Raw genomic sequence first — 57,671 nt, forward strand, 5'->3', positions numbered from 1 at the left:
GAGACATTTTTGCTGACCAATTAGTTAAGACATTATCACTGGCGAACAACAATGTATAAAATTAATTCATAATCTGTTATTGACTTTACCAGAAGTGAATGTTAAATTAAGTAAAAGTTAAAAATATTAAGTGTTGATGAGAAGAGTAGAGCTGGACAACTTCTAAAAGAGAGCCTTTGTTGATGAAAAAGGGCGTTGTTTAAAAGCTTGAAGATGATCTCGGAATTGGAAAGTGGTCGTTATCCGGCTGGTTTCCCGGTAGTAACCGATACCTTACGGAACATTCTTTCGCCTGTTTTTTTGGGGGTAAGAGTGTTTTCTAAGTTTAGTATGGAAAATATTAAAAAATGGGTGGCACCGCGAAGTCTTCGCCCCATAATCTTTTATAAGGTTATGGGACGAAGACTTTTTATTTTGAAAAAACGGAGGATTAATTAGATGACTGCGAATGCAATAAATGGATTTTTAAACTGTTATCAGGAATGGCAAAGTTCGAAATTGAGGAATCCCATTAACATCCTTCTTCTAAATTTAATGCCTACCAAACAAGCAACGGAACGTCAGTTTTTAAAGGCCTTTAATGATTTGAAACAGGATGTCAACTTTACATTTGCCTATCCGACGAGCCATTCATTTAAAGGGACTTCACGTGAAGCAATGGCCCATACGTATCTTAAATTTAGCGAAGCTGCAAAAAAAGATTATGATGCTTTAATCATTACTGGTGCTCCAGTTGAGACTCTGGACTTTGAACAAGTTGATTATTGGCAAGAATTTGAACAAATTATTAATTGGTCACACACGCATGTGAAACAAACTTTGTTAGAATGTTGGGCTTCACAAGCAGCTTTAGCAATTGAGTTTAATCTTAAAAAACAAAACTTACGTGAAAAAATTTTTGGTATTTATTCAGCGACTGATATTGATACTACAAGCCCGCTTATGGCTGGACTAACTACTAAGAACCAATTAAAAATGCCCCAATCACGGCATACTAATATTGATCAGCCGCATGGTGTAAAGATTGTTTGCAGTAATGATGAAATTGGACCTATGATTTTACATGCGTCACAAATAAATCAAACCTATTTAACCGGTCATCCTGAATATGATGTAGATACGCTAAAAATTGAATACGAACGTGATTTAAATAAAAAGAAAGCGATTCTAGCTCCCAAGAATTATTTTGATCGTGATCATCATATTCACAATACTTGGCAAAGCAGCAGTCATCAAGTTTATCAAAACTGGCTTAATTTAATGAATTAACGATAAAAAACTGTCTGCCATGCAGTCCGGGGAAACATTAAGTGGAATTAGAATCACTTGTTACAAAATTTGAATTTAAAGAAGGTTTTTGAAATGACAACTATTTCAGTGGGAATGCTTGGTTGCGGAACGGTCGGAAGCGGGGTGCTTACGCTGCTAAACAGGGGAGATAATCAGATTTCAGAATCCTTGGGAGTACATTTTAATATTAAAAAAATTGCGGTTAAGCATCCTGATAAAAAAAGGGGATTAAATATAACAAAAGATTTGTCATTCACTGGAGAAATCGAAAACGTCATAAACGATCCTTCAATTCAAATTGTTATTGAAGTCATGGGAACCCTTGACCAGGCCTATAAAGCAATTCAGCAAGCTATTACTAACGGTAAATCAGTTATCACTGCCAATAAAGAATTAATTGCTTTAAAAGGGCCTCAATTAACAAAATTGGCTCATGATTACCATGTTGATTTATATTACGAAGCCAGTGTTGCCGGTGGGATTCCCATTCTTCGCGTTTTAAATGAAAGTTTGATTACTGATCAAATTACTGGGCTGACTGGCATTGTTAATGGGACCTCTAACTTTGTCTTAAGTGCAATGAAAACTGACCACAGTAGCTACGAGGAGAGTTTAAAGCAGGCGCAAAGCCTTGGATATGCTGAGGCCAATCCTATTAAGGACATTGAGGGGATAGACGCGGCGTATAAATTATCAATTTTAAGTCAATTAGCTTTCGGACATTCAATTAATTTAAAACAGCTGAAACGGAAAGGAATTGAGGGCGTAACTTCTAATGATATTAACGGTGCGGAAGTCCTGGGATTAACGATAAAACCCGCTGTGATTGCGCGTCAAAAAGACCATGAGCTATTCACACTAGTCGGACCGGTTGCTGTCTATAAACAAAATCCACTAGCCAATGTGAATGGTGTCGAAAATAGTGTTTTGGTAACCAGTACAGCGTTAGGGACTACCTCTTATTCTGGGCCAGGTGCTGGATCCGAACCAACCGCTAATAGTGTTATGAGCGATCTATTAGCAGTTACTAAACATATTTTATTAGAACAAATCGGTACAAGTTTTAATAAAACAACTGATGACATTGGAGAAAGTTCGTTAATGAATCTTCCTCTCACATATTTTTTAACACTCAACAGTTTTACAGGTGATGAAGCAAAAATTTCTCCTGAAAACTATGAGTTCTTAAAGCAAGTTGTTAAAGTTAATCACGCATATTTTTGTGTGACTAAGTTGCTTACAAAAGAGCAAAAAAATGAGCTCACAAGTGCTTTAGCTAACGGGGTTACTGAAGTTCACTTTTATCCCATTTTGAAGTAATAAAATGCGCATGTAAACTATGAATGATTAGTTTACATACGCATTTAGATTTAGTCTATAAAGTTCGGGATATAAGATGTTTTAATTCGTCCATTTGTTTGGAAGGATATGGTGAAAATTAGTTAATTTTTCAAAGGCTTCTGGGACGTCTTTAGCAACAATAAATAAGTCTAAGTTTTCTTTTGGTGCAAAGCCTTCTTCAGCGGCATTGTTGAGTAATTGAATTAGCGGGTCAAAGAAGCCGTCAATATTTAATAGGACAAGCGGATTTTGATGGAGATTGAGTTGACTCCAAGCTAGCATGGTAAAAAACTCTTCAAAAGTTCCAAAGCCACCTGGTAAGGCAATAAAAGCGTCGGAAGCATCGAGCATATATTGTTTTCGTTCCGACAAATCACTGGTCGTGATGATCTTTTCGCTTGGAATCCGTGTTAAGCGTTCATTGACAAGCACTTTCGGGATTACCCCTAGAATATCTCCACCTTGATCTAACATTGTGTTACCGAGCACGCCCATGAGACCTAAGCGCCCACCACCATAAACAAGGCGGTGATGGTGGAGAGCGAGGTACTTAGCTAGCTCAATTGTGAGCTTCTTATAGTTTTTATTGAAACCTGTATTAGATCCACAGAAAACACAAATTGATTGAATCGATTTCATAATGATTGCTCCATTCTAAAAAAAACGCCACTAAGTTAGTTACTAACCAGTGACGTCTTTTTAATACTATTTTTGGTCTTTGGGTTCGCCAATATTGTAATCTTTATCAGACATAGTTTCTAGCTTTCCTAAACGATAACCATTACCAACTTGTGAGAAGAAATCGTGATTAGCAGTTCCTGTAGAGATTCCGTTCATCACAATTGGGTTCACGTCAGCTTCTGTGTCAGGGAAGAGGGGATTTTGACCCAAATTCATTAAGGCCTTGTTTGCGTTATAGCGCGTAAACGTTAAGACTTGGTCCGTCCAACCGACTTGATCATATAAAACGTGGACATATTTTTCTTCGTTATCATAAAGTTCGTATAAGAAGTTAAACATCCAGTCTTTGAGTTCTTGCTGTTTGTTTTCTGATAATTCTTTCATAGCCAATTGGAATTTGTAACCAATGTAAGTACCATGAACAGATTCGTCACGAAGAATTAACTTAATGATTTCTGCAACGTTAGTTAATTTGTTGTGACCAAGGTAATAGAGTGGTGTAAAGAAACCAGAGTAGAACAAGAAAGTTTCCAAAAAGACGCTTGAAATCTTTTTCTTTAGTGGATCACCATCATCATGATAGAGAGTATAAATTTTCTTAGTTTTGTTTTGAAGGAATTCTTCGCTATCACTCCATGAGAAGATCTCGTCAATTTCTCCTGGTGTATTTAACGTTTCAAAGATTGATGAATAACTCTTTGAATGAACAGATTCCATGAACTGAATGTTATTAAAAACGGCTGTTTCGTGGGGCGTACGAATATCTTTTCGTAGTGCTGCCATACCGTCTTGTGATTGAAGGGTGTCAAGAAGGGTAAGGCCACCAAAGACGTGTCCCACAACCCATTTATGATCTTCATCAAGGGTGCGCCAATCATCCAAGTCATTGGAAATTGGAATTCGGGTATCGAGCCAAAACTGTTCGGTTAATTTTTCCCAAGTAGCTTTATCAATCTCATCGGAAACTTGATTCCAATTGATTGCCTTGTAATTACCATCTTGAGTCCATTTGATAGGATCTAATTTTGAAGAGTCTGCCATTTTTTTGTTCCTTTCTGAACTAAATTAGATTGAGCAACTTTCACATTGGTTAACTCCGACTTCACCGTCGTTGTCAGTGAAAGTCCGAATATAATAAATTGATTTAATTCCCTTATTATAAGCATAGTTTCGGAGAATGTTCAAATCTCTCGTGGTCATTTTATTTGTCCGGCCATCTTTCCATTCATACATACCCTCTGGAATGGTTGAACGCATGAAGAAAGTCATGCTCATCCCTTGATCTACGTGTTGTTGAGCTGCAGCATAAATGTCAACAACTTTACGCATGTCGATATCATAAGCGGATTGATAATATTTTAAAGTGCTGTTATCAAGATATGGAGCTGGAAAATAAATTTTACCAATTTTCTTTTCTTGACGTTCTTCAACTCGGTTAACAATTGGTTGGAGACTAGCGGTGGCGTCGTTAATGTAAGAAATCGAGCCAGTTGGTGCAACCGCCATCCGATTTTGGTGATAGAGGCCATCTTTCATAACAGCTTCTTTTAGTGCTTGCCAATCGGCTTGAGTTGGGATATCAATTGTTTCAAATAAAGCCTTTGCCTTTTCAGTCTTTGGACCCCAATCTTTGGAAACATATTTATCAAAGTAACTACCGTCTGCATATTTACTTTTTTCAAAATTGTGGAAAGTTTCATGACGTTCGCGTGCAATTTCGTTGGAAGCTTTTAAGGTCCAGTAGTTAAGGAGCATGAAATAAACACTTGTAAAATCAAGAGAGTCTACATTTCCATAGTACATGTGGTTCTTAGCTAAATAACCATGTAAGCCCATGGCGCCAAGGCCAATTGTGTGAGCAAGTGCGTTTCCATTTTGAATGGAAGGGACAACACTGATATTAGAATGATCGGTAACAAAAGTTAAGGCGCGGACCATTGTCTCAACAGAATGACCAAAGTTAGGGGTATTCATCATATTAACAATATTTGTGGAACCAAGGTTACAGCTAATGTCGGTTCCCATTGTTGTGTATTCTTGTTTGTCATTGATTTCAGATGGCGATTGAACCTGCATGATTTCAGAACACAGATTACTCATCACAATTTTCCCGTAAATTGGGTTGTCGCGATTGGCTGTATCAACGTTCACTACGTAAGGATAGCCTGATTCTTGTTGTAATTTAGAAAGCTCGTTTTCCAGATCACGGGCTTTCATCTTTGTTTTAGTGATTGCTGGATTAGCTACCATATTGTCATATTCGGCAGAAATATCTACATAAGAGAAAGGTTTTCCGTAAACTTTTTCAACAGAGTAAGGACTGAATAAGTACATGTCCTCATCATGACGCGCGAGGTCATAGAACTTATCAGGCACCACAACACCCAGGGAAAGGGTTTTGACACGGATTTTTTCATCAGCGTTTTCTTTTTTAGCAGACAAAAAGGAAATAATATCAGGATGGAAAATATTGAGATAAACAACGCCGGCACCTTGACGTTGGCCTAGTTGATTTGCGTAGGAAAAACTATCTTCTAACAGTTTCATAACAGGGACAACGCCACTAGCAGCGCCTTCAATACCTTTAATAGGGGCACCAGCTTCTCGCAAATTACTTAAGTTGATTCCGACACCACCACCGAGTTTGGAAAGTTGCAGTGCAGAGTTAATTGTTCGGCCAATAGCATTCATATCATCAGTTGCTTGAATTAAGAAACAAGAAACAAGTTCGCCCCGTTGTTTTCTACCAGCATTTAAGAAACTTGGCGTAGCAGGTTGATAACGTTGGTGAATAATCTCATCAGCGATTGACATAGCTAGATCTTCGTCACCGTCCGCAAAGTAGGTTGCGTTCATGGCAACTCGATCTACGAAGTGTTCCAAATAATAGCTGTTGTCGTTAGTTTTTAAGGCATACTGAGCGTAGAACTTGTAAGCAGCCATAAAAGATTGAAAATGAAAATTTTGGGAATTCAAAAAATCGTAAAGCTTTTGCAGAAATTCAGGAGAATATTTCTTAATTGGGTCCTCCTCTATGTAGTCATTTTTAATTAGATAGTCGAATCGGTCTTGTAATGAATCAAATTGCTTGGTGTTAGGATTGACGTTTTCTTTTAAGAATGCAGCTAGAGCTTCATGGTCCTTGTTCAAGGGAATTTGATTGTTAACTGGAATATTTATTTCGTTATTTAAATCGTAGTATGTGACATCTTTAAGGTTCTTAAGACTCATAATTTACACGCCTTTCTGGGATCCTGCCTAAAAATGGGATAAATAAAAAAACGCCTAGCTGTGACAAGCAGCATGGTGCGTTTTAATGGCCTAACAAATATGTCGATCTGTTAGATAGCAAGTTGTTTTAAAACATCAGGTCGAAATCCGGCAATTGGTTCGTTACCATTGGATTCAACTACGGGAACGGCTTGAAATCCGCGAGATTTTAAATAATCAATGTAATCAGGATTTGTATTAATGTTCCGTTCTTTAAAGGGAATATTGTGTTCACTTAAGAAACGTTTTGTCATCTTACATTGCATACAGTTGTTTTTTGTATAAATAGTTACTTCACTCATGTTGCCCACCCTCGATTTCTTGTTACTTTTGTGTTTTTTGAATATCCTCAGTATACAACATCTAATGTAAAATTCAATGAAAAAACCACCATATTTAGTGTCAATTATGTTACAAGCACTAAATATGGTGGCCCGACAAGGTTTTGAAGAAAAAGTTTTTTTGTTCAGGTTGCGTGCAACTTATTTAGGGACGACCCAACGCTAAGTTAGTTGTGAATTTCGGTGGATATTCCTTTATAATAGAAATTAACTTTAAAAATAATAGATTTTAAAATGAAAAGGAAATAATTAAATGACTGATTATTATTATACACAAAATCCGGATGCTTTACATGAAAAAACACAATGGCAATTTAAATTGCTTTCTCAAAATTTAACTTTCAATTCAGACAGTGGCGTTTTTTCTAAACGAACCATCGATTTTGGAACCCGAACGTTATTGGATGCGGTTGATTTGAAAGATCTGAGTCATGGAGATGTCTTGGATGTTGGTTGTGGTTATGGGCCAATTGGATTAGCAATCGCGAAGGCGGTGCCAGAAATTCACGTTGATCTTGTTGATGTAAATTTAAGGGCACTTGATTTATGCAAACAAAACGCTGAGCAAAATGGCATTCAAAATGTCACAATCTGGGAATCAGATACTTATGAAGCAGTTTCTAAAAAAGATTATCACACGATATTATCCAATCCACCGGTGCGGGCAGGTAAAACAGTTGTAACCAAAATCTTAACGGATGCTTTTGCACATTTGCAGGTGGGAGGCTCATTAATGATCGTTTTGCAAAAAAAGCAAGGCGCACCTTCAGCAAAAAAAACGATGACCCACGTATTTGGCAATGCAGAGATTGTTTTAAAACAAAAAGGTTACTACATTATTAAGAGCGTGAAAGAGCAGGAAAACAATGCAGAATAAACTGTCGCCAAACCAAGAGCTTTATTTTATGAGCTTGGCGTTGGAAGAAGCACGCAAGGCAAAATTCATGGGTGAGGTGCCAATTGGGGCAATCATTGTCCACAAAAATCAAATTGTTGGCCGTGGTCACAACTTAAGAGAACAGAATCAAGACGCAACTGCGCATGCAGAAGTTGTGGCAATTCAAGATGCTTGCCGAACCTTAAAAAGTTGGCGGTTATGGGATTGTCAATTGTTTGTTACTGTTGAGCCGTGCATGATGTGCAGTGGAGCAATCATTAATTCACAGCTGCCAGAAATTTATTTTGGAACCCGAGATCCAAAAGCTGGCACAGTTCAAAGCTTGTATCAGCTTTTGAATGATCAACGCTTAAACCATCAAGTACGGGTTTATGAAGGACTTTTTCAAAGAGAATCAAGCCAAATTATGCAAGATTTTTTTCGTGAAATTCGGCTTCGAAGAAAAAAGCTTAAAAAAAGTAAACAAATTAGTAGAAATTTTTAGTGATTTCGAGTATTATTAATAGTGCCGAGAGGCCTTAAGGCAAGGATGGACTCACGAATTGTGTCAGATCCGGAAGGAAGCAGCACTAAGTCTGCTCTGTCTTGTGCCTTAAGTTATTAGGAAATTGGTAAGACTCTTAGTCAACATGGCTAAGAGTTTTTTATATAGGTAAACAATTGAGAGGAATTCAAAAATGAGCTATCAGGCTTTATATCGCGTTTGGCGTCCACAACGGTTTGACGAAATTGTGGGACAGCAAGTGATTACGCAAACATTAAAAAATGCTTTAATTACTGATCAAACTAGTCACGCTTATTTGTTTACGGGTCCGCGTGGAACTGGGAAAACTTCGGCTGCCAAGATTTTTGCCAAGGCAATTAACTGCCGTTATTTAAAAGATGGTGAGCCCTGTAATGAATGTGCAACTTGTAAAGCAATTACGCAAGGGCGCTTAAACGATGTCATTGAAATCGATGCTGCTTCCAATAATGGCGTGGAAGAAATTCGAGATATTCGTGATAAAGCCAAGTATGCGCCTACTGAAGCAGACTACAAAATTTACATTATTGATGAAGTCCATATGCTGTCCACGGGGGCTTTCAATGCTTTGTTAAAAACTTTGGAAGAACCGCCAGCTAATGTCGTGTTTATTTTAGCAACAACGGAGCCACAAAAGATTCCGCTAACGATCATCTCCAGAACACAACGGTTTGATTTCCGAAGAATCTCAACTAAAGATAGCTACGACCGAATGGTTTACATTTTGCAACAAAAAAAGATTACATTTGATGAGAAAGCGTTGATGGTTATTGCTAAAGCAGCAGAAGGCGGTATGCGGGATGCACTTAGCATCTTGGATCAGACCCTGTCGTTTGGTGATAATGAAATCACCCTGAAAAATGCCTTGCAAGTGACAGGGAGCGTCAATCATGATCTCTTGAATTCATATGTTCAAAATGTTTCTGATCAGGAGGTTACTTCGGCTCTGAATACCCTTGAAAAAGTGCTGGCGGAAGGCAAGGATGCTAATCGGTTTATTGAAGATCTCATCAATTTCTGTCGAAACCTTTTGCTATATCAACAAGATCCGTCGCTGATAGTTGATCAAGCGTTAGGTGATGTAGATGACCAATTCAAGTCATTTGCGGCCTCACTAACTGCTGAGCGTATCTATCAAATGATTGATCATTTAAACGATACTCAGCAACAAATGCGGTTTACCACTCATCCAGATGTTTATATGGAAGTTTTAACGATTAAATTGGCAGAGCCAGCAAAGCAGAACATCCAAATGCCTGAAAATGAGAATCGGCAACCAAAGACAGCTACTGAAGGTGAATTGGATCATTTACAAGAAGAAATTAAAAAATTAACGGATCAAGTTAAGAAGTTAGAGGGACAAAGTCAGGCGCCAGCAAAAGAGGCTAAACCAAATGGGGCAGCACGCGGGACTACTGGCAAGCGAAAGCAGGCTGTGAAACCTAATTTAACAAAGATTTATCCAGTTTTAGCCAACGCAACGAAACAAAATTTGGTACAATTAAAAGAGATATGGCCAGATCTTATGGCAATGTTGAGTGTCACACAGAGAGCCTTGATGCATGTGGCTCAACCAGTGGCAGCTAGTGAAAAAGGAGCTGTAATCGCCTTTAACTACGCTTTCTTGTATGAACAAGCAGCGGATGATGGAGATTTACGTCAACTTTTGAGCGAAGATATTGACAAACTAGTAGGTCATGATTTAAAAATTGCTTATGTTGATGCTGAGCAATGGCCAGAAATTCGAACAAGTTATATTCAGCAACATAAAGATGATTTACAGAATAATGAAGCTGATTCAAATGAGGAAAATGCTGAAGGGATGCCGACAGATGAGGATTCTCCAGCTTCCCAGTCTGAACAAGACCCAGTAGTTACTCAAGCTGAAGCCTTATTTGGGTCAGAAGCAGTCGAAATTAGAAACGATTAGTTAAGAAAGGCGGAATTAAGATGCGCGGTGGAATGGGAAATATGCAAAACATGATGCGTCAAATGCAAAAGATGCAGAAAAAAGTTACTGAGGAACAAGAAAGCTTAGATACAACGGAATTTACTGGTGTTGCACCAGACGACATGGTTAAGGTCACTTTTACGGGTGATAAGACGATGAAAGACATCGCCATTAAGCCTGAAGCAGTTGATCCAGATGATGTGGATATGTTACAAGACTTGGTTGTTGCCGCTGTAAATGATGCGATGACTAAGATTACTGATGAAACAAACAAAACGATGGGCAAATACACTAAAGGTTTGCCAAAAATGTAAGAGTGAGGGCCTATAATGCAATATCCAGAGCCAATTGCGAAATTAATTGATAGTTATATGAAGCTGCCAGGAATCGGCGAAAAGAGTGCAACTAGATTAGCATTCTTCACGATTAATATGGATCAAGATGATGTGACAGAGTTCGCTAAGGCATTGGTTTCGGCAAAACGTGATCTTCATTTTTGCAGTATTTGTGGAAATATTACCGAAGATGATCCTTGTGAAATCTGTCGAGATAAATCGCGTGATCAAGGGACCTTATTGGTAGTTGAGGATCCTAAAGATGTGATGTCAATGGAAGAAATGAAAGAGTATCATGGCCTTTACCATGTCCTTCAGGGAGTCCTTTCACCTATGGAAGGCAAAGGACCAGAAGATTTGAATATTTCAAGTTTGCTTAAACGGCTTCAAACAAATAAAGCGGTCAAAGAAGTTATTGTAGCAACTAATGCAACTCCAGAGGGTGAAGCGACAGCGATGTACTTGTCACGACTTATCAAGCCAGCTGGAATTAAAGTAACCAGATTAGCGCATGGTTTATCGGTTGGTAGTGATATTGAATATGCGGATCAGATGACTTTGTTCAAAGCTGTAGAAGGCCGTACAGAGATGTAAACAAACTTATACTTATGAAAAAGCGAGATGGCATGGTGACAGGAAAATTTATTTCATTTGAAGGCCCAGATGGCGCAGGAAAAACAACAGCTTTGAATACGATTGTGGCAGACTTAAAACCTCAGTTAAAAACGCAGCTGGTTGTGACTCGTGAACCAGGCGGTAACCGAATCTCTGAAGCCATTCGTAGTGTTATTTTGGATCGCCAGAATACAGAAATGGATGACCGTACAGAGGCATTACTTTATGCGGCCGCTCGGCGACAACACATTGTAGAGACGATTGAGCCGGCATTAAAAGCCAACAAGCTAATTTTATGCGATCGCTACATTGACAGTTCGGTGGCGTATCAAGGAGCTGGTCGCGAGATTGGTGAACAGGAAGTCTATCAAATGAACCTTTTTGCCACGGCTGGTTTACTTCCTGATTTGACGATTTACTTTGACATTCCTTCAGAGATTGGTCTGAAACGCATTATGACGCACCGGACGGATGAAATTAATCGTTTAGATGTTGAAAAATTATCTTTTCATAAACGGGTTCGAGCGTCTTATTTAAAAATTGCCAAAGAAAATCCTGAGCGTATCAAAGTGATAGACGCAACGCAAAGTAAAGAAAAAGTTGTTTCAGAAGTTGAAACAATTATTCGGCAATCTAATTCAGAGTTTTTCAATGAGTCAGGAGAGTGACAAATATGAAATTAATTATTGCAATTGTTCAAGATAAGGATGCCAATCAATTAAGCGATGAATTTATCGATGCAAATATTCGGGCAACAAAATTATCAACAACAGGTGGTTTTCTAAAATCAGGAAATACAACTTACATGATTGCGATTGATGAAAAACGAGTTGATGAAGTATTGGCAATGGTCAAAGAGGCTTCCCATAGTCGTGAGGAATTCATGACACCACCGGTCAATTTGGATGCTAGTATGGAAGGCACAACTGCTTATCCTGTGAAGGTTCAAGTTGGTGGAGCAACGGTGTTTGTCATGCCAATTGAGCAATTTCAACAATTCTAAAAAGTTGGCGGAGGAGTAACGATGGCTGAAGAAGATGGAATCCAAATTGCGGTTAAAGAAAAGCAACCAGAATTAGTTGAACATTTTGCACAGGTCATCGCGTCACGAAAGCTGGCCCATGCTTATTTGTTTGCTGGTGAATCGGGCATTGGAAAAGACGAGTTAGCAACCTGGATTGCGATGCGTCTTTTTTGTTTAAATGTACAAAACAACATGCCCTGTGGAAAGTGTCAGGAATGTCGAAGGATCAGTACAAACCAGCATCCGGATGTGGTGGTTGTGAAACCAGATGGTCAAAGTATAAAGGTTGATCAAGTCCGATTTTTGAAATCTGAGTTTACAAAAAGTGCGGTTGAAGGTAATCAAAAGATATTTATTATTTCTGATGCTGATAAAATGACTGCAGGTGCAGCAAATAGCCTCTTAAAATTTATTGAGGAACCAAGCCCAAATGTGACTGCTTTTCTTTTGACAACCAATAAGAACCTGATGCTACCAACCATCATCTCACGAACAGAAGTAGTAGAATTGAAACCATTGATACCAGCTCAATTTAAGGCCCAATTGCAAAAAGAGGAGATTACGCCAAGTTTAATAGCCATGGCGATGAATCTAACTAACAGTGTGGTTGAAGTTAAAAATTGGTTAGCCGATGATTGGTTATCACAAGTTCAATCAGCGGTTAGTCGCTGGTTTCTATTGGCTTTTCAAAAAGATATGCGGTCCTTCGTCGAGGTTCAGGCGAAAATCATGGGATTAGCAAAAACTAAAGAAAATCAGCAGTTAATTTTAGATATCGTCATGTTATATTGTCGTGAAGCTTTAATTTTAAAAGTAAACCCCAACAATTTACGGTTAAGTTTTCCAAATCAAGATGAACAAATAAAGCAGGGACTTACCAACAAATCAGAAAGCAGTTTAATGGCAGCAACTGAGCAAGCTTTACAGGCTAAGAATTTAATGAATCGTAATGTAAGTTTTCAAAATGTCTTGGAAGCACTAACCATTAGATTATGTCGTATTTATTGAGTCATTCTGAGATTAAGGACTGTGAATGAGGTGAAACTGTGAACAAACGAGAGATATACGAAAGCTTCGATGGTCTTCAAGAAGAATCACAAAAAATGTCAGACCAGATTCAGGAATTACAAAATGGTTTGACGGAGATTCTTGAAGAAAATGCTGAATTGGTTATCGAAAATGAGCATTTGCGTGAGCAATTAAGCAAATATGAGCAATCGTCAAAAAACGAAGATCCCAAAAGTACTAAGCACGGTCTTTCTAAATCTCGAAAAAACTTAGAAAAATTATATGGTCGCGGATATCACGTGTGCAATGAATGGTTTGGCAGACACCGTGAAAATAACGAACCGTGTGCTTTTTGCCTTGATGTTATTTACGGTGATCGGTAAGCCTTGTGGTAATAAGTCAAGTATGTAAAAAGCTTTGTTTTTATTATTAATCAGTTCTTGAGAGTATAGCTTCCCCAGCCCACTAAAACAGTTAATTTAGCGGGTTAAGAAGGGACTCAGTATCGTAAACTCGAAAGCTATACCACTTTGGGTGGTATATAAAATTGATGGTTTCTAAGCAAGACTTCCACCAATCTTACAAGCTTTCGTGCCGTCAAGACAATAGCTCGACGATGACGATACTTGGGTACCTCTTCATATTTTTTGTGGTAATAGCGTTGGTAAGTAACATCATAACGTCTTATCGAGTTGGCAGCTTCAACTAGATAATAACGAAGATATTGATTACCCTTACGAGTTCGTGGTGTAGCTTGACGAACGCTTGTGCCTGATTCATGTGGTAACCAAGCCAGGCCAGCATACTTGGCAATATGACTTTCATCGGGAAAACGTTCAATTTGACCAATTTCTGCCACAATACCAGCCGCATAAACTGGGCCAATACCGGGAACACTAGTTAAACAATTGATATCTGTGATTTGAGTAGATATCTGTGTAATTGTTTTATCCAAAACTTGGATTTGTTTTTTTAACATCCGAATTTCATTCGCATAGACCGCCAAAATTTCATCAACAGAATCTGTTACGACTTTTGATAGGCGATAAGAAGAACGGGTTGCTTTCTTAATAGCTTTAGCAACGGCTTCGGCATCACCAAACTTACCGTGAGCTAACTGTTGAAGATGGGTGACTAATTCATCAAGAGGTAGCGCCGCTGCCTCGTCCAAGGTTAACTCTTCATCAGTAATTAGGGTCATCATAGTTGAACCAAAAACGGATGTTGGCAGCTCCCGTTCTAACGTATTACAACGATAATAAAGATTATTCAAAAAATGATTTTTAGAATCAGTCATTTGTTTAACCAAGTGATAACGTTCCCGTGTTAGACGTTGCAAAGCCACATAGTTTTCTTGGCGAGCAACTGAAGTTCCCAGTGGTTTGATCCGTAACAAATCAGCTAATTGTTTGGCATCAATCGCATCCGTCTTACCATCATCAAATAACTGGCTAAAATGATGTGACGTATAGGGGTTAATGGTGATAACCGATAAGCCTAAGGCTTGTAACTCGCTATCTTCGGCGAAAAAAGTCATCGGATGAAAATTATAGACCGAGGTGGCTTCCATACCAACAGTTATCTTTTCATAATGGTGGGTTTTAGTCTCAGTTAAGATTACCTGTTTAATTTTAACGGCACCATTAAGATCATTAGTAGTTTCATCTTGAAAACGGCAATGTTGATCAGAATCTAAAGCACAAAAGTCTAATTTATTTTTACCAACATCAATACCTAAATATAAATTCATAGGATAGGACCTCCTTTCACTTTGAATTAATTGGATAAGCTTAGGTGCTGCGTGATGTTCCCTAATTCCAACTCTAACGGGCATCCTCGCAATATAAGAAGACTAGATTAAAAGATTCAGCTGCGTGTCACGCGAGTGAACACGAATCAAATTAATCGCTACAGCTTGTGGTTTGCGGTGTTTCGAATTGTCTGGGCGGCGCGCTTATAACGTAGATAATCTACAGGAGATGAAAGCCTATACCAGTTGGACCTAAATCCAATGAACAATTAGAGAATATCACGCAACATCTAAGTAGGGAATAGTAAATAACAAAGTTTCAAATTATATAATACGAGGAGATTGAAAAGTGCAATCACAAAAAAGCTTTGCAAAAAATCAGGCTAGTGGAACGCTGTATTTAGTGCCCACCCCAATTGGCAATCTTGGAGATATGACCTATCGGGCAGTTGAAATATTGAAGGAAGTAGATGTTATTGCTTCTGAAGATACGCGGAATACCCAAAAGTTATTAAATCATTTTGAAATTGAAACGAAACAAATTAGTTTTCATGAATATAACACCCATGAACGTGTCCCTGAATTAGTTGAACGTTTAAAAAAAGGGGAGACCATTGCGCAAGTGAGTGATGCAGGAATGCCATCAATTAGTGATCCTGGGCATGATTTGGTAGTGGCCTGTATTGAACAAGACATTACAGTTGTTCCTTTGCCAGGAGCTAACGCAGCGTTGACCGCCTTGATTGCCTCCGGATTAGTTCCGCAACCATTTTATTTCTTTGGCTTTCTAAATCGAAAACCGGTTGACCAAAAACGTCAATTGGAAAAGCTTGCAAATAAAGAAGAAACGCTTATTTTTTATGAAGCTCCACACCGTTTGAAAAAGACGCTGACCAATATGGCTGGTATCTTGGGTACAGATCGTTCGGCAGTATTGTGTCGAGAGCTAACTAAAAAATTTGAAGAGTTTCTTCGTGGAACTTTGGCAGAACTGTTGGAATGGGCTAGTAATAATGAAATTCGCGGCGAATTTGTTGTGATTGTGGAAGGTAACAGCCATGCAGTTGTAGCAGGTGAAGAATTACCAGAAATTCCTGTTGAAGATCAAATCACTAATTTGATTAGCGCGGGTGAGAAACCAACCGTAGCAATAAAAAAGGTTGCTAAATTACGCGGGCTGAAAAAGCAAGATGTTTATGCAACATACCACCATTTAAACAATGACAATTCGAAAAATAGTTAGTTTAAGAGGATGGTAGTGAGTGGTAAAACTTTTTTGGTTTCGATCACGAAATGAATTATAAAAAAGAAATAATGTAAGTAATGTGAGAGGAGATTGGCATGGCAGGAAAAAAATTTAGCGAAGAACATAGATTGGTTTATTACGATGGTGATCGAACCTCGCGAGCATCAATGCCAATGCTAATCAACTTAATGGTTTTAGCTTCAGAAGACCAAAGTGAACTTTTGGGAGTTGGAACATCAGAAGTCTTAAAATATGGCGTGGGTTGGGTAGTTACGCAGTATTCGATCCAAATAAATGCTTTACCTGAGATTGGGACGACAATTCGTTTGTCAACCGAAGCCACTGCCCACAATAAGTTTTTTTGCGAGCGTCATTTTGGCATTGAAGACGAAGCAGGCCAACCACTTATCACTGCTAACAGTAATTTTGTCCAAATGAACCATGAAACACGTAAGATGGGGAAATTAATTCCGGCATTGATTGACCCATACGGAAGTGATGAGGTTAAACGATTAGCTCGGTTACCACGGGTTCAAAAGATTACGGATGGACAAGAACTGCTAACCAAACAATATTCTGTTCGTTATTTTGATTTAGATACCAACGGCCACGTAAACAACTCACATTATTTTGAGTGGCTTTTGGATGTTTTACCGGCTGATTTTTTGCAAACTCACATGCCAACTCATTTAAATATTCAATATCATAAAGAAATTCAGTATGGACATACGGTAGTGAGTGAAGTGGGAAAAACAACTGGTGAAAATGGTGAAACAAAGACGCTACATAGGATGTCAGTTAATGGCGAAGTCTATTGTGAAGCGGATTGTACTTGGAGCTCAATAGCTAACTAACAAACAAGTGAAACGGTTTTATGGTATAATTACGTTAAAATTTCAGGAAAACGGAGAGGCGTAAAATGGCAATTTTAGTACTTGGTGGTGCAGGGTATATTGGCTCGCACACAGTAAAAAGATTGATTGAACAAAATGAAGATGTAGTGGTGATTGATAATTTAGTTACCGGACACCGACAAGCAGTTTCGAAGCAAGCTCGTTTTTACCAGGGGGATGTTCGAGATCGGGATTTTTTGGACAAAGTCTTTGCTGAAGAAAGTATTGATACAGTTATCCATTTTGCAGCTTTTTCGATTGTTCCAGAATCAATGAAGGATCCGTTGAAGTATTTTGATAACAATACTGGCGGTGTGATCACTTTGCTTGAAGCTATGCACGCCAATCATGTAAGTCGAATTGTCTTTTCTTCAACGGCCGCTACTTATGGTAATCCTGAGAATGATACAATTAAAGAAACTGATTTACAAAATCCCATCAACCCGTACGGTGAGAGCAAACTCATGATGGAAAAGATTATGCACTGGTCTGATATTGCTTATGGTATTAAGTTTGTGGCACTGCGTTACTTTAATGTTGCGGGAGCTGCTGCGGATGGAACCATTGGCGAAGATCATCATCCTGAAACTCACCTCATTCCGATTGTTTTGCAGGTTGCTTCTGGAAAACGTGACGAATTACAGATTTTTGGGGATGATTATAAAACTGCAGATGGCACCAATATTCGTGACTATGTGCACGTTACAGATTTAGCAGATGCGCATATTTTAGCGATGAGGTATCTCCAAGCTGGTAACGAAAGCAATGCATTTAATTTGGGTTCTTCGACGGGATTTTCCGTGAAGCAAATTTTGGAAGCTGCTCGTGTTGCGACCGGCAAAGAAATTCCTGCAAGAATTACTGCTCGGCGTCCTGGAGACCCAGATACTTTAGTTGCTAAAAGCGATAAGGCACGTAAAATCCTAAATTGGCAGCCTCAATATGATGATATCCATGAAATCATCAGGACTGCGTGGAACTGGACACAAAAACATCCAAACGGGTTTGAAGATCAAAAATAAATTTAGAGAACTCGACAATCGGTAAAGATTTGCGAGTTCTTTTTTATGAATTATCCCGCTATAGAAAAATTGTGATAAGATATTTAAAGAATAGAACGAGAAAAGGAAATTGGTTATGAAAATATTGGCGTTAGATACTTCAAATCGGCCTTTAAGTGTGGCGATTTTAGATGATGGCCAGTTACTAGCAATGACGACCACAAATATTCGTAAAAATCATAGTATTCAGTTGCAGCCAATTATTGAAACATTGGTTAAGCAGGTTGGACTTAAGATGCAGGACTTCAAACGAATTGTGGTGGCAGACGGACCGGGTTCATATACTGGATTGCGGATTGCAACAACGACTGCGAAGACACTGGCATATACCTTAAATATTGATTTAGTGGCGGTGTCCAGCTTACGGACATTAGCGGCAAATGTAGGCGATGAAGATCGTTTAATCGTGCCTTTATTTGATGCGCGCCGAGAAAATGTATTTGCAGGCATCTATCAACAAACTGCTGATGGCTTGGTGGCGGTTTTGGAGGACCAACATTTAGCTATTAAAGAATTGGCCGCAAAATTACTGGAAATGCACAAGCCTGTTTGGTTTGTGGGCCAAGATGTATCTGTTTATGCAGCCTTTCTTCAGGATCAGTTGGGGCCATATTTTCATCAAGTTTCAGATGCAATGAATCTTCCTAATGCTTATGTACTTGGAAAATTAGGATTACACGCCGAACCTGTAGCCCATCCATTTAATTTTGTGCCCCGATATTTGCGTTTGACTGAAGCGGAAGTTGAATGGAAAAAACGTCATCCACAAGAGGAAACAAAGCCTTATGTTGAAAGAAATTAAAGCATTAATTAAAGATCGTTTTTTTAATCGAACAAAACAGTTGAGAGAACAAGCATTTGAAATTCATGACCATGTTATCCAAATTGAAACGGACACGTATTTCATTGCCAAGGCGATGATTCCGGATATCCCGGAAATTTTGAATGTGGAGCGATCTGTTTATGAAGGCCAAACGCCTTGGGATCGAGCCGCTTTTGCTACGGAACTTCGCCGTAAATTTGATCGGCTTTATTTAGTTATCCGATATCACGATCGGATGCTTGGTTTTATCGGTGCATCGTTCGATGATCGGACTGCGACTGCACATATTACAAATGTGGCTGTGGTCCCAGACAAACAGAATCGAGGCATTGGTGCTTACTTGCTTAAGACAATGATTGGAAAAGCTGAATACATTGGATACAAAAAGATGACGCTTGAAGTTAGAAGAAGTAATGTACGTGCACAGGCCCTTTATCTAAAGATGGGCTTTGAAAAAACAGGCGTGAAAGCACACTATTATTTTGGTGATCATGAAGATGCGATTGATATGACCTTAACATTGACCCAAAAGGATTAGGAGAATTATGACTAAAAAGAACTTAATTTTAGCATTTGAATCAAGTTGTGATGAAACAAGTGTTGCCGTTATTGAAGATGGTGAGAAAATCCTGTCAAATGTGGTTGCAACTCAAATTAATAGTCATAAAAGATTCGGCGGAGTTGTGCCAGAAGTGGCTAGCCGTCACCACATTGAGCAAATCACAATTTGTATTGATGAGGCGTTAGAAAAAGCACAAGTTAAAACTAGTGATTTGACTGCGGTGGCCGTTACTTATGGTCCTGGACTTGTAGGGGCATTGTTGGTAGGTGTGGCTGCTGCTAAAGCATTTGCCTATGCCAATGAATTACCAATTGTCCCAGTAAATCACATGGCAGGCCATATTTATGCGGCTCGCTTTGTAAAACCGATTGTATTTCCTTCAATGGCGCTATTAGTTTCTGGCGGTCATACAGAGCTTGTTTATATGCCATATGAAAATGAATTTCAAATTATTGGTGAAACACGTGACGATGCGGCTGGGGAAGCTTATGATAAGATCGGGCGCGTTTTGGGAATGACTTATCCGGCTGGGAAACCAATTGATGAATTAGCTCATCAAGGAAAAGATACCTTTCACTTTCCACGGGCAATGGTTCATGAAGATAATTTCGACTTTAGTTTTAGTGGCCTAAAAAGTGCTTTTATTAACACGGTTCATCATGCTGATCAGATTAATGAAACGTTGAATCGCGCCGATCTTGCCGCGAGTTTCCAACAAAGCGTGGTCGATGTGATTGTTAAAAAAACTTTATTGGCTTGTGAAAAATTTCAGATCAAACAACTTATTTTAGCAGGAGGGGTTGCTGCAAACCAAGGACTTAGAGAAACCTTATCTGAGCAACTTAGTGTGAAGGAGCCGGATCTAGATTTTGTAAAAGCACCTCTGAAGTATTGTGGTGATAACGCAGCCATGATTGGGGCAGCTGGCTATGTGGCAATGAAGCATAATGTTTTTGCTGATGCTAGTTTGAATGCTGAACCGAGTTTGGAATTTGATTGGGTACCAGATGCCGTCAAATAAGATGAAGCGGGGACGAATGTATGACAGAAAATAAGTTCACTAAAATGAGGAATGAAATTGATGCAGCAATTGATCGTGGCGATATTTATGGTGCTTCTTTCAGCTTTATAAACGAAAATAAAATTGATAGTTTTTATCATGGATTTCAAGGTAAGGATGTTTTTGCTGAAAGATTGGATCCTTCTATGATCTATGACTTGTCTTCTTTAACGAAGGTTGTGGCAACAACAACACGGGTATTTCAGTTGTTATCTATTCATGAATTGGGATTACAAGATTCAGTTACTGCATATTTACCAGGTTTTTCGCATCCAGAAGTGACGATTGAAAATTTGTTGCTACACAACAGTGGGTTACCAGCGGATGTGGATAACATTCCTAATTTAACTGGTGTTGAGCTTGTAAAAAAAATTTATGAGGATCCATTAATTAGCAAACCGGGTGAAAAAACGGTTTATTCTGATTTAGGATTTATTTTATTAGGTTTAATTATTCGGACATTAAATGGTTCGATTGACCGCAGTGTTCAGGATCACATATGGTATCCACTGGCTATGACAAATACGGGGTATAATTTGAATCGTCCTAAGTCACGATTTGTTCCTACTGAAGTTGATGCGCAACGTGGTCAAATTCAAGGACAGGTCCATGACTATAAGGCGTTACTCTTAAATGGCGAAAGTGGCCATTCAGGCCTGTTTTCGACTCTTAGTGATTTAACTGTCTTTACTGAGATGATGATTAATCGGGGAAAATACCAGAAAAAAGAAATTCTGGATCCTAATTTGTTTGATTTGATGGCCAGTTACGATGAGAATGGGCGGACTTTAGGTTGGCAAAAAGTCAATCATCAAGAGCAATATGTGCAAACTGGCTATACTGGGACAATTTTGGCATTTGACCCCGTTAATAAACAAGGCTTTGTGTGCCTGACAAATCGAATCTATCCAACTCGTGACAATGAACGTTGGAATCAGGATCGGGATCAATTGATTAAAATGTTTTTTTCAAATTAATAAATAACATAAAAAGAGAGTAAGTTCATTAACTGAACTTACTCTCTTTTTGTGAATTTAAATACTAATCTTGGTCTTCAAGTTGCTCACTCTTTGTTGTCCAGTCATTTTCAGTTTGGGTAATTTGGGTTTGAGTTGCGTCCAAACTTTTTTGAAGTTCTTCCAATTTTAAATGATCGTTAAAGTTTTGCGGATCAGCCATTTGGTTTTGAATCCGAGCCTCGGTTTCTGACAATGTATCGAGTTGTTCTTCAAGGTGTTCAACTTCACGTTGCAACTTTCTTTGGACCTTTTGGGTTTCTTTAGAGGCTAAGTAAGTTTGCTTTTTTGAAATCTCAATATCTTCGGTCTCGTCATTAACAGCTGAATTTGGTGTTTGGTCCTGAGCCTCTTTTTTAGCTAAATAGTAATCATAATCACCCAGAAATAGTTGACTTCCAGCCGCAGAGATTTCCAAAATTTCTGTTGCTACTCGATTAATGAAGTAACGATCATGAGAGACGAAAAGGACGGTACCATCAAATTCATTTAAGGCATTTTCAAGAACTTCACGGCTATCAATGTCTAGATGATTGGTTGGCTCATCCAAAATTAAGAAGTTGTCAGCCTGCATGGTTAATTTAGTTAGAAGTAGGCGAGCTCGTTCTCCACCGCTTAAGTTTTTCACAGGTTTTAATACGTCATCTCCGGAAAACAAAAAGCTACCTAACAGAGAGCGAATATCTTTTTCTGGGACGAGTGGATGCTCATCCCAAAGTTCATTTAAAACTGTTTTATGGTCGTCTAAGTTATGTTGTTCCTGATCATAATAGCCGACTTCTACGCCAGTACCTAGTTTAGCGGTGCCACTAAGCAATGGAATTTGACCTAAGATACTTTTCAACAGGGTTGATTTACCAACCCCATTTGGGCCCACGATTCCTAAAACATGATGTTTAGTTAAATTAATGTTGATTGGGGCCGACAAAACATGGTCCGTTTCGTAACCGATTGCAGCATCCTTGACCGTTAAAACGACATTACCACTAGACTGTTTTGCCGCAAAATGGAAATGCATTTCAGCATCATCTGTATTGGGTCGTTCCAGGACGGTCATTTTTTCGAGCTGCTTGCGCCTACTCTGAGCGCGTTTAGTGGTTGAAGCACGGACAATATTTTTATTAACAAAATCTTGAAGTTTATCAATCTGAGTTTGTTGTTTTTCGTAAGTTTTCCATTCACTTTTGAGACGAGCAGCTTTCTTGTCGATATAATCCGAATAATTTCCAGTGTAAGGAAATAGCGTGTGCTGATCTAAGTCAAGAACTCTTGAAACTACATGATCTAGAAAGTAGCGATCATGTGACACAATTAACAATGCGCCTTTGTATGACTTAATGTATTTTTCTAGCCAAGCCAAAGTGTCCATATCCAAATGATTGGTAGGCTCATCTAACACAAGGAGGTCATGTTGTTCCAACAGCAATTTCGCCAAAGCTAATTTAGTTTTTTGGCCCCCAGATAGGGAGTTAACTGAGCGGTCATAAAATTCTTCACCAAAACTAAAACCGTTAAGGACACCACGAATTTCTGCTTGATAACCAAAACCGTTTTTGGTTTTAAAGGTCTGCTGTTTTTGATCGTACAAATTAGATAAAGACTTAAACTTTTCGGAGTTAGCGATGATTTCAGGATCGCCTAATTGGCTTTCGAGCTGATGAATTTCTTGTTCTAAAGCAATAACGTCAGCAAAAACGGTTAATAATTCATTCCAGACGGTATTATCCGTATTTAAGCCTTGATTTTGGGCAAGATAACCAATCGAAAGGTCTTTTTTGGTAATGATCTGACCTTCATCAGGTTGTGTTTGACCAATTAACATTTTGAGAAGCGTTGTTTTACCGGCCCCATTTCGACCGACAAGACCAATGCGATCTTGTTCCTGAATATCAAAAGTGATCTGTGAGAACAACCGCTCTCCATTAAATTCTCGGCTGACATTTTGGGCTTGTAGTAAAATCACAATCTTTTGTCCTTTCGTAAATCAGTTTATAAAATATCTAAGTTTGGGTGGTTCTTGGTTCCCAGTGAGGGAAGTGGTAAACTAACTTTGTTAATTATTCACAAAGTTTATTGGAGGTTCAAAATGGAAACCAAAATTCCGGAAGCTACTGCCAAACGGTTACCTTTATATTATCGCTATTTAAATAATTTATTAAATGCAAATAAACTACGGGTTTCTTCAACTGAGCTAGCTGAAGCGATTCAAGTTGATGCGGCAACCATTCGCCGCGATTTCTCTTATTTTGGTACATTAGGGAAACGTGGGTATGGGTATGATGTCCACAAATTAATTGATTTTTTCAAAAAAATTCTTGATCAAGACACACTCACTAATGTCGCATTGATTGGGGTTGGAAACTTAGGGCATGCCCTGTTGAATTTCAATTTTCATAAAAACAGTAATGTCCGAATCGGTGCTGCCTTTGACATTGATCCGACCATGATTGGTTCCGTGCAAAGTAACGTTCCTGTATATGGAATGGCCCAGTTACGAGAACAGCTGCAGGAACAACAAATTAAAATTGCCATTATTACTATTCCGGCAGCTATTGCCCAAAAAGTTACTGATGAACTCGTGCAATCCGGAATTAAAGGCATCATGAATTTTACAACGGTTCGCGTTTCAGTGCCGGCGGAGGTCCGAATTCAAAATATTGATCTGACCAATGAGCTGCAATCACTAATCTATGCAATTCGGCATGATTAGTTACAAGCCTAATATTGGCAATACAACTAACGAGTTCATTAAAATATGCGCCATCATTGAAGTTTGAATACGGCCGGTATGATGGTAGAGCCACGAAAACCAGAGGCCAATTGCGGCGTATAGAATTAAATGGCCGTCTGAATGTGCTAAGGCGAACAAGCCACTAGAAATAAAGGCGGTAAGCAACTGGGCAATTTTAGGATTAATGAAACTTAGCAGATTGGCAAGATTGCCGAAAAGTACTTTGCGAAAAACAATTTCTTCCATAATTGGGGCTGCCACAATAATAACCAAAGCATAAATGGGATAGCTCTTTACAATTGATAAAAGGGCGCTCGTATTTTGAGAATTAGCATTGCCACCCGTTTGAATGGTCAGGCGTAAAATTACCGATTGGAGAATAATGACCACGATGAATCCTAAAACACCCCACAAAATGGTTTGGCCCACAGAACGGCGCTTTTTTTCAGGCAGATTAGTCGGCATGTTATGAAAGGCAAAATAGCCTAACAAGCAAGCACCGATTAAATAGTCAACAATTTGAATGTTAAAAATTTCCATGTGTGTTAATTTAAAGAAACTATTTAAGACACCGGGCAACAAATAAACGATTAAATACGTAATTAATATATAGATGGATTTCTTTTCTAATTTCATTTGCTCACCTCATATTTGTTCCTATAGTATAGCATTTTTGCAAGATACTTGAATTTATTTGTCAAAAAAGGTCAGTAAAATACTTGCATTCTGTGGGGAGAATGATATAGTAAATATTGTTGTTAGCACTTGAACGTCAAGAGTGCTAAAAACAGTAAAAAGTATAAAATAAATGGAGGGATTCATATTGTTAAAACCATTAGGAGATCGCGTGATATTAGAAGCACAGGAAGAAGAAGAACAAACCGTTGGTGGAATTGTCCTTGCAAGTAATGCTAAGGAAAAATCACAAAGCGGTAAAGTTATTGCTGTGGGTGAAGGACGCGTATTAGATAACGGAGAAAAAGTTGCCCCCGCTGTTAAGACAGGTGACACCGTTATTTTTGACAAGTATGCAGGTACCGAAGTTTCATACGAAGACAAAAAATATTTGGTTTTGCACGAAAAAGATATCGTTGCAATTACTGACTAATTAAAAAAATAAATTCAATGAGGTGAAAATTTTATGGCAAAAGAAATTAAATTTTCCGAAGATGCAAGAACAAAAATGTTAAAAGGTGTCGACAAATTAGCTGACACAGTTAAATCAACAATTGGTCCAAAAGGTCGTAACGTTGTTTTGGAACAATCATATGGTTCGCCTACAATTACAAATGATGGTGTGACAATTGCTAAGTCAATTGATCTTGAAGACCATTTTGAAAATATGGGTGCTAAGTTAGTTTCTGAAGTTGCTTCAAAAACTAACGATATTGCTGGTGACGGAACAACCACTGCAACTGTTTTAACACAAGCAATTGTAAATGAAGGTATGAAGAACGTTACTGCCGGTGCAAATCCAGTTGGTATCCGTCGCGGAATTGAACGCGCAACAAAAGCCGCTGTTGAAGGCTTACACAAGATGTCTCATGAAGTTAAAACAAAAGATGATATTGCCCAAGTTGCTTCTATCTCAGCTGCAAACGAAGAAGTTGGCCAACTAATCGCTGATGCAATGGAAAAAGTTGGTAATGATGGCGTCATTACAATCGAAGAGTCACGTGGTGTGGATACAACACTTGATGTTGTTGAAGGAATGCAATTCGATCGTGGCTATATGTCACAATACATGGTTACTGACAACGACAAAATGGAAGCTGATTTAGACAATCCATACATTTTAATTACTGATAAGAAAATTGGTAATATTCAAGATATTTTGCCATTACTTCAATCAGTTGTAGAACAAAGTCGTTCATTGTTAATTATTGCCGATGATATTACTGGTGAAGCTTTGCCAACCCTTGTTTTGAACAAGATGCGTGGTACATTCAACGTTGTGGCTGTTAAAGCACCTGGTTTTGGCGATCGTCGTAAAGCCCAACTTGAAGATATCGCAACCTTGACAGGCGGAACAGTCATCACAGATGATTTAGGTTTGAACTTAAAAGATGCCACAATTGATCAATTAGGCCAAGCTAACAAGGTTACAGTTACAAAAGACGATACAACAATCGTTGAAGGTGCTGGTAATAAAGACCAAATCTCAGAACGAGTTGCGACACTCAGACAACAGATTTCTGAAACAACTTCAGACTTTGACAAAGAAAAATTGCAAGAACGTTTAGCTAAATTAGCTGGCGGTGTTGCTGTTGTTAGAGTTGGTGCTGCAACAGAAACTGAATTGAAAGAAAAGAAGTATCGAATTGAAGATGCTTTGAATGCAACACGTGCTGCTGTTGAAGAAGGCTTTGTTTCCGGTGGTGGAACAGCATTAGTTAATGTCATTCCTTCTATTGCTGACCTTAAAGCAGAAGGCGATGAACAAACTGGTATCAACATTGTAAAACGTGCTCTTGAAGAACCTGTTCGTCAGATCGCAAAAAATGCGGGTGCTGAAGGTTCAGTAATCGTAGAAAACTTAAAGAAACAAGAACCAGGCGTTGGTTACAATGCAGCAACTAGCAAATGGGAAAACATGGTAGACGCAGGAATTGTCGACCCTACTAAGGTTGTTCGTTCAGCATTACAGAACGCAGCCAGTGTTTCTGCCTTGTTATTAACAACCGAAGCAGTTGTTGCTGACAAGCCAGAAGCAAAAGATGATGCAGCAGCTGCAGCTCAACCACAACCAGGTGGCATGGGCGGCATGATGTAAACAAAAAACGGCTAATTTAGTATAGTCGAGAGCTTTTGAGATTAGGTGTAAGCCTAGTTTTGAAAGCTCTTTTTGTTTTCTGAAAATTTTTGAAAGAAGTGTGTATAAAACGGTGAATTTAAAGGTTGCACTTCATTTGTTTATGTGTTTGAATGGACAGCGAGCAGATTACTGAAATAATGAAAACTTGATGTAGAATAACATGCTCATTTGTAGTAAACTTACTTTTGATTTGCATTGCCCGGGTTATTGACTCGGGTTAATTTATTTTTGTGGAGGAGCATTATAATGTGGCATTATCTAAAAAGACTTTTAATTGGTAAACCGCTTAAAACCTTAGATGAAGGTGGACAAGCATTAACCAAGTTTAAAGCTTTGGCTTTGTTATCTTCGGATGCTTTATCATCAATTGCTTACGGGACAGAGCAAATTCTTTCCGTTTTGCTGGTTCTTTCAGCTGCAGCAACGTGGTATGCATTACCTGTTGCAGGAATTGTTTTAATTCTATTATTTGCGATTACGATTTCTTATCGGCAGATTATTCATGCGTATCCTTCAGGCGGTGGCGCCTATGTGGTTGCTAGTACCAATTGGGGACAATCAGCAGGACTAGTTGCTGGGGGATCGTTACTGGTTGATTACATGTTGACCGTGGCGGTTAGTGTGACTTCTGCAACTGAAGCCATTACTTCGGCCATTCCAAGCATTCATCCCTTTGCCGTTCCCTTGGCAATTTTAATTGTCATTGGGATCATGGCTTTGAACTTACGTGGCTTGCGTGATTCGGCTTCATTTTTAACCTTACCGGTTTATTTATTTATTGTCATGATTACGATCATGATTGGTGTTGGTTTTTTCAACATTGTCACCGGTAGAGTCGTTGCCCATGCCGCAGCCGGCATTGGGACGGCCGTTCCTGGAATGACGATGGTCCTATTTTTAAAGGCTCTATCTTCAGGATCCTCATCATTAACTGGTGTAGAAGCAATTAGTAATGCTGTCCCAAACTTTAAACGACCACGACGGAAGAATGCTGCTGGAACCTTAACCATCATGGCACTGATTTTGGCAGTCTTCTTTGCTGGAATCACAGTTTTGAGTTATTTCAGTGGAATTTTACCTAATGCTCAGCAAACAGTTCTTTCACAAGTCGGAGAAAGTGTGTTTGGACACGGTTTATTGTTCTACCTGTTACAACTATCTACTGCTCTTATTTTGGCGGTAGCCGCAAACACCGGATTTTCAGCTTTCCCAATGTTAGCTTATAATCTAGCTAAAGATAAGTTTATGCCTCACGCATACATGGATCGCGGCGATCGGTTAGGCTATTCAAACGGGATTATTTCATTAGCAGTCGGTGCGATCGTTTTGATCTTAATTTTCCATGGACAAACTAGTTTGTTGATTCCATTGTATGCGGTCGGGGTGTTTGTACCTTTTACACTTTCTCAATCAGGGATGATTATTCACTGGTTCCGTGAACGAACGGGCCACTGGTTATTAAAATCTTCTGCCAATCTTTTAGGAGCGGCACTGTCTTTTGGTTTAGTAATCTGTTTGTTCTTCTTACATTTTGGAAATGTTTGGCCATACCTTATTATCATGCCGGTCTTATTAAGACTGTTTTATAAAATTCATCAACATTATGTAAAAGTTGCTAAACAGTTGCGAATTGCAGCCAAGGGTAAAGTTCAGTTACATGATTACGATGGCTCAACAGTGATTGTTTTGGTTAGTAATGTAACTCGAGTGACTGCAGGCGCAATTAATTATGCACGTTCAATCGGGGACTACGTGATTGCAATGCACGTCTCTTTTGATGCAGATCCTAAAAAAGAACATAAAACGGCCGTTGAATTTAAGGCAGAATATCCTGATGTTCGGTTTGTTGATATTCATTCCTCATACCGTTCGATTGCAAATCCAACCTTACGTTTCTGTGATGTAATTGCGCGTCGAGCATCGGAACGAAATTACACAACGACAGTACTTGTGCCACAATTTGTACCGCGCAAACCTTGGCAAAATATTTTGCATAATCAAACGGGGTTGCGGTTAAGAGCAGCATTGAATTCACGGGAAAACATCATCGTTTCGACATATCATTATCACTTAAATGAATAATCAACGATGGCTTAATTTCTAATTATTTTTAAACTGGCAGTGTTGAGAATTATGACACAGCCAGTTTTTATTTTGACTTAATGTGTAAGTGGTAACATTGATTACACTTGTGTTACGGTTGTGGGGTTTGTATAATAATTATAGTGACTAGTTCATATTGTGAATGTTTTCAATACTTTTATAATTGTTCTAGCTTAAATGTGTTTAAAAAGATCGTTTCTTTCATTTTTGGGGTAGTTGAATATTTTTTGTTATTTTAAACTTCAAATTTGTGGAGAGAACCTGCCCACAAGCAAAATGTTTTTAAACACGTTCTAGAAAAGAGGTCTAACATGCGATTTGAAATTATTGTCAGTTTGTTTGCAACAGCAATTATCTCTGCTGTCTTAACGCCGTTTGTTAGACGACTCGCTTTTAAGGTGGGGGCAGTTGATGAACCCTCCGCGCGACGGGTAAACAAAGTTCCAATGCCAACAATGGGCGGGCTAGCTATTTTTCTGGCCTTTAACTTCGCTACATTTTTCCTTTTGAGAGCGCAAATTCCAACCAGACAACTGTGGGGGATATTTGGGGGAGAATGTATCATTATCCTAACCGGTGTAATTGATGATATTTTTGTCCTTAAGCCTTATCAGAAAATGATTGGTATTTCTTTAGCTGCTATCGAGGTGTTTGTATTTGCTAATGTGCGAATGACGACACTAACGATTCCATTTTTGGGAACAGTTGGGCTAGGCGTGCTAAGTTTTCCGATTACTTATCTGTGGATTGCAGGAATTACAAACGCGATTAACCTACTAGATGGCCTTGATGGTCTAGCTACTGGGGTTTCGATCATTGCCCTATTCACAACTGGGATTACTGGATTATTCTTTTTGCCGACAACTAATGTGTATGTCGTAATTATGATTTTTACGCTCGTTGCGGCCGAAATTGGTTTTTTACCTTATAATTTCTTCCCGGCCCGAATTTATCTGGGTGATACGGGTGCACTGTTTATTGGCTTTATGATTTCAGTTTTTTCATTATCGGGCTTAAAGAACGCAACTTTTATTTCGGTAATTATTCCGGTAATGATTTTGGGAGTACCAATTACCGATACGGTTTTTGCGATGTTACGGCGGATTTTAAACAAAGAACCAATTTCTCATGCAGATAAACGGCATCTGCATCATCGATTGATGCAGATGGGGTTAACCCATCGTCAAACCGTTTTTGTCATCTATGGAATTTCGCTAATTTTTTCTTTTATTGCTTTACTTTATCCAATCTCCACCATATGGGGATCTGTGCTGCTAACAATTGGCATCTTAATTGGTTTGGAGCTGTTCGTCGAAGCTATCGGGCTGGTTGGCAAGGATAGGCGGCCATTGTTAAATTGGATTCAAAAAGTTGTGACTTCCACTACGTCTAAAGAAACTAGCAATCAGTTAGAAGACGAAAGAGAAGAAAAAGAGCGTGTGGAAAAAATTAGGACAGCTCAGAAAAAAACTGATGAGCAAGCTAAAAGTGAGACATCAAAACCTGAAAAAGATAAAAAATAACCAAAAAAATAATCGTATTCAGTTATTCAGCAAAGACGCTGAGTAGCTTAAATACGATTATTTTTGTAGAGGAATTTCACTAAACTGCGTCCCAATAATTTGAAAAGTAATTTTGCCGCTGAAAAGATTTATGAGAGCAGTTTTGAAGGATTCAACTTCAGATTCAGCCACTGGAACCTGAATTGCTACATATTCGCCGAATTGGCTATCTAATACTTCATAGTGATTAGCGGCCAGCCAGTGGATTAAAGAATCATGCTGAGCGTAAGTAACAGTGAGTTTTAGGTTAGTTTGTGAAACGAGTTCAACTAAACCAATTTCTGTAAGTACTTGGGAGGCAGAGTTACTGTAAGCCCGGATTAGCCCGCCCGCCCCGAGCTTTATACCGCCAAAGTAACGAGTTACCACGATCAAAACATTGTGAACATGATTTTTTTGAAGAACTTCTAAGATGGGAACACCGGCTGTTCCCGAAGGTTCACCATCATCACTTGCTCTTTGGATGTGATCATCCTTCCCCAGCAAATATGCAAAACAATGATGATTAGCTTTGTGATGATGGGATTTAATTTCTTGAATAAATTGCAAAGCATCTTCTTCAGTTTGAATACGAAATATATCAGCAATAAAGCGAGATTTTTTAATATCAAGCTCATGGCTACCATTTTTGGCAATGGTGATTAAATTGTTTTCCATAAAAAATATTTCCTTTCTTTTGCGTATTTTAAAATTGGGTGATAGGAAATGGAAAAATCAGAATTCTTTGGGAGACTAGTTTTGATGCCCCGTGACTGGGCAATAACAGATGCAAACTTACAAAAGTTGCCGACAATGCAAATTAGCGAGAATCGGGTACGTTGTTTGCGTTGTCACACGTGGCATTTGAAACAAGCCGTTTCACTACCAAGAAATGAGTTTTATTGTCCAAGCTGTCTTCAATTGGGTCGTGTTTCGACATTAGAAAATTTTGTAACCGCAACGGAACCGAACCATTTTAAACCTTTAGAGACTTATTTAACTTGGCATGGTGAGCTCACAAATAGTCAAAAACGGTGTTCAAAGGAAGTTTTACAGGCCTTTGAGCATAGTCGAGATCATCTTTTATGGGCGGTGACCGGAGCCGGAAAAACAGAAATGCTTTTTCCAGGAATTACCGATGCCCTTCAAAAGGGAAAACGGGTTTGTTTGGCTTCTCCAAGAGTGGATGTGTGTTTGGAGCTTTTTCCACGTTTACAAGATGCCTTTCAAAATGTCGATATTGCGTTATTACACGGGCATCAAACTGATCCGTACCATTACGCCCAACTCACAATTGCCACAACTCATCAGCTATTAAGATTTTACCACGCATTTGATGTTTTGATTATTGATGAAGTTGATGCTTTTCCGTACGCACAAAATGAAAAGTTAATGTATGCGACAAAACAGGCTAAGAAGCCAACCGGAATGTGTCTATACTTAACAGCCACTCCTGGGAAAGCCTTAATGCAAAAAGTTAAACAAAAACAGATCGGCGTGAGTTACTTACCCCAGCGTTTCCACGGATTTCCATTACCGGAAATAAAGCCCAAGTTGGTTTTTAATTGGTGGAAAAAGGTACAAAACAAAAAATTACCCAAAGCTTTAAAGAGATTTCTTGCTGAATGCCAACAGACGGGGCGACAATTTTTAGTTTTTGTGCCACATATTAATCAATTAAAGGTGGTTTTAAACGCAATTGCCCAAAACTTTCCAACCTTGAAACTAACAACTGTTTTTTCTGCAGATGAACAACGTTTAGAAAAAGTGCAATTAATGCGGGATGGCAAAGTGGACGGTCTAATAACGACGACCATCCTAGAACGGGGGGTAACTTTTCCTAAAATTGATGTTTGCGTGTTGGGTGCAGATGATGGAACCTTTTCTTCGGCAGCCTTAGTGCAGATTGCTGGAAGGGTGGGGCGGAACCCACAACGTCCAACGGGGACCGTATTGTTTATTTGTGATGGCATTTCAAAGGCGGTCAATGAAGCAATTCATCAAATCAGATTTGTGAATCACAAAGCAAAGGAGGAATCGCATGCAGTGTCTCATTTGTCATAAAGCCATCCGCGTGACATGGCCATTGAGTTATTTGATGCTGCCAAGCAGAAAGGAAATTCCTCCAATTTGTGAGGATTGTCAGTCTGGTTTTTATAAAATTACTACAGCCGTGGCTTGTCCAAAATGTGGAAGAAGACAGGCTTCTTTGAAAGTGTGTAGTGATTGTGAAAAATGGCAACTTCATAGTACCTATCACTATGCAAACCATGCTTTGTATCAATACAATGAAGCAATGAAAGCCTACATGCATACGTATAAATTTCAAGGGGACTATCAGTTAAGGCATGTGTTTGATACCGAGTTTCCGCACTTTATTGAAAGTTTTCAAGGATTCGATTTAGTTGTTGCTTTGCCAATTGATCCCACCACTTGGACAACCCGTGGATTTAATCAGGTTTTAGGTTTGATGGGCTCGTTAAAGAACAGTGCCATTCTTCAAATGAACAGAGCTCAAGAAGAAAAACGCCAATCGCAAAAAAAGCGTCAAGAACGTCTGAAAACTGGTAATCATTTTCAGGTTGATGTAGAATATCGGCAACAGATTGAAAACAAAAGAGTTCTTTTGATCGACGATGTTTATACAACCGGGAGAACGCTGCGTCATGCAGCCGAGACTTTATATGATCAGGGCTGCGGGTGTGTAGAAAGTGTGACGCTTTGCCGGTAGTATCCAAAATTCTTTTGTTTTTCATTTGTTTAAAAGAGCGTTTTCATTTATAATGAAGTTAAGCAAGATATTAGAAGAGTGGTCCTTTCGATATCGTGTTTGGGCGAGCGTAAATGCTTGCTACTGAAGGGAGAGATAATTTATGCTTGATTTTAATGTACGTGGCGAAAATATTGAAGTGACAGAAGCAATTAGAAACTATGTGGAAAAACGTATTAGCAAACTAGAAAAATATTTTGATAATAGTATGAATGCTAAGGCGCATGTAAACCTCAAGGTTCATCCGGATAAGACAGCAAAGGTTGAGGTTACGATCCCGCTTCCATATTTGGTACTGAGAGCTGAAGAAACATCACCTGATCTGTATGCAAGTGTTGATTTGGTAACCGATAAATTGGAACGACAAATCCGCAAATATAAAACAAAAATCAATCGTAAATCTCGTGAAAAAGGATTTAAGGGTGTTGAAGTACCAGGTGCTGAGCTTGACGTAGATGACAGTGACGAGCCTGATTCAAAAGAAACTAAATTTGATATTGTTCGGACTAAACGAGTTTCACTAAAACCAATGGATAGTGAAGAAGCTGTTTTGCAAATGGATATGTTGAATCATGACTTCTTTATTTATCAAGATGCTGAAACTGATGCGGTTAACATTGTTTATCGTCGTAATGACGGGCGATATGGCTTGATCGAATCAGACGACTAAGCAACGTAAAAGTAAGTAGCTTTTGTGAAAATTAATTAAAACTAAATTTAAAATGAACATGGGATTCAAGTAAGAATTAAACCAGTTTGTGATGACAGATTGTATGTAGAGCTGTCATTGTGAAAGCTGGTTTGATTCTTTTTTTGTGGCGTAGAATTAACTAAAAAACTATCACAACATGGGTTCTTAACTATTTTGTTTAAAAATCGTTTCAATAATGTTAAAATGTTATATAGTCTACAAGTTTTCAAAAATAACAAATATGTAATTTAAAAAATTAAAAGAGTCTAGATTTAAGAGAGGAACAATTGAATGGCTAATTTATTAAAGAAATGGGTTGAAAGTGACAAACGTGATCAAAAACGTTTGGATCGTTTAGCAAATAAAGTTGAAGCATACAAAGATGAATATAGTAAGTTAACCGATGCTGATTTACAGGCCAAAACTCCAGCCCTTAAGGCACGTTTACAGGATGGCGAAACGCTTGATGATATTTTGCCTGAGGCTTTTGCTGTTGCTCGTGAAGGTGCAAAACGGGTTCTTGGATTATTCCCATTCCATGTTCAAATTATGGGTGGAATTGTTCTGCATGAAGGTAACATTGCCGAGATGAAAACTGGTGAAGGTAAAACTTTAACAGCAACAATGCCGGTTTATTTGAATGCGCTTGGCGGCAAAGGGGTTCATGTTGTTACCGTTAATGAATACTTATCTGGTCGTGATGCTACAGAAATGGGTGAGTTATATAATTGGTTAGGTCTAAGTGTTGGCCTAAATACCGCTGAAAAATCACCTGAGGAAAAACGAGCTGCTTATCTGGCTGATATTACTTATTCAACTAATAGTGAAATCGGGTTTGATTATTTACGGGATAACATGGTGGTATATAAAGAGGATATGGTTCAACGTCCCCTTAGCTTTGCTATCATTGATGAAGTAGATTCAATTTTAATTGATGAAGCCCGAACACCATTGATTATTTCCGGACAATCCGAAAATGGGACCCACATGTATAAGCGGGCAGATCGGTTTGCAAAGACGTTAACAGCTGACACAGATTACAAAATTGATTGGGAATCGAAATCAATTTCTTTAAACGATAACGGAATCGAAAAAGCTGAGAAATATTTCAACCTAAAGAATTTGTATGATGTTGATAATGCTTCATTAACTCATCATCTTGATCAGGCCTTACGTGCTAACTACATTATGTTAAAAGATAAGGATTATGTGGTTCAAGATGGGGAAGCACTCATCGTGGATCAGTTTACTGGTCGAGTAATGGAAGGTCGTCGTTTCTCTGACGGATTGCATCAAGCGATTGAAGCCAAGGAAAATGTTGAGATTCAAGAAGAAACAAAGACCATGGCTAACATCACTTATCAAAACTTGTTCCGGATGTATCATAAATTATCTGGGATGACTGGTACGGCTAGAACAGAGCAGGAAGAATTCCGCGAAATTTACAATATGGAAGTTATCACAATTCCAACTAACCGCCCAATGATTCGTGACGATCGTGCAGACTTGTTATATCCAACGTTGGAAAGCAAGTTCGGAGCAGTTATCAAAGAAATCAAACAATTGCATGCCAAAGGGCAGCCTATGTTAATTGGTACGGTAGCTGTTGAAACTTCTGAACATCTTTCCCATCTATTAGATGATGAAAAAATTCCCCATGTTGTTTTGAATGCGAAAAATCATGCTAAAGAAGCTGAAATCATTACCAATGCTGGTCAAAAAGGCGCCGTTACAATTGCGACTAATATGGCTGGTCGAGGAACTGATATTAAGTTAGGACCTGGCGTTAAAGAGCTAGGCGGACTAGCTGTAATCGGAACTGAACGACATGAGTCACGACGGATTGATAATCAGTTGCGAGGACGTTCTGGTCGTCAAGGTGATCCTGGTATGTCACAATTCTATTTATCATTAGAAGATGACTTAATGATTCGTTTTGGTTCAGAGCGAATCAAGAATTTGTTGCAACGTATGAAGGTTTCCGATGATGATGCCGTTATTCAAAGCCGCATGATTACTAAACAAGTGGAATCTGCTCAAAAACGAGTAGAAGGAAATAACTACGACTCACGTAAAAATGTTTTGCAATACGATGACGTGATGCGGGCACAACGTGAAGTGATTTACGGAGAACGACAACAAGTTATTTTGGCCAAAGACTCATTGAAAAACGTAATGGTTCCAATGATTCAGCGGACAGTTAATCAAGTTGTAGATGTTCACATGCAAGGAACTGAAAAAGATAAGTGGGATTTAGAGACGATTCTAGATTTTGCAAAGTCTAATATGGTTAATGAAGATACGATTTCGTTAGATGACCTTACAGGTAAAACAGCAGATGAAGTTAAAGGTTATTTATTAGATCGGGCTAAAGAAATATACACTCAAAAAGAAAAACAACTCTATGATCCTGCACAAATGTTGGAATTCGAAAAAGTTGTTATCTTACGAGTGGTTGATGCTCATTGGACTGAACACATTGATGCGATGGATCAATTACGTCAATCAATCGGTCTTCGTGGATACGGACAACTGAATCCGTTGGTTGAATATCAACAGGATGGTTACCGGATGTTCGAAGAAATGGTGTCAGATATTGAATATGATGCAACCAGATTATTCTTAAAGTCTGAAATTCGTCAAAATATCCAACGTTAATTTAGACGTATACTAAAGAAAGGATTGGAATCAAAACACTATGTTTTGGCCAATCTTTTTTTGCAGAAAGAATGTTTTAAGGAGTTTGATAAAATGGAATTAAGTGAAGCAAAAAAACAAATTAAACAAATGCAAGAAGAAGTCAATGACTTTAGGAGGTCACTTTGACTTCGATAAACTAAGCGAAAACATTTCAATCAATGAATCAAAAATGGGCGAACCTGAATTTTGGAATAATCAGGAGCAGGCTCAAAAACTTATTGATGAAACAAATATTTTAAAGCAAAAATACGATCAGTTTCATAATTTACAGTCTCAAGTGGAAAATTTATCTGTGACAGAAGAACTGCTTGAAATGGAAGCTGATGCAGACATGCAAAAGGAGTTTGAACAAAACTTTGATACAACTCAACAGGCATTAAGACAGTATCGATTGGGGTTGCTGCTTAACGGAAAATACGATGCAAACAATGCCATTTTGGAAATTCATCCAGGGGCCGGTGGCACCGAATCTCAGGATTGGGGAGCCATGTTGTTAAGAATGTACACACGATGGGCTGAAAAACATCAGTTTACAGTTTCGATTGAGGATTATCAGGCTGGAGACGTGGCAGGACTGAACAGTGTGAGTGCCGTGATTAGTGGACACAATGCTTATGGGTATTTGCATGCGGAAAAAGGTGTTCATCGCCTCGTTCGGATTTCGCCGTTTGATTCAGCTGGTCGCCGTCATACATCATTTGCCTCTGTTGATGTCATGCCAGAACTAGATGATTCAGTGGAAATTAATATTAATCCAGATGACTTACGAGTTGATGTTTACCGCTCAAGTGGTGCTGGCGGCCAACATATCAACAAAACATCTTCTGCTGTCCGAATTACACATTTGCCTACGGGGATTGTAGTGGCCAGTCAGGCCCAGCGTTCGCAATTACAAAATCGGCAGACAGCAATGTCCATGTTGCGGGCTAAACTCTATGAACGTGAAGAACAAAAAAAGGCGGAACAACGTGCGGCGATTGAGGGGCAACAGTTAGAAATTGGCTGGGGATCTCAGATTCGTTCTTATGTTTTTCATCCCTATTCCATGGTCAAAGATCACCGTACTAACTTTGAGACTGCCAATGTGCAAGGTGTGATGGATGGCGATTTGGATGGATTTATCGATGCGTACTTACAGTGGAAATTACAACAAGAGAATCCACAGTAGTTGGACTTTGCAAATGAACGGAGGCAAAGTTAATGAGTGAGAAAATTTTAGTGGTTGACGATGAGCCCTCAATTGTGACATTAATTACGTATAATCTTAACGAGGCGGGTTTTGAAACTGATAGTGCTTCTTCGGGGTTACAGGCGTTGGATTGGCTACAGAAAAATCAGGCCAATTTAGTAGTCATGGATTTAATGTTACCAGGAATTGATGGGCTAGAAACGATTAAACGTATTCGTTCAACCCAGCCAGACCTACCTGTTTTGATTTTGACAGCTAAAAATAACGAGCTGGATAAGATTGTCGGCTTTGAAATAGGCGCGGATGATTATCTCACCAAACCTTTTAGTCCACGAGAATTGGTAGCCCGGATCAAAGCCATATTAAGACGAACTCAAAATGGCCATCGTGATGTGCCTACTCCAGAACCGGAAAGGCAGTTAAAAACGGTAGGGTCATTAGTTATTGATGAAGATCGTTTTGAAGTCTTTAAAGCAAATAAGAAAGTGGCTTTAACGCCAAATGAGTTTAAATTATTGGCCTATTTGTGGAAACACGCGAATCATGTTTTGAATCGGGATACAATTTTAAATGCTGTGTGGGGTTATGATTATGCAGGGCAAACGCGCATGGTTGATATTCACGTGAGTCATTTACGTGATAAAATTGAAGATGATCCTAAAAATGCAAAATTAATTTTAACAGTGAGAGGCTTTGGTTATGAGTTCAACACAAAAAAGAATGGTGAATAGAACCCTACGCTTTTTCCTAACGAGTTTAATTGGAAATGTTTTGATGGCGTTTTTAGTTTTAAAAGCGGTTCAAAAGGGACAACACAGTTTTAGTGCTCAAGAAATAAACTACTTTTTGTTGTTTGCAATTACGATTTTTGTAACAGCAATTGAGGTTGTGGTCTATTACAGTAATTTACGGCAGACTCAGTTACGGCAGGATGCTTTAAATGAAAAGCTTCAAGAAGTTTTAAAAGGTAAAAAAGCTAGTCAAATTGTTTTGCCAACCGATGATCCGTTTTATGAATTAACGATGACTGTTAATAAGATTGAATCTCATGATCGTCATCAAATTCACAATTTGACTAATCAAGGCAACGAGTTAAAAGCGATTGTGAATAACCTACCTGTTGGGGTTTTGGTTATTAACCGGCATCGAGAAGTTCAGCTGGCCAATCCAGCGACAGTGGATTTGTTACAGTTACAAATTAAGACGGATCCGCATCCTTATACGATGGACATTAAAGAAGGTAAGCTACAAGCTTTGATTGAGCGAACGTTTGAAACGAAGCGAGATCACCACCGAACAATTCATTTAAAACGGGAACCAAGTGAAAAAGTTGTCGAAGCCTCAGTCGTTTATAACAAACAAGTGCATCATCGTTTTGAAGTCATTGTTTTACTTTATGACATTACAGAAGCATGGACTGTTGAACAAATGCAATTAAACTTTGTCAGCAACGCCAGCCATGAATTAAGGACACCAATCACTGCTATTTCAGGTTTTGCAGAGACACTGATGAATGGTGCTAAAGATGATCCCGACAAACTGGATGAGTTTTTACGAATTATTCAAAAAGAAAGTCGTAAATTAGTTCATTTGAGTGAAGATATCTTATCAATTTCACGAACGCAGTCTGATGATCAGCAGTCCTTAAAGATTGAGGATTGTGATCTCGCGGCTTTGAGCCAAGAAGAGATTAATGTCTTGCATCGAGGTGTACAGTTGCATCAAGTACAGGTTTCAAATCAGATTCCTGAGGGTACAAAAGTGCAAACTGATGCAGAGCAATTAGGACAGATTATTAAAAACTTAGTTGCTAATGGAATTCGCTACAATCGTCCTCAAGGTAAGGTGACAATTTCGTACCAGGAAACTCACAATCGTTGGAAATTGATCGTTCAAGATGATGGGATTGGAATTGCTCCAGAAAATCAACATAAAGTCTTTGAACGCTTTTATCGGGTAAACTCTAACCGACCTGGTGAGTTAGTTAGTGGAACTGGGTTGGGATTACCAATTGTAGCAGAAAGTGTCAAAAACTTAGGTGGAGAAATCAGACTCAATTCTGAACCCGGTAAGGGATCACAGTTCATTTTGACGTTTCCTAAAGTTTGGCAACCAATCACAGAATTTTAGAGAATAAATAAGATGTAAATCAAATAAAAAAGGGTCTCTGTCAAACTGTATTGGTAGAGATTTTTGAAGGCATGTTCACTTCGGTGAATGTGCTTTTTGTTTACTCATGAATTAAACTGATACGAATGAAGAAGTTATGAATATTTCGAAAACCAAAACAGCTACGCTTTAATACCTTGATTTTACGATTAAGTCCTTCAATAGGACCGTTAGAATACGGATAACGACAACTGTTGAGCACTGCTGAGCCGTTCTTAACGAAGGTTGAAATGGTGACGTCCATTTGATTACCAGCTACTTGGTAGTTGGTAATCAAATTTTTAAATTCCGTGGCATCCTTTTGGTGAATAGCGGTTAGAATGCCTTGATAAGTTTGATACACAGTTTTGAATTCTGGAAATTCATCTAAGGCAAGGTCGATGGCGTTCTGTTGGGTCATATACTCGTTAATGCCTCGTAAATAGATAAGCTTAGTGTCATTGATTTTCTCTTCTGCCAAATGAAATAAACGCCATTGAGATTTAAGGATGCGGTAAATGCGTGAATGCTTATCTTGAAAAGTACGGATAATACGTGTACGTTCATTGTCTAGTGCACGACCAGCAAGCTGAATAATGTGGAAACGGTCAATAATCGTGACAGCATTCGGGAATAAACGATGAATAAAGCTAGCATATTCGGCGTTCATATCAATAGTAATTGTTTGAACTTTCGCACGTTCTTGAACTGAATAACGAGCTTCAAAGTAATCAATGATATCCTTACTGAGACGATCTTTGAGGGTCACAATGCGGCGATGACTAACGGCATCGCAACAGTTAAAGGACATTAGATGATTACAGGAACGAAATTCATCGAAACAAAGATTTGGCGGAAGTTGCTTAACACGGTAAGCCAAGTGAATATTTGCATTTAAAATACGTTGCACACTACTTGGTGAAATGCCACAAATTTTAGCGATTTCTTTACTGGTCAGCATGTCACGAGCTAGCACAATGACCTGATGTTTAACATTGTGGGTAAAAGTTTCATTACGTCTAACGAGGTTAGTTTTAGCTCCACAGGTTTTTAAACAATGTTGGCATTGATATCTTTGTCGTCTTAGCTGCATTTCATAACGTCCGCCTGATAAGGTTCCCAACCTTAGATGACTAACGTGGGTACCGTTTTTAATTAGACTTTTATGGCCACAATGGGGACATTTCACAAGCTGATAAGAAAGGTTGGCGTGAACGACATGAATTCGTTGTCCATTCGGGCAACGTTTCTTGGTAACACCAGTTACGGTTATATTTGGGTCTGTCATTTCAAACAAGCTTAAGATAGAATTAGTTAGGGACATCTGTTTTTCCTCTTTTCGATTTTGTTTGGCGATTAAATCGTAGCACAAAGAGGACAGATGTCCTTTTAATTTTCAAAATAAAAACTGGTATCAGTTATTCACCAATACCAGAAAGTGTAGACCCATAAAAAACAACCGTTAGCATTCGTACTCATTTTGAGTAGGGATGCTTTTTTTAATCTTTACACAATCTTTACACAACCAATACGATAGCTAAACATGCAATTGTTAAACTCATGTTAAAGCGTTAGTTATGACATTGAGGTTGAAATTGAGGAGTTGAGAAAATGAAACGAGTTACGGGATTAGTTCTCACTTTATTAGTTAGTTTGATTGGATTAGCAGGCTGTGGATCCAAAAAGGACCAGACAATTACTATTGTGGGTTCAACGGCTTTGCAACCGTTGGTAGAACGGGCAGCTAATAATTACCAGATTAGACAACCTAAAGTGACAATTACTGTCCAAGGTGGCGGATCGGGAACCGGATTGAGCCAAGTTCAGGCTGGTGCGGTAACGATTGGCAATTCAGATGTTTTTGCAGAAGATCAAGATGGCATTAAGGCGTCTGCATTGGTTGACCATAAAGTGGCCGTGGTAGGAATTACACCAATTGTTAATAAAAAAGTTACTGTGCAAAACTTAAGTACTCGCCAACTTGCGCAAATTTTTAGTGGCAAGCTTACAAATTGGAAACAAGTAGGCGGAAAAAACCAAAAAATAACGGTGATTAATCGGGCCCAAGGAAGCGGCATTCGGAGTTCCTTTGAAACGAGTGTTTTAGATGGAAAAGAAGCCGTTCGCTCTCAAGAACAGGATTCCAACGGGACGGTTCAAAAGATTGTGGCCGCAACTCCCGGGGCCATTAGTTATACATCATTTTCTTATGTGAACGATCAAGTTAGGGCGTTGAATTTGAATGGCATTAAACCGGAAGCAAAGAATGTGATCGATAATCGTTGGCAGATTTGGTCCTACGAGCACATGTACACAAAGGGAAAGCCAAATCAGCAAACACAACAATTTTTAGATTACATTCAATCTAAAAAAATGCAAAAACAATTGATTACAGATTTAGGGTATATTTCAACAAATGACATGCAAGTTACCCGGAATCGAAATGGTAAGGTTCATGATTTGCAGAAAGGAGTGTAATAAATTTGGAAGACATTAAACGGCAATTAACGCATTCCTCAAAGGCAACGAGACAGGATCGCTATGGCAAATTAATTGCATTTCTGTGTACGTTTTTAATTGGTTTGTTGGTGGCCTCAATTTTATACTTAGTTGCCTCCAGGGGTTTAGCAACTTTCTTTAAGAATCATGTATCTGTTTGGGACTTTTTAACGAAACAAAACTGGAATCCAGGCCAGGTTGACAAAAACGGTGCTACCTTAGTGGGAGCTCTTCCAATGATTGTGGGTTCTTTTTCTGTGACAGTTTTATCCGCAGTTTTAGCGACGCCATTTGCAATTGCCATGGCCCTTTTCATGACAGAAATCGCCCCTCGCCGGGGAACCAAATTTCTTCAGCCTGTGATTGAACTACTCGTTGGAATTCCATCGGTTGTCTACGGATTTGTGGGCCTGACAATTGTGGTACCAGTCGTTCGAGCACTAGTCGGAGGGACTGGCTTTGGAATCCTTTCTGGAACGTTAGTTTTGTTCGTGATGGTATTGCCTACAATTACATCTATGTATGTTGACAGTTTACGAGCAGTTCCGCGCTTTTATAGAGAGGCCTCGTTAGCGCTTGGGGCGACCCGTTGGCAAACTACTTATAAGGTTGTTCTAAGGGCCTCGATCCCGGGGCTGCTCACAGCAATTATCTTTGGAATGGCACGGGCTTTTGGTGAAGCGTTGGCCGTTCAAATGGTGATTGGAAATGCTTCACTGTTACCACACAATCTTATCTCGCCAGCCTCCACATTAACGAGTGTGTTGACGACGGGAATGGGAAATACAGTGATGGGGACCTTGCCAAACAACGCACTTTGGTCACTAGCTTTGATCCTGTTGCTGATGTCATTGTGCTTCAATTTGATTATTCGTTATATCGGTAAAAAAGGGAGGATGGCCAAATGAACGCTAAAAAGATAGATAAGTTGGCTACGACGATTATTGGTCTTTTAGTCGCAGTAGTTGTCTTAATCTTAGTTTCCTTAATTGGTTATATTTTAGTTACCGGGCTTCCTCACGTTTCGTGGCATTTTTTAACTTCTCCGTCACAATCATTTTTAAAGGGTGGGGGAATTGGTGACCAACTGTTTAATTCGCTATATCTGCTCGTTTTAACCTTGCTAATTTCGTTTCCAATTGCGCTTGGTGCCGGCATTTATCTGTTTGAATATGCTCCTAAAAATTGGATAACAAGTACAATTCGAGTGGCCATTGAAGTTTTAAGTTCATTGCCCTCTGTAGTCGTAGGACTTTTCGGATTTTTATTGTTCGTTGTTGAGTTTAAATTAGGATTCTCGATTTTGTCTGGTGCGATTGCGTTAACTTTCTTCAATCTACCGTTGTTAACAAGAAGTGTGGAAAACTCTTTGGCAGCAGTTCCTAAGCTACAAAGGGAGGCTGGTCTAGCCTTGGGATTTTCAAGGTGGCAAACGGTCCTTGGAGTCATTTTTCCAGAAGCGTTACCTGGCATTTTAACGGCCATAATTTTGAGTGCAGGTCGAATTTTTGGAGAAGCTGCTGCCTTGATTTACACAGCTGGGCAGAGCGCACCAATTTTAAACTTTGCCAACTGGAATCCGTTAAGTCCAAGCAGCCCGTTAAATCCCATGCGACCAGCAGAAACTTTAGCGGTGCATATTTGGAAAATTAATTCTGAAGGAATCATGCCAGATGCTAGTGCAGTTTCTGCAGGAGCGTCCGCAGTCTTGATTTTAGCAGTTTTAATTTTTAACTTTTCTGCTCGCTGGTTAGGCAACAGAATTTATCGAAAAGTAACGGCATCTAAATAAAACGAGGTGATTCAGATGAAGACTTACTCATTAACAGATAATTATGTGCATAAATTTGATTCCGAAAAGATTGACATTGGGTTATCCACAGAAAATCTTCAGGTATTCTATGGTGAAAACCATGCCATATTTGATGGGACCTTACAGTTTCGCAAGAATTCAATTACGGCAATGATCGGCGCATCTGGATCAGGAAAATCGACTTTTTTACGTTGCCTGAATCGGATGAATGATGATATTGCCACAGTGGAAGGAAAGATTTTCTATCAAGATCTTGATATTAATGCTCCGGAGATTAACGTTTATGAAATGAGAAAACATGTAGGAATGGTATTTCAAAGGCCTAATCCCTTTGCTAAATCAATTTTTAAAAATATTGCTTATCCACTACAAAAATCCGGTATTAAAGATAAAAAAATTATTGCCGAGCGAGTCGAAAAAAGTTTGCGGCAAGCGGCACTTTGGGATGAAGTGAAAGATGATTTGAACCGGAGTGCCCTAGCCCTTTCGGGTGGTCAACAGCAACGACTTTGTATTGCACGGGCCTTGGCGATGGATCCGGATGTCTTGCTCTTAGATGAACCAGCTAGCGCGCTGGATCCCATTTCAACTGGAAAGTTGGAGCAGGCATTACAAGAATTACAACAGCACTATACGATAATTATGGTCACGCACAGTATGCAACAAGCATCGCGAATTAGTGATTATACAGCGTTTTTCCATATGGGCCACATCTTGGAGTTTGATCGAACAGAACACATTTTTACGAGACCACGAATTCAAGCAACTGAGGACTATATTTCGGGAAACTTCGGATAGGAGGGAGAGAGAACATGGAAAATGTCATTACTACGCATAACGTTCGTTTATACTATGGACGGAAAGAAGCATTACATGGGATTGATTTAGACTTTCCAAAACGTAAAATTACCGCTTTGATTGGCCCGTCTGGTAGTGGGAAATCGACTTTTTTACGTTGTTTGAATCGGATGAATGATTTAACGCCCGGGGTTACGATTACAGGGAGCTTCAAATTAGATGGAAAAGACATCTATAGTCCTAAAACAGATGTGGTGGATTTAAGAAAAAAAGTCGGAATGGTTTTTCAACAGCCCAATCCGTTTCCATTCTCAGTATTTGAAAATGTTGCTTTTGGATTAAGGCTGGCGGGAGTGCGAGACCGCAAGCTTATTCAAGAAAGAGTCGAAACGAGTTTGAAACAGGCCGCTGTTTGGGATGAAGTAAAGGATAAATTAAATGAAAATGCCCTATCTTTTTCAGGTGGGCAGCAACAACGGATTTGTATTGCCAGAGTTTTGGCTGTCCAACCAGAAATTATCTTGATGGATGAACCGACAAGCGCTTTAGACCCAGTTTCGGCGGCTAAAATTGAGGATCTCTTGCTGGATATTCAAGACAAGTTTACAATCGCAATTGTGACCCATAATATGCAGCAAGCCTCTAGAATATCTGATCGTACGGCATTTTTCTTGGATGGAAGACTTGTTGAAACTGGATTAACAAAAGAGTTGTTTATTGCACCCCAAAAAGAAGAGACTAGTGACTATTTGAACGGTAAATTTGGTTAACACAAGGAGGTTATTCATATGCGCGGAATTTTTGAAGATGAGTTAAAAAAATTACACGGAAAGTTCACGGAAATGGGAATTAATGTCAGTGAGGCCATTTATCGCGCTTCAAAGTCCTTTATTGATCATGATAAGGCGCTTGCTCAGCAGGTGATTGATCATGATGAACAAATTAATGAAGAAGAAGTTAATTTAGAAGATCAGGCATTAATGTTAATCGCTTTACAGCAGCCGGTGGCAACTGATTTTCGAAGAATTATTATTGTGTTGAAAGCAAGCTCTGATTTAGAGCGAATTGGTGATCATGCGGTGGGCATTGCCAGAGAATCCATTGAGTTAAAAGGGGAACATCGAGTTGCAGAGATTGAAGATGATATTGCGGAAATGACTAATAACGTGCGGGCCATGTTGGAAGAAGTTTTGGATGCGTACGTTAAAGAAGATGCAATGGAAGCTAAGCGAATTGCCGATGCAAATCAAAAAATTGACGATGCGTATGTAGAGGTTCGCGAAAAAACAATTGCAACTATGAAACAAGATGCCAAGGTCATCACGGGAAGCACGAGTTATTTGATGGTTGCCAGTTATCTAGAACGAATTGGTGATCACATCGGTAACGTTGCAGAATGGGTGGTTTATAATAAGACTGGTCATATTGCAGAATTGACCCCTGACCAACATCCTGAGGCTAAATAATTAAAAAATATCTTTAAAAAAATGTTAATAAAAACATAGAAAAATTGCTTGATAGGTGAATTTAAGAATCTATCAAGTTTTTGCGTTTCTGTAGAATTTATACGCAAAACTGTGTATACTTTTGAGTTAAGTTTAAATATATTTCAGTTGGATTGTCACAAGATACAGGCTTTATCAATACAAGTATTAAAGAAAGCCATGAGGAGCGAAGATTGGTAAGTTTTATTTAGGGGTTAAGTTTGCCAAGAAGGCTTCACAAGCAGTAGAATATAAGTAATTAACAACTTACGAGGTGGATAATTCATGAAATCAAATTCAAAAAGAAAATTTGCAAAATCTAATCGACGCATGATCTCTGGTGTTCTTGGTGGAATCGCTAACTATTTTTCCATTGACGCATCGATTGTCCGATTAGTGTTCGTCTTAATCACGCTTGTCACCCATTTTATTCCTGGGGTCCTTATTTACGCGCTGTTGGCATGGTTGATGCCAGAAAGCCAGGAGCAACGGCCAAGTGGATTTAGTGAGAACTTTTTTTCTGGTTTTGGACAGACCCAACAAGGCTCGCAACCACAATCACGTAAAAGAAAAGTGATTAAAAATGTCCAAGAAGAAGACGATCCGAAAACTAAACACCGAGATTAATTAAGGAGTGAATTCAAGAATGAAATTTTGGCAAAGAGTACTCGTTGATGCCATCCTGTTTATCGCATTGGCAGGGTTTTATCGGAACAGTGGTAGTTTTGTGGTCTCAAATGTTTGGGTAGCGCTTGGGGCTAGCTTGGTTTTGGCATTTCTAAATGCTTCGATAAAGCCTTTTTTACAGCTGATATCTTTACCGATTACGATTCTAACGCTTGGCTTGTTTAGCATTGTCATTAATGCACTTATTCTGCAGTTGACTTCGGTGCTAGTGGGCTCTGCAAGCTTTTATTTTTCATCGTTTGGAATGACCATGTGGATTGCATTGCTGATGTCTATCTTAAATGCAATTATTTCAAACTACTTTTTCAATCGAAACTAGATTTTAAGGGTAAAAATGACAGGGGGTAATAATTTGGCAGACAGCGTAACGGTAGCGGAACTTGTGGAAGCGATCCGGCTTGATGTGTATTCAGGTAAAGATTTTTTAGATAAGAAAAATATTACTGTCAGTGATATTTCACGTCCCGGTTTGGAATTAACCGGGTATTTTAATTTTTATCCACATGAACGAGTTCAATTATTTGGGCGAACAGAAATTTCTTATGCAAAAGGGAGTATGACGAGTGAAGAACGCCAAGATATTTATCAACGGATGGCGCATGAAGATACGCCGGCATTCGTCATCTCTCGGGGATTACCAATCCCGCAAGAGTTAACCAATGCAGCCAAAGCAAATAATATTCCGGTTTTAGGATCCGCTTTGCCCACATCCCGGTTGTTGAGTAATATGACGAATTTTCTTGAAGGAAAATTAGCTGAACGTCAGTCTGTCCATGGTGAACTGGTTGATATTTATGGGCTTGGTGTCTTAATTACCGGGGATTCTGGTGTAGGTAAAAGTGAAACAGCACTTGAGTTGGTTAAAAGAGGACATCGCTTGATTGCAGATGATCGAGTTGATGTTTATCAACAAGATGAACAAACACTTGTTGGTGAAGCACCCAAAATTTTACGTCATTTGTTAGAGATTCGTGGGGTCGGTATTATCGATGTTATGAATCTGTTTGGTGCCGGTGCAGTGCGGACGGAAACCGATATTAATTTGATTGTCCATCTCGAAAATTGGGATGATGACAAGCAATTTGATCGCCTGGGCAACGGGCAAGAAACACGTAAGTTTTTTGATGTTGAAATCCCACGGATCGCGATTCCAGTTCGTACGGGTCGCAATTTAGCGGTTATTATTGAATCGGCAGCGATGAACTTCCGGGCCCGCAATATGGGATATGATGCTACAAAAGTCTTCGATGACAATTTAAATGAACTTATTAAAGACAATTCAAAAAAGAATTAAGCAGGAGATGGCAGCGTGAATTTATTGTTAGGGGCATTAAACCCAATTGCTTTAAAATTGGGACCGATTGAAGTTCACTGGTATGGTGTCATTATTGCCAGTGCTGTTGTACTTGCAACATTCTTAGCTGTGCGGGAAGGCACAAAACGGCGCATCAATTCGGATGATATTTACGATATGATTTTATGGGCATTACCTTTTGCGTTGATCTTTGCGCGGGCTTACTATGTGGTGTTTGAATGGTCATATTATTCACAACATTTAGATCAAATCATTGCCATTTGGGATGGCGGAATCGCCATCTATGGATCTTTAATTGGAGCCGGATTGGTCGTTTTCTTCTTCTGTCGTGCAAAGTGGATTCCAGTCTGGTTGATGTTAGATGTCGCAGGCCCAGTTGTTTTAATGGCTCAAGGGATTGGACGCTGGGGAAATTTCATGAATCAAGAGGCGTTTGGAAGAATCACATCGCTTCAGTTTTTACAAAATTTACATATTCCCCATTTTATCGTGCAACAAATGTTTATCGACGGTGCCTATCGCCAACCAACATTCTTGTATGAATCACTTTGGGATATACTCGGATTTATTCTGTTGATAAGTTTGCGTCATCGTAAGGGACTTTTTAAGCAAGGTGAAGTCTTCTTAAGTTATGTTATCTGGTATTCGTTTGGGCGCTTCTTCATTGAAGGCATGCGAACGGACAGTTTGATGATTGGAAACGTCATTAGAGTATCACAAGTTTTATCAATTGTTTTATTTGTGGGTGGTTTGTCACTTTGGGCAATTCGACGAAAGAAGTCGCCTGATAACCCCTGGTACTTGGATGGAAACGAATTAAATCCGCAGAAAAGTTGAGTAATACGATAGAGTGTTAGATAATGGTAAAGTAACTAAGAATGATTAACTATAAGGAGTTATATTGATGTCTGAGAAAATTGCGGTATTAGGTGCTGGTTCATGGGGTAGTATTTTGGCCAATCTGTTAACAGAGAACGGAAATGACGTTCGCGTTTGGTCAAACGCATCTGAACAAGTTAAAGAATTAAACGAGAAGCACACTAATGAACATTATGTTCCGGGATTTAAGTATTCGGATAAGTTAGTTGCTTATGATGATCTTGAAGCAGCACTTGATGGTGTTGCAGTCGTGTTGTTTGTAGTGCCAACTAAGGTTATGCGCTTGGTTGCTAATGAGATGGTTGAGGTTTTGGAAAAAACTGGCAACAAGCCAATTATTGTGCATGCAAGTAAAGGCCTGGAACAGGGAACACACAAACGACTTTCTCAAGTTTTGGAAGAAGAAATTCCAGAACGTAATCGAGAAGCAACCGTCGTTCTGTCAGGTCCAAGTCATGCTGAAGAAGTAGCTAAAAAAGATATTACTTTGGTTACGGCAGCTAGCTCTAATGAAAAAGCTGCAAAGAAAATTCAAAAATTGTTTATGAATAAATATTTCAGAGTTTATACAAATGATGATGTGGTTGGTGTCGAAACTGGTGCTGCCCTTAAAAATATCATTGCCATCGGTGCCGGTGCCTTACATGGTTTGGGCTATGGAGATGATGCAAAAGCAGCTCTGATGACCCGAGGATTAGCTGAGATTAGTCGGCTCGGTGTCGCGTTGGGCGCGAAGCCTCTAACTTTCATCGGGTTGTCTGGGGTCGGTGATTTAATTGTAACTGCCACAAGTGTCCATTCACGGAACTGGCGCGCTGGTAACGAGCTTGGACAAGGGATGCCCTTGAAAGAAGTTATTGATACGATGGGAATGGTTATTGAAGGAATTCCTTCAACTCAGGCTGCTTATGAATTAGCGGCTCAAAATCATATTGATATGCCAATTACAAATGCTATTTACGATGTTTTGTATAACGATAAGGATGTCAAAACGGCCATTGATGAGTTGATGGATCGTGAAGGAAAACCAGAAATTGAATAAAAAATTTTTAGTTAAAAGGGGAGTTACTTATGTCAGATAGAGTTAGAAAAGCGATTATTCCAGCAGCAGGATTGGGAACAAGATTTTTACCAGCAACTAAAGCTTCGCCAAAAGAAATGTTGCCAATTGTTGATAAACCAACGATTCAATTCATAGTTGAAGAAGCAAAAAAATCTGGAATTGAAGATATTTTAATTGTAACCGGTAAAGGTAAACGCGCAATTGAGGATCATTTTGATTCTGTTCCTGAGTTGGAAAACAACTTGAAAACTAAGCATAAAGACAACCTTTTAAAATTAGTTGAAGAAACCACTGATATTAATTTGTACTTTATCCGCCAGTCACATCCTCGTGGCTTAGGTGACGCTGTCTTGATGGCTAAGGATTTTGTGGGCGATGAACCTTTCGTGGTCATGCTTGGCGATGATTTAATGGAAGACAAAGTTCCACTAACTAAGCAGCTGATGAACTCTTATGAAGAAACCCATGCTTCTACTTTGGCAGTTATGCAGGTTCCTCATAAAGAAGTTTCGAAGTATGGAGTAATTAAACCTCAAGCTAAAATTAAACCTGATTTGTTTAACGTTGAAAACTTTGTTGAAAAACCAAGCCCTGAAGATGCTCCAAGTGATTATGCAATTATTGGCCGCTATCTGTTGACTCCAGAAATTTTTGGCGTTTTGGAACATCAAAAGCCTGGTAAGGGTAATGAGGTTCAACTAACCGATGCAATTAACGAACTTAACAAAACTCAACGGGTATTTGCCCATGTCTTTACGGGAAAACGATTTGACGTTGGAAATAAATTTGGTTTCTTAAAGACAAACATTCAATATGGTTTAAATCATCCAGAGGTTCGTGATGAATTGCGAACATACATCAAGCAATTGGGTGCTGAACTGACTGAGGAAGATAAAACGGACAAAACCGCAAAAAAATCTAAATAATTTATGAATCGTGTGAATGATTTTAAACTGGCAATTATCAGAATATTTTTCTGATGTTGCCAGTTTGCTTATATGACATAAAAATAAATTAACTAACTTTTTGTAAGCTAATTATTAGACATTTAGAAAATAAAATAGTATATTATGTTAAAACATGGAAGAGAAGGTGCAAGCATTTGGCAAAAGAGTATGATGTCATTATTATTGGAGCTGGACCAGCGGGAATGACAACCGCGCTTTATGCTTCACGGGCAAACTTATCTGTCTTAATGTTAGATCGTGGAATTTACGGCGGTCAAATGAATAATACGGCAGAAATTGAAAATTATACTGGATTCAAATCAGTTTTAGGCCCAGATCTAGCGAAGGACATGTATGATAGCTCAGTTCAATTTGGTGCAGAATACGCTTATGGCAGTGTTCAAAGCATTGAAGATCAAGGCGATTTAAAGATAGTCAAAACAGATACTGACGAATTTACAACGAAATCAATTGTGATTGGAACGGGCTCTGAATATAAAAAATTAGGGGTTTCTGGTGAAGATACCTACAGTGGCCGTGGTGTTTCGTACTGTGCGGTCTGTGATGGCGCGTTCTTTAAGGGATTACATCTTGTTGTTGTTGGCGGTGGAGATTCTGCAATTGAGGAAGGAATCTATCTGACTCAATTAGCTTCTAAGGTAACTGTTATTCATCGTCGTGGTGAATTAAGAGCACAAAAAATTACTCAAGAACGGGCTTTTGCTAATCCAAAAATGGAATTTGTTTGGGATAGTAATGTGACTGAAATTGTTGGTGATGATCAAAAAGTGACTGGTGTGAAGGTCAATAATAATAAAACCGGCGAAGATAGCTTTATTGAAGCTTCTGGTGTGTTTATTTATGTTGGTAATCATGCAATGACTGACAATTTACACAACTTACCAATTCTTGATGAAAATGGTTGGATTCCAACTGATGATCATATGCGTACCAAAGTTCCTGGAATTTTTGCAGTTGGCGATGTGCGTCAAAAAGATCTCCGCCAAATTGCTACTGCAGTTGGTGAAGGTGGAATTGCCGGTCAGCAAGTATTCTCTTATATCCAGGATTTGAAGGCTAAGGCAACGGTAAAATAAGAGATTGTTTTATAAAATTTTAATTTTTTTGATGAGCTTTGAGAAGAGATATTCTCAAAGCTTTTTTTGTAACTAGATAAGTTGGCAGGGCCGAAACAAAAGTAAAAATTAAGAATCAGTCTATACCAAAGAAAACGGTTCAAAGTTAGGGTGCAAATGTAGTATACTTAGATTGATTAACAAATATGCCAAATAGTTGGGGGTAAACAACTTGAGTTGGAAAGAAACCTATCAATCATGGATAAAACGTGATGATTTAGAACCAAGTTTGAAAGAAGAATTAACTGAGCTAGAAGGACAGGAATCAAAGTTAGAAGAAGCTTTTTATGCACCTATGGAATTTGGAACGGCTGGTATGCGGGGGGTCATGGGACCTGGAATTAACCGCATGAATATATACACAGTCCGCCAGGCTACAGAAGGACTTGCAAACTTCATGGATGAGTTGGATGATAAAACCAAGCAACGGGGAGTGGCAATTAGTTTTGATTCACGCTATCACTCAAAGGAATTCGCTCACGAGGCCGCCCATGTTTTAGGAGCCCATCATATTCCAAGTTTTGTGTTTGATGACATGCGTCCCACACCTGAACTTTCTTACACAGTCCGTCATTTGAAAACTTATGCCGGAATTATGATTACCGCTAGTCATAACCCGAAACAATATAATGGATACAAAATTTACGGACCTGATGGTGGTCAAATGCCACCGACAGAATCTGATAAAATAACAGATTATATTCGTAAAGTGACGGATATCTTTGATGTGCCAGTAGCTAAAGAACAAGTTCTTCGTCAAAATGGATTGATGACTTTAATTGGTGAAAATGTTGATGAAGCATATCTTGATGAAGTTAAACAAATTACGATTAACCTGGAATTAATTCGTGAGTATGGGGCGGATATGAAGTTAATTTATACACCACTGCATGGAACGGGGAAAGTATTGGGGAATCGGGCCCTTCAAAATGCCGGATTTAGTGATTTTACAATGGTGCCAGAACAAGCTACGGCTGATCCTGAATTTATTACAACACCATTTCCAAATCCAGAATTTGCGCAAACATTTGACCTAGCAATTAAATTAGGCAAGAAGCAAAAAGCTGACTTGTTGGTGGCTACCGATCCAGATGCTGATCGTTTAGGGGCAGCCGTTCGTCAACCTGATGGTGAATACCAATTGTTGACAGGTAACCAGATGGCGGCCTTGATGCTGAATTATATTTTAACGGCTCGCGAAGAAAATGGCACTTTACCAGCGAATGCTGTGGCGGTGAAATCCATTGTATCTAGTGAATTAGCAACTAAAATTGCTGAAGCTCATGAGACTAAAATGGTAAATGTCCTAACCGGGTTCAAGTTTATTGCTGATCAAATTCAAAGTTATGAAACAACGAAGGCACATACCTTCATGTTTGGTTTTGAAGAAAGTTACGGATACTTAATTAAGCCGTTTGTTCGTGACAAAGATGCCATTCAAGGAATTGTCATGTTGGCTGAGATTGCGGCGTACTATCGCAAGCAAGGAAAAACCTTGTACGACGGTATTCAAGATCTCTTTAAGACTTACGGTTACTACGCCGAAAAGACAATTTCAAAGGATTTTCCTGGTGTAGATGGCAAAACGCAAATGGCTAACCTAATGACGAAATTCCGAGAAGAACAGCCAGCCGCATTTGCTGACCAACCGGTTGTGGCATTAGAAGATTTTGAAAAACAATTAACCACTTATTCAGATGGTACGAGCGAAAAAATTGCCTTACCAACCTCAAATGTTTTAAAGTATCAACTTAAGGACGGGACGTGGATTGCGATTCGTCCATCTGGAACCGAACCTAAAATTAAGTTCTATATTGGAACTTCAGCAGATAATAATGAAGCAGCTCAACAAAAGGTTGCTGACTTTGAAAAAGCAATCGATCGTTTTATTGTAGCTTAAAGAAAATCAAATTTTTGCAGCTAAAAAGGAGAGATCGCATATGGGAATTCATCAGTATATTCAGAGTTTGAGTAATTTAGAGACATTAGTTCGGGCACCCGGTATTTTTAAATATCAGAAGCATTCTGTTGCTGAGCATTCCTTTAAGGTCGCCCAGATTGCGCAATTCTTAGGTGATGTTGAAGAAAATAGTGGTCAAACAATAAACTGGCAATCACTTTATGAAAAGGCCTTGAATCACGATTACAACGAACGTTTTATTGGCGATATTAAAACGCCGGTTAAGTATGCGACACCTAAATTGCGTGCCATGTTAGCTGATGTGGAAGATTCACTTTCAGAAAGTTTTGTAAATACTGAAATTCCAAGTGAGTTTCGCGCTGCTTACCGTCGCCGTTTGTCAGAAGGAAAAGATTCAACTCTGGAAGGTAAAATTCTGTCGGTAGCGGATAAAATTGATTTGTTGTATGAGTCATTTGGTGAAATTCAAAAGGGAAACCCTGAATTAACATATGAAGAGATCTACAAAGAAAGCTTAACCACAATTGTGAAGTTTCAATCGATGGCTTCTGTGCAGTATTTCTTAAATGAAGTTCTCCCAGATCTGCTGCGGGAGAAGTTTACAGATCAAGCTAAATTAGAGGAAATTACGAGACATATTATTAGTTAAACAGTATTATAGCGAAAGTATGTTCGGTATGTTAAAATTAAAGACACTGTTGTAAAGGAAGGCAATAGCTTTCCTTTTTTTGTGTGAACGAAATGGAGGGCTTTCGCAAATGATTGATCGAACTGATAATAATAAATTTGAATTGGTATCGGATTACAAGCCAACCGGGGATCAGCCTAAAGCTATCAAACAACTGGTTTCTGGTGTTAATGCTGACGAAAAAGCACAGATCCTGTTGGGAGCAACTGGAACTGGAAAAACATTTACGATTTCAAATGTGATTCAACAAATTAATAAACCAACACTGATTTTGTCACATAACAAAACTTTGGCGGGACAACTCTATGGCGAGTTCAAACAATTTTTCCCGAATAATGCTGTTGAGTATTTTGTGAGTTATTACGATTATTATCAGCCCGAAGCCTATGTACCTTCAAGTGATACGTATATTGAAAAGGATTCAGCTATTAATGACGAAATTGATAAGCTTCGACATTCTGCCACGAGTTCTTTACTAGAACGAAATGACGTGATTGTTGTTGCTTCAGTTTCAAGCATTTTTGGTTTAGGAGATCCAACCGAATATAAGAACCACACGGTGTCACTGCGAGTAGGCCAACAGATCGAGCGCAACCAGCTATTACGAAAACTTGTGGATATTCAGTTCGAACGAAATGATATTGATTTTCAGCGAGGCCGTTTTCGAGTTCATGGAGATGTTGTAGAAATTTTTCCGGCTTCACATGATGAAAAAGCATTGAGAGTTGAGTTTTTCGGGGATGAGATTGACCGAATTCGTGAAGTAGATGCCTTGACTGGTGAAGTCGTAGGCGATCGTGAGCATGTGGCGATTTTTCCAGCGACTCATTTTATGACAAATGATGATCAAATGGAAGGTGCCATTGCCGGGATTGAAGCTGAGTTAAAAGATCGTTTGAAAGTTTTAGAGGGTGAAGGAAAGCTGTTGGAAGCCCAACGTTTGAAACAACGAACGACCTATGATGTCGAAATGTTGCGTGAAATGGGTTATACGAACGGGATTGAAAACTATTCCCGGTTTATGGATGGGCGCAAACCAGGTGAACCACCATATACTTTACTAGATTTCTTCCCCAAAGATTTTCTGATGGTTGTCGATGAGTCTCATGTGACGATGCCGCAAGTTCGGGGAATGTACAATGGTGACCGCTCGCGAAAACAGCAATTAATTGATTATGGTTTTCGTTTGCCAAGTGCGTTGGACAATCGTCCGTTAACTTTACAGGAATTTGAAAAGCACGTAAAAAACATTATTTATATGTCAGCAACGCCAGGTCCTTATGAAGAAGAACAAACTAATCATGTGGTTGAACAAATTATTCGGCCGACTGGTTTATTGGATCCTGAAATTGAAGTTCGACCAATTATGGGACAAATGGATGATTTGGTCGGGGAAATTAATAAACGTGCTGAACGTAACGAACGGGTATTTGTCACTACTTTGACGAAAAAGATGGCTGAAGATTTAACGGATTATCTGAAAGAATTAGGCATCAAAGTTGCTTATCTGCATAGTGATATTAAGACGCTTGAGCGAACCCGAATTATTCGTGATTTGCGGACGGGTAAGTATGATGCTTTGATTGGAATTAATTTACTTCGTGAAGGAATCGATGTGCCAGAGGTGTCCTTAGTTGCAATTTTGGATGCTGACAAGGAAGGCTTCTTGCGTAATACACGATCACTGATTCAGGTTTCTGGGCGAGCAGCGCGGAATGAAAATGGTCGGGTAATCATGTATGCGGATAAAGTGACCGATTCAATGCAAGCAACAATGGATGAGACTAATCGCCGTCGAAAAATTCAGGAAGCTTATAACGAAGAGCATCATATTACACCACATACCATTAAAAAATCGATTCGTGATTTAATTGCGCCAACTAAAGAAAACGAAGATACTGGTAAAAAAGACGACTTCTTGGAAAGTGATTTTGATGATATGTCACGGGAAGATCAAAAGAAGATGATCGCGAGTTTAACGGATCAAATGCGATCAGCTGCTAAGAAGTTGGACTTTGAAACGGCTGCGACATTACGTGATACAATAATGGAATTAAAGACCGAA

General features: G+C 38.9%; 55 protein-coding genes, 1 other RNA gene and 1 other annotated feature (1 of these 57 only partly in view). Of the genes, 47 read left to right on the forward strand and 9 right to left on the reverse strand.

Annotation, left to right across the window (positions count from 1 at the left end; translation table 11 throughout):
- Positions 1 to 124 precede the first annotated feature (124 nt).
- Positions 125 to 379 (forward strand) — a binding site (T-box leader).
- Positions 380 to 438: 59 nt separating this feature from the next.
- Entirely contained in the window at positions 439 to 1,269 is an 831-nt protein-coding gene (locus tag ACLHK8_RS09165) for a homoserine O-acetyltransferase/O-succinyltransferase family protein (protein WP_063698349.1), read from the forward strand.
- 93 nt (positions 1,270 to 1,362) lie between these two features.
- A complete protein-coding gene (locus ACLHK8_RS09170) occupies positions 1,363 to 2,610 on the forward strand; it encodes a homoserine dehydrogenase (protein WP_063698347.1) in 1,248 nt (415 codons plus the stop codon).
- A gap of 81 nt (positions 2,611 to 2,691) precedes the next feature.
- On the opposite strand, the gene ACLHK8_RS09175 is transcribed toward ACLHK8_RS09170, so the two are convergent.
- From ACLHK8_RS09175 to ACLHK8_RS09190, 4 genes are all read right to left on the reverse strand, one after another.
- Positions 2,692 to 3,270 carry a TIGR00730 family Rossman fold protein gene (locus tag ACLHK8_RS09175; RefSeq protein ID WP_082854882.1) on the reverse strand — a complete coding sequence of 193 codons (579 nt, stop codon included), beginning with the start codon at positions 3,268 to 3,270 and terminating at the stop codon, positions 2,692 to 2,694.
- Between the two features lie 66 nt (positions 3,271 to 3,336).
- Positions 3,337 to 4,353: a class 1b ribonucleoside-diphosphate reductase subunit beta gene (nrdF, locus tag ACLHK8_RS09180; protein ID WP_057772757.1), complete on the reverse strand. Its 1,017-nt coding sequence runs from the start codon at positions 4,351 to 4,353 to the stop codon at positions 3,337 to 3,339.
- A 24-nt stretch (positions 4,354 to 4,377) separates the two neighbouring features.
- Positions 4,378 to 6,543: a class 1b ribonucleoside-diphosphate reductase subunit alpha gene (gene nrdE / locus ACLHK8_RS09185; RefSeq protein ID WP_434520313.1), complete on the reverse strand. Its 2,166-nt coding sequence runs from the start codon at positions 6,541 to 6,543 to the stop codon at positions 4,378 to 4,380.
- 110 nt (positions 6,544 to 6,653) lie between these two features.
- Complete coding sequence (locus ACLHK8_RS09190) at positions 6,654 to 6,884, reverse strand: redoxin NrdH (RefSeq protein ID WP_046871054.1); 231 nt, start codon at positions 6,882 to 6,884, stop codon at positions 6,654 to 6,656.
- 292 nt (positions 6,885 to 7,176) lie between these two features.
- Between ACLHK8_RS09190 and ACLHK8_RS09195 the strand changes: the two genes are divergently transcribed.
- From ACLHK8_RS09195 to ACLHK8_RS09240, 10 genes are all read left to right on the forward strand, one after another.
- Positions 7,177 to 7,800: a class I SAM-dependent methyltransferase gene (locus ACLHK8_RS09195; protein WP_063698343.1), complete on the forward strand. Its 624-nt coding sequence runs from the start codon at positions 7,177 to 7,179 to the stop codon at positions 7,798 to 7,800.
- Positions 7,790 to 8,305 carry a tRNA adenosine(34) deaminase TadA gene (gene tadA / locus ACLHK8_RS09200; RefSeq protein ID WP_434520314.1) on the forward strand — a complete coding sequence of 172 codons (516 nt, stop codon included), beginning with the start codon at positions 7,790 to 7,792 and terminating at the stop codon, positions 8,303 to 8,305. Before ACLHK8_RS09195 ends, tadA begins: the two co-directional genes overlap by 11 nt.
- A gap of 31 nt (positions 8,306 to 8,336) precedes the next feature.
- An RNA gene (gene ffs, locus ACLHK8_RS09205) (signal recognition particle sRNA small type) lies at positions 8,337 to 8,423 on the forward strand.
- Positions 8,424 to 8,498: 75 nt separating this feature from the next.
- Entirely contained in the window at positions 8,499 to 10,274 is a 1,776-nt protein-coding gene (gene dnaX, locus ACLHK8_RS09210; RefSeq protein WP_057772764.1) for a DNA polymerase III subunit gamma/tau, read from the forward strand.
- A gap of 20 nt (positions 10,275 to 10,294) precedes the next feature.
- On the forward strand, positions 10,295 to 10,609 hold the full coding sequence (locus tag ACLHK8_RS09215; protein WP_057772767.1) for a YbaB/EbfC family nucleoid-associated protein: 315 nt from the start codon (positions 10,295 to 10,297) through the stop codon (positions 10,607 to 10,609).
- Positions 10,610 to 10,624: 15 nt separating this feature from the next.
- Entirely contained in the window at positions 10,625 to 11,224 is a 600-nt protein-coding gene (recR, locus tag ACLHK8_RS09220) for a recombination mediator RecR (protein ID WP_057772768.1), read from the forward strand.
- Positions 11,225 to 11,259: 35 nt separating this feature from the next.
- On the forward strand, positions 11,260 to 11,913 hold the full coding sequence (tmk, locus tag ACLHK8_RS09225; RefSeq protein ID WP_179947341.1) for a dTMP kinase: 654 nt from the start codon (positions 11,260 to 11,262) through the stop codon (positions 11,911 to 11,913).
- Between the two features lie 5 nt (positions 11,914 to 11,918).
- Complete coding sequence (locus ACLHK8_RS09230; protein ID WP_057772770.1) at positions 11,919 to 12,248, forward strand: cyclic-di-AMP receptor; 330 nt, start codon at positions 11,919 to 11,921, stop codon at positions 12,246 to 12,248.
- A 21-nt stretch (positions 12,249 to 12,269) separates the two neighbouring features.
- Positions 12,270 to 13,277: a DNA polymerase III subunit delta' gene (holB, locus tag ACLHK8_RS09235; RefSeq protein ID WP_063698341.1), complete on the forward strand. Its 1,008-nt coding sequence runs from the start codon at positions 12,270 to 12,272 to the stop codon at positions 13,275 to 13,277.
- A 38-nt stretch (positions 13,278 to 13,315) separates the two neighbouring features.
- Entirely contained in the window at positions 13,316 to 13,660 is a 345-nt protein-coding gene (locus ACLHK8_RS09240) for a DNA replication initiation control protein YabA (protein ID WP_057772775.1), read from the forward strand.
- Between the two features lie 137 nt (positions 13,661 to 13,797).
- Here the strand turns inward: ACLHK8_RS09240 and ACLHK8_RS09245 are convergent, their stop codons facing one another.
- Positions 13,798 to 15,027 carry an IS110 family transposase gene (locus ACLHK8_RS09245; RefSeq protein ID WP_057775612.1) on the reverse strand — a complete coding sequence of 410 codons (1,230 nt, stop codon included), beginning with the start codon at positions 15,025 to 15,027 and terminating at the stop codon, positions 13,798 to 13,800.
- Between the two features lie 349 nt (positions 15,028 to 15,376).
- On the opposite strand from ACLHK8_RS09245, the gene rsmI reads away from it, so the two are divergent.
- The 7 genes from rsmI to ACLHK8_RS09280 all read left to right on the forward strand — a co-directional run bounded on the left by rsmI (position 15,377) and on the right by ACLHK8_RS09280 (position 21,649).
- Positions 15,377 to 16,270: a 16S rRNA (cytidine(1402)-2'-O)-methyltransferase gene (gene rsmI, locus ACLHK8_RS09250; protein WP_057772776.1), complete on the forward strand. Its 894-nt coding sequence runs from the start codon at positions 15,377 to 15,379 to the stop codon at positions 16,268 to 16,270.
- Positions 16,271 to 16,368: 98 nt separating this feature from the next.
- On the forward strand, positions 16,369 to 17,127 hold the full coding sequence (locus ACLHK8_RS09255; RefSeq protein WP_063696763.1) for an acyl-[acyl-carrier-protein] thioesterase: 759 nt from the start codon (positions 16,369 to 16,371) through the stop codon (positions 17,125 to 17,127).
- Between the two features lie 65 nt (positions 17,128 to 17,192).
- Positions 17,193 to 18,188, forward strand: coding sequence for a UDP-glucose 4-epimerase GalE (galE, locus tag ACLHK8_RS09260; RefSeq protein ID WP_063696765.1), 996 nt, complete (start codon positions 17,193 to 17,195; stop codon positions 18,186 to 18,188).
- A 115-nt stretch (positions 18,189 to 18,303) separates the two neighbouring features.
- Positions 18,304 to 19,029 (forward strand): tRNA (adenosine(37)-N6)-threonylcarbamoyltransferase complex dimerization subunit type 1 TsaB, encoded by a 726-nt coding sequence (gene tsaB, locus ACLHK8_RS09265; RefSeq protein WP_057772782.1) that lies wholly within the window; start codon positions 18,304 to 18,306, stop codon positions 19,027 to 19,029.
- A complete protein-coding gene (gene rimI / locus ACLHK8_RS09270) occupies positions 19,013 to 19,588 on the forward strand; it encodes a ribosomal protein S18-alanine N-acetyltransferase (RefSeq protein WP_063696767.1) in 576 nt (191 codons plus the stop codon). Before tsaB ends, rimI begins: the two co-directional genes overlap by 17 nt.
- 7 nt (positions 19,589 to 19,595) lie before the next feature.
- Positions 19,596 to 20,633, forward strand: a complete 1,038-nt coding sequence (gene tsaD / locus ACLHK8_RS09275) for a tRNA (adenosine(37)-N6)-threonylcarbamoyltransferase complex transferase subunit TsaD (RefSeq protein WP_057772785.1) — start codon at positions 19,596 to 19,598, stop codon at positions 20,631 to 20,633.
- Between the two features lie 20 nt (positions 20,634 to 20,653).
- Positions 20,654 to 21,649, forward strand: coding sequence for a serine hydrolase domain-containing protein (locus tag ACLHK8_RS09280; RefSeq protein ID WP_063696770.1), 996 nt, complete (start codon positions 20,654 to 20,656; stop codon positions 21,647 to 21,649).
- A gap of 64 nt (positions 21,650 to 21,713) precedes the next feature.
- On the opposite strand, the gene ACLHK8_RS09285 is transcribed toward ACLHK8_RS09280, so the two are convergent.
- Positions 21,714 to 23,651: an ABC-F family ATP-binding cassette domain-containing protein gene (locus ACLHK8_RS09285; RefSeq protein WP_063696772.1), complete on the reverse strand. Its 1,938-nt coding sequence runs from the start codon at positions 23,649 to 23,651 to the stop codon at positions 21,714 to 21,716.
- 123 nt (positions 23,652 to 23,774) lie between these two features.
- Between ACLHK8_RS09285 and ACLHK8_RS09290 the strand changes: the two genes are divergently transcribed.
- Positions 23,775 to 24,398, forward strand: a complete 624-nt coding sequence (locus tag ACLHK8_RS09290; protein ID WP_057772790.1) for a redox-sensing transcriptional repressor Rex — start codon at positions 23,775 to 23,777, stop codon at positions 24,396 to 24,398.
- Here the strand turns inward: ACLHK8_RS09290 and ACLHK8_RS09295 are convergent, their stop codons facing one another.
- The gene (locus ACLHK8_RS09295; protein WP_057772795.1) at positions 24,399 to 25,055 is read right to left on the reverse strand and encodes a CPBP family intramembrane glutamic endopeptidase; all 657 of its coding nucleotides are present in this window, start codon (positions 25,053 to 25,055) and stop codon (positions 24,399 to 24,401) included. It abuts the gene before it with no gap.
- Positions 25,056 to 25,242: 187 nt separating this feature from the next.
- Here ACLHK8_RS09295 and groES point away from each other — a divergent pair, with 187 nt between their 5' ends.
- The 4 genes from groES (at position 25,243) to ACLHK8_RS09315 (ending at position 30,860) form a co-directional block, all read left to right on the forward strand.
- Entirely contained in the window at positions 25,243 to 25,527 is a 285-nt protein-coding gene (gene groES / locus ACLHK8_RS09300; protein ID WP_063696774.1) for a co-chaperone GroES, read from the forward strand.
- Between the two features lie 33 nt (positions 25,528 to 25,560).
- Positions 25,561 to 27,192, forward strand: a complete 1,632-nt coding sequence (groL, locus tag ACLHK8_RS09305) for a chaperonin GroEL (RefSeq protein ID WP_063696776.1) — start codon at positions 25,561 to 25,563, stop codon at positions 27,190 to 27,192.
- Between the two features lie 288 nt (positions 27,193 to 27,480).
- The gene (locus ACLHK8_RS09310) at positions 27,481 to 29,316 is read left to right on the forward strand and encodes an APC family permease (protein ID WP_057772800.1); all 1,836 of its coding nucleotides are present in this window, start codon (positions 27,481 to 27,483) and stop codon (positions 29,314 to 29,316) included.
- Between the two features lie 332 nt (positions 29,317 to 29,648).
- Positions 29,649 to 30,860, forward strand: a complete 1,212-nt coding sequence (locus ACLHK8_RS09315; protein WP_082623243.1) for a glycosyltransferase family 4 protein — start codon at positions 29,649 to 29,651, stop codon at positions 30,858 to 30,860.
- Between the two features lie 57 nt (positions 30,861 to 30,917).
- On the opposite strand, the gene ACLHK8_RS09320 is transcribed toward ACLHK8_RS09315, so the two are convergent.
- A complete protein-coding gene (locus ACLHK8_RS09320) occupies positions 30,918 to 31,556 on the reverse strand; it encodes a YigZ family protein (protein WP_057772802.1) in 639 nt (212 codons plus the stop codon).
- 48 nt (positions 31,557 to 31,604) lie between these two features.
- On the opposite strand from ACLHK8_RS09320, the gene ACLHK8_RS09325 reads away from it, so the two are divergent.
- From ACLHK8_RS09325 to ACLHK8_RS09355, 7 genes are all read left to right on the forward strand, one after another.
- Positions 31,605 to 32,942 (forward strand): DEAD/DEAH box helicase, encoded by a 1,338-nt coding sequence (locus ACLHK8_RS09325; protein ID WP_063696779.1) that lies wholly within the window; start codon positions 31,605 to 31,607, stop codon positions 32,940 to 32,942.
- A complete protein-coding gene (locus ACLHK8_RS09330) occupies positions 32,920 to 33,609 on the forward strand; it encodes a ComF family protein (RefSeq protein ID WP_063696781.1) in 690 nt (229 codons plus the stop codon). Before ACLHK8_RS09325 ends, ACLHK8_RS09330 begins: the two co-directional genes overlap by 23 nt.
- A 142-nt stretch (positions 33,610 to 33,751) precedes the next feature.
- A complete protein-coding gene (hpf, locus tag ACLHK8_RS09335; protein ID WP_063696783.1) occupies positions 33,752 to 34,318 on the forward strand; it encodes a ribosome hibernation-promoting factor, HPF/YfiA family in 567 nt (188 codons plus the stop codon).
- A 312-nt stretch (positions 34,319 to 34,630) separates the two neighbouring features.
- Entirely contained in the window at positions 34,631 to 36,997 is a 2,367-nt protein-coding gene (gene secA, locus ACLHK8_RS09340; protein ID WP_063696785.1) for a preprotein translocase subunit SecA, read from the forward strand.
- Between the two features lie 93 nt (positions 36,998 to 37,090).
- A protein-coding gene (gene prfB, locus ACLHK8_RS09345; RefSeq protein WP_197460010.1) for a peptide chain release factor 2 occupies positions 37,091 to 38,207 on the forward strand; the annotation gives its coding sequence in 2 pieces (ribosomal slippage) (positions 37,091 to 37,162 and positions 37,164 to 38,207; 1,116 coding nt in all).
- A gap of 32 nt (positions 38,208 to 38,239) precedes the next feature.
- Positions 38,240 to 38,959 (forward strand): response regulator transcription factor, encoded by a 720-nt coding sequence (locus tag ACLHK8_RS09350; RefSeq protein ID WP_063696789.1) that lies wholly within the window; start codon positions 38,240 to 38,242, stop codon positions 38,957 to 38,959.
- A complete protein-coding gene (locus tag ACLHK8_RS09355; protein WP_063696792.1) occupies positions 38,928 to 40,358 on the forward strand; it encodes an ATP-binding protein in 1,431 nt (476 codons plus the stop codon). The genes ACLHK8_RS09350 and ACLHK8_RS09355 overlap by 32 nt, the downstream gene beginning before the upstream one ends.
- A 100-nt stretch (positions 40,359 to 40,458) precedes the next feature.
- Here the strand turns inward: ACLHK8_RS09355 and ACLHK8_RS09360 are convergent, their stop codons facing one another.
- A complete protein-coding gene (locus ACLHK8_RS09360; protein ID WP_406827439.1) occupies positions 40,459 to 41,748 on the reverse strand; it encodes an ISL3 family transposase in 1,290 nt (429 codons plus the stop codon).
- A 239-nt stretch (positions 41,749 to 41,987) separates the two neighbouring features.
- Between ACLHK8_RS09360 and ACLHK8_RS09365 the strand changes: the two genes are divergently transcribed.
- The 16 genes from ACLHK8_RS09365 to uvrB form a co-directional block, all read left to right on the forward strand.
- Entirely contained in the window at positions 41,988 to 42,854 is an 867-nt protein-coding gene (locus tag ACLHK8_RS09365; protein ID WP_434520315.1) for a phosphate ABC transporter substrate-binding protein PstS family protein, read from the forward strand.
- Positions 42,855 to 42,859: 5 nt separating this feature from the next.
- Positions 42,860 to 43,783: a phosphate ABC transporter permease subunit PstC gene (gene pstC / locus ACLHK8_RS09370; RefSeq protein WP_434520316.1), complete on the forward strand. Its 924-nt coding sequence runs from the start codon at positions 42,860 to 42,862 to the stop codon at positions 43,781 to 43,783.
- Positions 43,780 to 44,667: a phosphate ABC transporter permease PstA gene (gene pstA / locus ACLHK8_RS09375; protein ID WP_057772823.1), complete on the forward strand. Its 888-nt coding sequence runs from the start codon at positions 43,780 to 43,782 to the stop codon at positions 44,665 to 44,667. Before pstC ends, pstA begins: the two co-directional genes overlap by 4 nt.
- A gap of 15 nt (positions 44,668 to 44,682) precedes the next feature.
- Positions 44,683 to 45,486 carry a phosphate ABC transporter ATP-binding protein PstB gene (gene pstB / locus ACLHK8_RS09380; protein WP_082854809.1) on the forward strand — a complete coding sequence of 268 codons (804 nt, stop codon included), beginning with the start codon at positions 44,683 to 44,685 and terminating at the stop codon, positions 45,484 to 45,486.
- A 14-nt stretch (positions 45,487 to 45,500) separates the two neighbouring features.
- Positions 45,501 to 46,256 carry a phosphate ABC transporter ATP-binding protein PstB gene (pstB, locus tag ACLHK8_RS09385; protein WP_063696799.1) on the forward strand — a complete coding sequence of 252 codons (756 nt, stop codon included), beginning with the start codon at positions 45,501 to 45,503 and terminating at the stop codon, positions 46,254 to 46,256.
- A gap of 18 nt (positions 46,257 to 46,274) precedes the next feature.
- On the forward strand, positions 46,275 to 46,952 hold the full coding sequence (phoU, locus tag ACLHK8_RS09390) for a phosphate signaling complex protein PhoU (protein WP_063696801.1): 678 nt from the start codon (positions 46,275 to 46,277) through the stop codon (positions 46,950 to 46,952).
- 303 nt (positions 46,953 to 47,255) lie between these two features.
- Positions 47,256 to 47,597, forward strand: coding sequence for a PspC domain-containing protein (locus ACLHK8_RS09395; RefSeq protein WP_057772828.1), 342 nt, complete (start codon positions 47,256 to 47,258; stop codon positions 47,595 to 47,597).
- A gap of 19 nt (positions 47,598 to 47,616) precedes the next feature.
- Positions 47,617 to 47,976 (forward strand): phage holin family protein, encoded by a 360-nt coding sequence (locus ACLHK8_RS09400; protein ID WP_057772830.1) that lies wholly within the window; start codon positions 47,617 to 47,619, stop codon positions 47,974 to 47,976.
- 33 nt (positions 47,977 to 48,009) lie between these two features.
- Positions 48,010 to 48,951 (forward strand): HPr(Ser) kinase/phosphatase, encoded by a 942-nt coding sequence (gene hprK, locus ACLHK8_RS09405; RefSeq protein ID WP_057772832.1) that lies wholly within the window; start codon positions 48,010 to 48,012, stop codon positions 48,949 to 48,951.
- 15 nt (positions 48,952 to 48,966) lie between these two features.
- Complete coding sequence (lgt, locus tag ACLHK8_RS09410) at positions 48,967 to 49,809, forward strand: prolipoprotein diacylglyceryl transferase (RefSeq protein ID WP_057772834.1); 843 nt, start codon at positions 48,967 to 48,969, stop codon at positions 49,807 to 49,809.
- 67 nt (positions 49,810 to 49,876) lie between these two features.
- A complete protein-coding gene (locus tag ACLHK8_RS09415) occupies positions 49,877 to 50,893 on the forward strand; it encodes an NAD(P)H-dependent glycerol-3-phosphate dehydrogenase (RefSeq protein ID WP_057772836.1) in 1,017 nt (338 codons plus the stop codon).
- 29 nt (positions 50,894 to 50,922) lie between these two features.
- Positions 50,923 to 51,840 (forward strand): UTP--glucose-1-phosphate uridylyltransferase GalU, encoded by a 918-nt coding sequence (gene galU, locus ACLHK8_RS09420; protein WP_057772838.1) that lies wholly within the window; start codon positions 50,923 to 50,925, stop codon positions 51,838 to 51,840.
- 176 nt (positions 51,841 to 52,016) lie between these two features.
- Positions 52,017 to 52,958 (forward strand): thioredoxin-disulfide reductase, encoded by a 942-nt coding sequence (gene trxB, locus ACLHK8_RS09425; RefSeq protein WP_057772840.1) that lies wholly within the window; start codon positions 52,017 to 52,019, stop codon positions 52,956 to 52,958.
- Between the two features lie 211 nt (positions 52,959 to 53,169).
- A complete protein-coding gene (locus ACLHK8_RS09430; RefSeq protein ID WP_434520317.1) occupies positions 53,170 to 54,897 on the forward strand; it encodes a phospho-sugar mutase in 1,728 nt (575 codons plus the stop codon).
- A 40-nt stretch (positions 54,898 to 54,937) separates the two neighbouring features.
- On the forward strand, positions 54,938 to 55,567 hold the full coding sequence (locus ACLHK8_RS09435) for an HD domain-containing protein (protein ID WP_057772845.1): 630 nt from the start codon (positions 54,938 to 54,940) through the stop codon (positions 55,565 to 55,567).
- A gap of 109 nt (positions 55,568 to 55,676) precedes the next feature.
- Positions 55,677 to 57,671, forward strand: the 5' portion of a protein-coding gene (gene uvrB / locus ACLHK8_RS09440) for an excinuclease ABC subunit UvrB (RefSeq protein ID WP_063696825.1). The gene runs 9 nt beyond the window's last position; 1,995 of the gene's 2,004 nt are visible here — the first part of the coding sequence; the start codon lies at positions 55,677 to 55,679; its stop codon lies off the right edge, out of view.

Origin of the sequence: Pediococcus sp. M21F004, assembly GCF_051122535.1 — a bacterium.
GTDB classification, from domain to species: Bacteria; Bacillota; Bacilli; order Lactobacillales; family Lactobacillaceae; genus Pediococcus; species Pediococcus inopinatus.

Excerpts from the sequence above, each read along its gene's own strand:
- ACLHK8_RS09165 (WP_063698349.1), top strand. The coding sequence starts at position 439 with ATGACTGCGAATGCAATAAATGGATTTTTAAACTGTTATCAGGAATGG.
- ACLHK8_RS09170 (WP_063698347.1), top strand. The coding sequence starts at position 1,363 with ATGACAACTATTTCAGTGGGAATGCTTGGTTGCGGAACGGTCGGAAGC.
- ACLHK8_RS09175 (WP_082854882.1), bottom strand. The coding sequence starts at position 3,270 with ATGAAATCGATTCAATCAATTTGTGTTTTCTGTGGATCTAATACAGGT.
- nrdF (WP_057772757.1), bottom strand. The coding sequence starts at position 4,353 with ATGGCAGACTCTTCAAAATTAGATCCTATCAAATGGACTCAAGATGGT.
- nrdE (WP_434520313.1), bottom strand. The coding sequence starts at position 6,543 with ATGAGTCTTAAGAACCTTAAAGATGTCACATACTACGATTTAAATAAC.
- ACLHK8_RS09190 (WP_046871054.1), bottom strand. The coding sequence starts at position 6,884 with ATGAGTGAAGTAACTATTTATACAAAAAACAACTGTATGCAATGTAAG.
- ACLHK8_RS09195 (WP_063698343.1), top strand. The coding sequence starts at position 7,177 with ATGACTGATTATTATTATACACAAAATCCGGATGCTTTACATGAAAAA.
- tadA (WP_434520314.1), top strand. The coding sequence starts at position 7,790 with ATGCAGAATAAACTGTCGCCAAACCAAGAGCTTTATTTTATGAGCTTG.
- dnaX (WP_057772764.1), top strand. The coding sequence starts at position 8,499 with ATGAGCTATCAGGCTTTATATCGCGTTTGGCGTCCACAACGGTTTGAC.
- ACLHK8_RS09215 (WP_057772767.1), top strand. The coding sequence starts at position 10,295 with ATGCGCGGTGGAATGGGAAATATGCAAAACATGATGCGTCAAATGCAA.
- recR (WP_057772768.1), top strand. The coding sequence starts at position 10,625 with ATGCAATATCCAGAGCCAATTGCGAAATTAATTGATAGTTATATGAAG.
- ACLHK8_RS09230 (WP_057772770.1), top strand. The coding sequence starts at position 11,919 with ATGAAATTAATTATTGCAATTGTTCAAGATAAGGATGCCAATCAATTA.
- holB (WP_063698341.1), top strand. The coding sequence starts at position 12,270 with ATGGCTGAAGAAGATGGAATCCAAATTGCGGTTAAAGAAAAGCAACCA.
- ACLHK8_RS09245 (WP_057775612.1), bottom strand. The coding sequence starts at position 15,027 with ATGAATTTATATTTAGGTATTGATGTTGGTAAAAATAAATTAGACTTT.
- ACLHK8_RS09255 (WP_063696763.1), top strand. The coding sequence starts at position 16,369 with ATGGCAGGAAAAAAATTTAGCGAAGAACATAGATTGGTTTATTACGAT.
- galE (WP_063696765.1), top strand. The coding sequence starts at position 17,193 with ATGGCAATTTTAGTACTTGGTGGTGCAGGGTATATTGGCTCGCACACA.
- tsaB (WP_057772782.1), top strand. The coding sequence starts at position 18,304 with ATGAAAATATTGGCGTTAGATACTTCAAATCGGCCTTTAAGTGTGGCG.
- rimI (WP_063696767.1), top strand. The coding sequence starts at position 19,013 with ATGTTGAAAGAAATTAAAGCATTAATTAAAGATCGTTTTTTTAATCGA.
- tsaD (WP_057772785.1), top strand. The coding sequence starts at position 19,596 with ATGACTAAAAAGAACTTAATTTTAGCATTTGAATCAAGTTGTGATGAA.
- ACLHK8_RS09280 (WP_063696770.1), top strand. The coding sequence starts at position 20,654 with ATGACAGAAAATAAGTTCACTAAAATGAGGAATGAAATTGATGCAGCA.
- ACLHK8_RS09290 (WP_057772790.1), top strand. The coding sequence starts at position 23,775 with ATGGAAACCAAAATTCCGGAAGCTACTGCCAAACGGTTACCTTTATAT.
- ACLHK8_RS09295 (WP_057772795.1), bottom strand. The coding sequence starts at position 25,055 with ATGAAATTAGAAAAGAAATCCATCTATATATTAATTACGTATTTAATC.
- groL (WP_063696776.1), top strand. The coding sequence starts at position 25,561 with ATGGCAAAAGAAATTAAATTTTCCGAAGATGCAAGAACAAAAATGTTA.
- ACLHK8_RS09310 (WP_057772800.1), top strand. The coding sequence starts at position 27,481 with ATGTGGCATTATCTAAAAAGACTTTTAATTGGTAAACCGCTTAAAACC.
- ACLHK8_RS09315 (WP_082623243.1), top strand. The coding sequence starts at position 29,649 with ATGCGATTTGAAATTATTGTCAGTTTGTTTGCAACAGCAATTATCTCT.
- ACLHK8_RS09320 (WP_057772802.1), bottom strand. The coding sequence starts at position 31,556 with ATGGAAAACAATTTAATCACCATTGCCAAAAATGGTAGCCATGAGCTT.
- ACLHK8_RS09325 (WP_063696779.1), top strand. The coding sequence starts at position 31,605 with ATGGAAAAATCAGAATTCTTTGGGAGACTAGTTTTGATGCCCCGTGAC.
- ACLHK8_RS09330 (WP_063696781.1), top strand. The coding sequence starts at position 32,920 with ATGCAGTGTCTCATTTGTCATAAAGCCATCCGCGTGACATGGCCATTG.
- hpf (WP_063696783.1), top strand. The coding sequence starts at position 33,752 with ATGCTTGATTTTAATGTACGTGGCGAAAATATTGAAGTGACAGAAGCA.
- secA (WP_063696785.1), top strand. The coding sequence starts at position 34,631 with ATGGCTAATTTATTAAAGAAATGGGTTGAAAGTGACAAACGTGATCAA.
- ACLHK8_RS09350 (WP_063696789.1), top strand. The coding sequence starts at position 38,240 with ATGAGTGAGAAAATTTTAGTGGTTGACGATGAGCCCTCAATTGTGACA.
- ACLHK8_RS09355 (WP_063696792.1), top strand. The coding sequence starts at position 38,928 with ATGAGTTCAACACAAAAAAGAATGGTGAATAGAACCCTACGCTTTTTC.
- ACLHK8_RS09365 (WP_434520315.1), top strand. The coding sequence starts at position 41,988 with ATGAAACGAGTTACGGGATTAGTTCTCACTTTATTAGTTAGTTTGATT.
- pstA (WP_057772823.1), top strand. The coding sequence starts at position 43,780 with ATGAACGCTAAAAAGATAGATAAGTTGGCTACGACGATTATTGGTCTT.
- pstB (WP_082854809.1), top strand. The coding sequence starts at position 44,683 with ATGAAGACTTACTCATTAACAGATAATTATGTGCATAAATTTGATTCC.
- pstB (WP_063696799.1), top strand. The coding sequence starts at position 45,501 with ATGGAAAATGTCATTACTACGCATAACGTTCGTTTATACTATGGACGG.
- phoU (WP_063696801.1), top strand. The coding sequence starts at position 46,275 with ATGCGCGGAATTTTTGAAGATGAGTTAAAAAAATTACACGGAAAGTTC.
- ACLHK8_RS09395 (WP_057772828.1), top strand. The coding sequence starts at position 47,256 with ATGAAATCAAATTCAAAAAGAAAATTTGCAAAATCTAATCGACGCATG.
- ACLHK8_RS09400 (WP_057772830.1), top strand. The coding sequence starts at position 47,617 with ATGAAATTTTGGCAAAGAGTACTCGTTGATGCCATCCTGTTTATCGCA.
- ACLHK8_RS09415 (WP_057772836.1), top strand. The coding sequence starts at position 49,877 with ATGTCTGAGAAAATTGCGGTATTAGGTGCTGGTTCATGGGGTAGTATT.
- galU (WP_057772838.1), top strand. The coding sequence starts at position 50,923 with ATGTCAGATAGAGTTAGAAAAGCGATTATTCCAGCAGCAGGATTGGGA.
- ACLHK8_RS09435 (WP_057772845.1), top strand. The coding sequence starts at position 54,938 with ATGGGAATTCATCAGTATATTCAGAGTTTGAGTAATTTAGAGACATTA.